Below are 57,671 nucleotides of genomic sequence, written 5' to 3' on the forward strand. Positions count from 1 at the left end.
TGTCAGACGGTCAGTGACATAGGCGTCAACCGTACCGAAGACGGACCATGCATTGTTGTCCTGAGAGTAAGTCTCGAACATGCCCTGGCCAGCCTGACCGAATGTCGTGCCAACCGGCAGGCCGAGCAGAGCTTCAACCTGACCATAGCCGCCGCCAGACAGGAAGTCTGCATAGCCGCGAAGGTCCTGACCGTAAGTGATCGTGCTGTCGATATCGACTGTCTCGTCGAAATAGTAACCGCCGACCATCCAGTCATAGCGCTCGCCGCCAGTGCTTGCGAGGCGGACTTCCTGCGTGATGGTCTCGATCTCTGTGTTGTTAGAGAAGCGGCCGATCAGGTCTGCGCTAGTGAAGTCAGCGTCAGAGTTGGAAGCGAAATCAGACACACGGTAAGCGGTGATGGATGTCAGTTCAGCAAAGCCGAGGTCGTAGTCGACCTGACCTGAAACACCCCAGTTTGCGATGTCATTGGTTGGGGCGAAGTTGCTGTAAACCTGATAGGAGAACGGGTCTTCAGGGTCGATTGCACCACCAAGACCGAAAATCGCTGCGCCTGTCGGGCCATTGGTGACGTTGCCTGCGGCACAGCAAAGCTCGTCAATCTGGTCATAGTCCGCGATCAGTCGGACTTTCAGATCGTCATTGGGCGTGAACAGAAGTTGGCCGCGAAGACCCCAGCGGTTGCGTTCGTTGACGTTCTGATTGATGCCCAGATCTTCAACATAGCCGTCACGCTGGTTCATATTACCAGACAGGCTGTAGGCGATGGTATCAGTGATCGGGCCGGTAATGTTGCCAGCGACGCGGAACAGATCGTAATTGCCCATAGAGGCTTCGATGCTGCCCTGCTGTTCAAACTGAGGCTCCTGCGTGATGATGGAGATTACACCAGCAGAGGCGTTCTTACCGAAAAGGGTAGATTGCGGGCCGCGCAGAACTTCGACGCGCTCAAGGTTTGGCAGGTCGGCAATCGCCGCAGCAGAACGGGAGCGGTAGACGCCGTCGATGAAGACACCAACGGATGGCTCTACGCCGGCATTGTTGTCGCCATTACCAAAGCCGCGAATGCGGAATGCCGTTTGTGCTGCAGACTGGAACTGGTCAACGCGCAGGGATGGGACAACTGCCTGAAGGTCGGCGAGATCGAGAATCTCAGCCTGATCAATCGTTGTATTGTCGACAACAGAAACAGCTACAGGAATGTCCTGAAGTGTCGCTTCGCGTTTTGTGGATGTGACGGTGACGGTCTGGAGGCGACGGTTATCTTCCGCGCTCTCATCTTCTTGTGCCGCAATTGAAGGCGCCGTCAGGCCACCAAGTACCAGCACGCTGGCGCTAAGCGCCAGCAGTTTAATTTGGGGTTTCACGTTGTTTCCTCTTTCCTCAAATCGCCAGCGTATCGCTGATCGTATTCTATGCGGCGCAGTCCACTACTTTCGATGGACTTTCGCAAGCATGGTATAGGAAGATTTTGAGAATTCGCGTGAAGTATTATGCCCTGTGTGGCAAAGATGTCGGCAATTTTATACCTGACGTAACGGAAGCTTACTGGTCTTCCAGCTCCGCCAGATAACGTTCTGCTTCGAGCGCAGCCATGCATCCCATGCCCGCAGCCGTGACAGCCTGACGATAATGTTCATCAGTCACGTCGCCTGCTGCGAATACGCCAGGGATGTTTGTCGCTGTCGTGCCCGGTTTGACGTCGATATAGCCACTGTCGCGCATCGTGACCTGTCCCTGGAAGAGCTCAGTTGATGGTGCGTGGCCAATCGCGACGAACACGCCGTGTGCGTCAATGTCTGTGACTTCGCCGGTTTTGACGTTTTTGAGCTTCGCGCCTGTCACGCCGAGCGGCATATCCGTACCGACAACTTCATCCAGTACAGAGTCCCAGATAACCTCTGTCTTCGGGTGCTTCATGAAGCGGTTCTCGAGGATTTTCTCACAGCGCAGGGAATCGCGGCGGTGAACCAGTGTCACTTTGGATGCGAAGTTGGTGAGGTAGAGCGCTTCTTCGACAGCAGTGTTGCCGCCGCCAATCACGATGACTTCTTTCTCACGGTAGAAGAAGCCGTCGCATGTCGCACAAGCCGAGACGCCGAAGCCTTTGAATTTCTCTTCTGTCGGCAGGCCGAGCCATTTCGCCTGAGCGCCTGTAGAAATGATGACGACGTCTGCGGTGAATTTCTTGCCGGAGTCTGTTTCCATCCGGAACGGGCGAACCTGCAGGTCGACTTTCGCAACCTGTTCTTCTTCAACGCGCGCGCCCATTGCTTCGGCGTGCTCGCGCATTTTGACCATCAGGTCCGGACCCTGAATTTCTTTCTCGCCCGGCCAGTTCTCGACCTCTGTGGTGATGGTGAGCTGGCCGCCTGGCTGATAGCCTGCAAGGACGAGCGGATTACGCATAGCACGAGCGGCATAGACTGCGGCTGTATAGCCTGCAGGGCCTGCACCAATGATGATTACGCTTTCGTGTTGAACGTCGCTCATGTCAGCGGTCTCCATAAATATCCGAAAGGGAGTTATGGGGATTTCCGAGGAGAGTTAAACCCCTCAGAGCGATCAACTGTGTGTATTATGGCTGTGATCGTGCTTTTCATGGCTGTGACCGTGATGATCGCAGCCATGATCCGCTGCTGAGAGCGTATGGATATCGCACTCATCCAGTGGTTCGAGGTCCAGCTCGATCGTCGCATGGTCGATGCCGAATCGGTCCTTCAGCACCTCACGAACCGCAGGGATGAGATCCATAGCTGTGCCGCGGTCTTTCGGAACAACATGCAGCGTGATGAGGCGGTCCTGTCCGGTGAGGGACCATGCGTGAATATGGTGGACGGCCGAGACGCCGGGCAGGGCTTCGACTACGCCAGCGGAAATGGCCTGCAGATCAACACCCGCCGGCGTGCCCTGCAGAAGAATATGCGCAGACTTGCGGATGATCGGCAGCGCACCTGCCAGCAGGATCACCGCCACCAGAATAGAGAGCAGCGGGTCTGCCAGCGTCCAGCCGGTTGTGTAGATGATGATCGCTGCAGCGACAGCGGCAATAGAGCCGAGCAGGTCGCCAATCACATGCATGAGTGCGCCCTGCATGTTGAGGTCGTGGCTATGGTCGTGGCCGCCATGGAGCAGCTTCAGCATGGCAAGGTTCAGAAGAAGGCCGATGACCGCTACCCAGAACATAATGCCGGAAAGGACCGGTTCCGGTTCCACGATACGGTGGACGGCTTCAACAATGATCCAGATGCCCAGCAGCAGGAGTAGAAGTCCGTTCACAAAGCTCGCCAGAACCTTGAAGCGTGAAAAGCCGAATGTACGGTTCACATCCGCCGGGCGACGCGCCAGTGCATAGCCGACATAGGCCAGCATCAGGCTGCCTGCGTCCGTCAGCATGTGGGCGGCATCTGCCAGAAGCGCGAGCGAGCCCGAGATCAGGCCTCCGACTACCTCTGCGAACATGAAGGTGAAGGTGATGAGCGCCGCAATACCGACTTTGCGCTGTGCATCCTGTCCACCCGAATGGGAGTGGCTGTGTTCAGAATGTTTATGCAAGTGCAGGTCGCTCATAGGCGTGTCATAGCGCAGTATTCAGGCGACGAGAACATAAAAATTATTATTTTTTCAGTATGTTATACTGTATAATCTTAGAAATCAGTTCAGCTTCAAAGCGCTATCGTCTGTCGAAGTCGCCCTGACGGGCTTCCTTCGGGGCGTCGAACTTCGGCTGCGGGTATCGCTTGATCAGCTCTTCCACAATGGCATCGGCCACGCGGTCGATCTCGCGAATGGCCGGATAAGTCCAGTGCTCGACGGTGCCGTCAAACCAGCGGGCCGCGCCGCGCTCGACCAGTGAATTGTGGAAGCGGGCGAACTTATCGTTATGGCCTTCAAGCTTCGCGATATGTACCGGTAAGCCGAAATAAGCAGCCTCTGACAGCATATTGGAGGAGTCTTCGGTCACGATGGCGACGTCAGACAGGAGTAGGTAAGCCAGATACGGGTTTTCGCCGTCTGAAGGGCTTTCCCAGAAGCGTGCGCCAACCCGTTCGGCAAAGGCGCGGAAGCGCACACGAGCATGCGTCGGCGTGCGGCGGGAACAGACAATACGCAGGCGCGCGCCACTACTGGCAATGCCCTGAAGCTGTTGTTCCAGCTTTTCACAGACAGCTTCCGTCATTTTGTGAGATTTGGAATCCCCGCCCAGAATAACGGCGACCTTCATGCCGCGCTCGTCTGCCAGATCGGCAAACATCATCTGCGTGTCTTCTACTCTATCGGGCGTGAAGTAAGCGGGTGAGCCAAGAATATCCACGACGTTATCGCCGGATAGCTGGTCATGCTTTGGTGCGACGACCATGTCGAAATCATCCAGCGGCAGCTGTGGGTTCATCACATGGATGGCGAGCGTTTTGCCCTGAGAGGCCTGACGGATATAGCGCGTATAAGGCGCAATCTTGCGACCCGCACCGATGAATACGGTCGGCCATGGGGGCTGCAGAATGGACTTCTGGTCTTTCGGGAGTGCGCCCAGTGGTGACCACCACATGCTGGAGGGCAGAAGCGGCTGAAGGCCTTTCGGTGTCAGCTCAATCGGAGCAGACCTGTGGCCTTCGCCATTAATGTGCGCGATCTTCACCCAGCGATACATCTCGCCAAGTGCGCGGGCAATTGCCAGGACCTGAGCCGCATTGCCAGCCCGGCCATCCGATGCGACCCAGACTGAAGGCCCGAGTGCACCGGACGTTTTCATCTAGATGAACTCCACCTTGAGGATTTCGTAGGATTTGGCGCCGCCCGGTGCGGACACTTCCACGACATCATCAACGTCTTTACCGATCAATGCGCGCGCAATCGGAGAGGTGATGGAGATTTTGCCTGTTGCAACGTCAGCTTCGTCTTCGCCAACAATCTTGTAGCGGGACTCTTCTTCGGACTCTTCGTCCATAATCGTTACAGTCGCGCCGAATTTTACGGTGTCGCCGTTCAGGCGTGATGTATCGATCACGTCCGCACGCGCGAGCTTGTCTTCAAGCTCTGCAACGCGGCCTTCGATGAAGCTCTGCTTTTCTTTCGCCGCGTGATACTCGGCATTCTCTGAAAGGTCGCCGTGTTCACGCGCCTCAGCGATCGCCGTAATGATGTTCGGGCGCTCTACTACTTTCAGATTCTTCAGTTCTGCCTCAAGAGCCGCATGGCCCTCGGCGGTCATAGGTATTCTCTGCATTCAGGAAATCCATCCGGTTTAGAAGTGAGAAGCGTTTCTCGCTTTTTGACGTCAGTCAAGACCAGCGCACTCGCAGACTTGTTGGAAAGTCCGCTATATCGCGCTTTTAAACGCTTCCCCTATTAATTTCAGCCAGCCCAGTTACCGGTTGCAAGCGCACTTAGGATTGAAGTGAGCGAACTTCAAGAGGTCGGGTGAGCAGGGCGTCAATCGCTTTCACGGCTGCTCGCGAGGCGGCCAGCGTTGTGAAGTAAGGTACGCGCTGCTTCAGAACAGTCTCACGAATGGATTGTGAGTCTTTCATAGACTGGGCACCTTCGGTCGTGTTGAACACCAGATGGATTTCGCCATCCGTGATCATATCCACGATGTGACGTGAGCCTTCAGCCACCTTGTTGACGCGCTCGACATTCACGCCAGCCTCTTTCAGATAGCTTGCCGTGCCGCTTGTCGCGCAGATAGTAAGGCCGATCTCTTCAAGACGCTTCACTGCTTTCAGAACGCCCGGCTTGTCAGAGTCTTTCACAGACACGAACACGCGGCCCTTTGTCGGCAGGTCAACGCCGGCAGCAATCTGGGTTTTCAGGAAGGCTGCACCAAAATCGTCATCCCAGCCCATGACTTCGCCTGTAGAGCGCATTTCAGGGCCAAGCACAGGGTCAACGCCCTGGAAGCGTGCGAATGGGAAGACAGCTTCCTTCACAGCAACGCGGCGCGGCTTGGCGCGCTCGGCCAGTTCAAAGCTTGCAAGCGGAACGCCCGCCATGACTTTCGCGGCAATTGCGGCGATTGGTGCGGCGACTGCTTTCGCGACGAATGGCACAGTACGTGACGCGCGCGGGTTCGCTTCGAGAACGAAGATGTCGTCGCCTTTGACCGCGAACTGAATGTTGATCAGGCCGCGTACGTCCAGCGCCATGGCCAGCTCTGCAGCCTGGGCTTCGAGCTGCGAGATTGTACTGACCGGCAGCGTGTATGGCGGAAGCGAACACGCAGAGTCACCGGAGTGAACACCAGCTTCTTCAATATGCTCCATCACGCCAGCAATATGGACATCCTTGCCATCGCACAGCGCGTCCACGTCCACTTCAATCGCGTCAGCGAGGTAACGGTCGCAGAGCAGAGGCTGGTCGCCGGATACATTTACCGCGTCACGGACATAGCGCTTGAGGTCGTCTTCATCACGCACGACTTCCATTGCGCGGCCACCCAGAACGTAGGACGGGCGCAGCATGAGCGGATAGCCGATCTTCTCAGCAGCCGCGATGACTTCTTCTTCGGAACGGGCAATCGCAGACGGCGCCTGTTTCAGGCCGATATCATCGAGGATTTTCGTGAAGCGCTCGCGGTCTTCTGCAAGGTCGATGCTCTCAGGGCTTGTGCCGAGGATCGGAATGCCTTCTTCCGCCAGCATGCTTGCGAGCTTGAGAGGTGTCTGGCCGCCAAACTGTACGATCACGCCGAGGAGTTCGCCCTTGGACATTTCCTTGCGGATGATTTCCAGAACGGTCTCGCCTGTCAGCGGCTCGAAATAGAGACGGTCGGACGTGTCATAGTCAGTTGAAACCGTCTCAGGGTTACAGTTGACCATGATGGATTCAATGCCGAGATCATCCATCGCGAAGGCCGCGTGGCAGCAGCAATAGTCAAACTCGATACCCTGACCAATACGGTTCGGGCCGCCACCAAGAATGATGACTTTCTTGCGGTCTGACACCTCTGCCTCACATTCGGCTTCTGTCTGGCCGAACAGCGGCTGTTCGTAAGTCGAGTAGAGGTATGGCGTTTTCGCTGCAAACTCTGCCGCGCAGGTGTCGATGCGTTTGAAGACAGGGAAGACACCCGCTTCGTGACGCTTGCGGCGGATTTCCGTCTCGGAAGAGTTTGTGAGGTAGGCAATGCGTGAGTCCGCAAAACCCATGCTCTTCAGATAGGTCCAGCCTTCGGCATCAATCGGCAGGCCGTCAGACATGAGCTTAGCTTCTGTTTCGACGATTTCGTTGAACTGGCGAAGGAACCAAAGGTCGTAGTGCGATGCCTCATGGACTTCTTCAACGCTGAGACCGGAGCGGAGCGCCTGCGCGATTGTGCGGATACGGTCTTTAGAACGCTTGGCAACAGCAGCTTTGAGCACGTTGCGGTCATCATCCTGACCGAGGCCCGGAATGTCGATCTCGTTCAGGCCATCAAGGCCTGTCTCCATAGAGCGGAGCGCTTTCTGGAGCGATTCCTGGAAGGTCCGGCCAATCGCCATTGCTTCACCGACAGATTTCATGCTGGTTGTCAGGCTGTCGTCAGCGCCTTTGTACTTTTCAAAGTCGAAGCGCGGGATCTTCGTGACAACATAGTCGATTGTCGGCTCGAAACTTGCCGGTGTGACGCCCGTAATGTCGTTGTCGAGTTCGTCGAGCGTGTAACCGACCGCCAGTTTGGCTGCGATTTTCGCAATCGGGAAGCCGGTTGCCTTAGACGCGAGCGCAGACGAGCGCGATACGCGCGGGTTCATCTCGATGACAACGACACGGCCGTCCGCAGGATTTACCGCGAACTGGACGTTAGAGCCGCCTGTCTCAACGCCAATCTCGCGCAGAACGGCAATCGATGCGTTCCGCATGACCTGATATTCGCGGTCTGACAGGGTGAGGGCAGGGGCGACGGTGACGGAGTCGCCTGTGTGCACGCCCATCGGGTCGATGTTCTCGATAGAACAGATGATGATGCAGTTATCCGCTTTGTCGCGAACAACTTCCATCTCGTATTCTTTCCAGCCAAGCAGGCTTTCGTCGATCAGAACCTGCGCCACCGGAGACATAGCAAGGCCGGAACGGACATATTGTTCGTACTCTTCGCGGTTGTTCGCGATGCCGCCACCTGTGCCGCCGAGCGTAAAGGCCGGACGGATAATGGCTGGCAGGCCGACTTCCTCAATTGCATCCATCGCCATTTTGAGGCCGGTGATGCGGTCATAATCTACGATACGGCCTTCTTCATTGTAGATTTCCGGTGCGCCAATGATCACGGCGCGCGGGTTTTCCAGACCGATCTTGTCCATCGCTTCGCGGAAGAGTTTACGGTCTTCGGCTTTGTTGATCGCTTCGGCTTTCGCACCGATCATCTCGACGCCGTATTTTTCGAGGATGCCGGCATTCTCCAGATCGAGAGCACAGTTCAGCGCTGTCTGACCGCCCATGGTCGGCAGGATCGCGTCCGGGCGTTCTTTCTCGATTATTTTCTCAACGAAGGCCGGTGTGATCGGCTCAATGTAAGTTGCGTCGGCCAGATCAGGGTCTGTCATGATCGTCGCCGGGTTGGAGTTTACCAGAATGACCCGGTAACCTTCGCTTTTCAGCGCCTTGATCGCCTGGACGCCTGAATAGTCGAACTCACAGGCCTGTCCGATGACAATAGGACCGGCACCAATGACGAGGATGGATTCGATATCGGTGCGCTTTGGCATTTATGGTCTCCGGCGTGATTTTTTATACGTCATGCCCGGCTATCGGGCAAACGGCCCGCGTATATCCCTCGAGGAGAGTCGTCGCAAGGGGAAACGACCTAAAAAACGGCTTTTCCTCCGATGTTTTCGGCGCCGCGGAAAATCCTTTCCGTGTCCCCTGATCAGGGGAAGTAAATTCACCCCTCAATCTGTCATTCTAAGGCGAGAGAGGGAGATGAAAATGGTCCAGCTTGTTCTGAAGTATAAACTGAAGACCGGTGTCACCAAACCGGACTTTGAAAACTGGGTGAAGACGACTGACTATCCGAAAATGCGGTCGTTGGAGCGGGTTAAGTCGTTCAGAACGTTCCGTGCCGAGAAGCTGCTCATCGGAGACGGGTCGCCAAGCGTGGAATATATCAAGCTGTTCGAAATTCCCGATCTTGAAGGGTTCACCGTCGAGGACATGCCCGGTGATCTCGTTCAGAGCGTGATGGGCGAGTTTATGGGGCTGGTAGAAGCGCCGGAATTCATAATCGTCAGCGAAGTCGAGTAGGCGCTTGCAATCTGTGCGCGCTGCCTGTCTTTTACGTGACCGGCAGGGGAACACATATGCCAGAGTATCATCTCGCACAGATCAATATCGCAAAGTTTCGCAAGTCACGCGCGCATCCGGATAATCGGGACTTTTATGCCGCCATTGAGAGCGTGCATAAAGCGGCCGATGAGCATACCGGCTTCATCTGGCGCTGGACTGAAGATGATATGCCGGTGGCGATCCGTCAGTTCAGAAACCCGAAGATCACCATCAATATGACGGTCTGGGAGAGCCTTGAGGCGCTCGGCGCGTTTGCCTATCGCCAGAGCAATCATAAAGCCGTTTTTGCGCGTAAGGATGACTGGTTTGAACCGCTGCCGGTTAGCGTCGCGCTCTGGTGGGTGCTTGCCGGTCATCTGCCATCTATCGAAGAGGGCAAGGAGCGGCTGGACTATCTGGAAGAGCACGGCCCGAGCGAACGCGCCTTTACCTTTAAAGAGCGCTTCCCCGCGCCAGTTTCCGCTTAGAGATAATCCCGGATATCGCGGTTCAGCGATCCGCGGCGAATATCCGGCGCGGCATTGCGGGCGATGCGGAAGGCAGTATTCACCCGACCCACGTCGCCTTCATAATACATGGAGAGGCCGAGTTCGAAGGCTGCTTCGCGTTGCTGAGGTGTTCCGTGATGGTTGGGTGAGTTGAAGGCATAGTCGCCAATGTCAAACATTGTGCGCGCTGCCTCGGAGAGAAGTCGCTGGCGCCTTCGGTCGTCGGTGACAAACTCGTCGGAGAAGAGCAGGCCAATCGCCCAGCCCGCCATCATATCGGCCATCAGCTCCTGCGTTGGCACGTCGACATAATAGCCGCGGGAGAACTGTGCGAGATGCGCGAACTCATGTGCAAGGATGGTGGCAATCCGCACAGTGTTGAGGTCATTTCCGCCAACGTCGATGGCTTCGCGCCAGAGAAGCTCGCCGCCGAACAGAATTGTGCCCCGGCTGTAATTGCCGTTCAGCGTGCGGTTCATCGCGATTGCGTTTGGGCCTTGCCAGTCATCATAAAAGGCGACGTCCGGCACCTGACCGTCATCCAGACCAAACGCCACGGTCATCAGCAGAACCTGATTTTCGAAATGGTTTTCGAAATTGCGATTGCCGGGGAAGGCTATGAGGTCATAGGGCATGCCGGACGCGTTTCCGGCAGCATATTCAACCGAACAGCCCATGCCGCCATCCAGATAGACGGTGCCTCTGTAGTCAAAGTAAGGGACATTCGGCGTCGAGCCACATGAGGTGAGAACTGCAGCAGACAGAGCTGCAACAGAAATCGAGGTGAGCTTGTTCATGGTGTCCCCCTGATGATTTTTCTTCAGGGCATGGCAGCGAAAATTGCTTTCAAGGTCAAGCTCGCAGCTGTGATTTCAGGCGCTCGAATCAATGATCCGGTTTAAACGAGAGGCTTTGTCATCCGGTAATTGTGGAGGCAGACATCCTCCAGCCAGACATCCTGTTTATGGGTGACCTCAAACCCGTACTTCGCAAAGAAGCGCTTTGCAGCTTCAGAGGCCTCGGTGGACAGCTCGGTGATCCCTTTGCGGTGCGCCTCACATAAGAGTTCATCGAACAGATTATGCGTGACCTGTGTGCGTGTGACTTCCGGACGGGCATAAAAGAAGTCGATATGCCCGTCGTCGACGAGATCAATATAGGCGAGCAGTCTGCCGGTTTCAGTCGCGGCAACCCATGCAGACCGCGCTTCGAACTCGGTCTCGAATATGTGCTTAAACCGCGGTGCGCGGCGCGCCCATGCATCAATCTGGGCGGGCGTGTAGAACCGCGAGGCTATAAGGCGCAGAGCATCATCGAACAGACCCGGAAGCTGGTCTGCATCCGAAAGGCGCGCACGCCTGATTGTAATACCCTCAGGCAATGTTGCGCCTTCCATAAATGTCGCTAGGCCTCTGGCAGTTTATAAACGCGGCGCGCTGTGCCGGAGAACATGGCGGTTTTCTCGTCTTCGGAATAACCGGCAGCCATTTTCTTGAAGGCATTCCAGAGCACCGGATAGCTGATCGACGCCCGGTCTACTGGGAAGTTACTTTCGAACATGCAGCGGCTCGGGCCGAAATGGTCGATCGCGTATTTGTACCAGTCGCCCTGATCGGCAACGAGCTGGTCTGAACTCGGCGGCGTTTCCTGCGCGCTATAGCCCCAGCCATTATCCGGCATAGCGAGGCCGCCAATCTTGGCGTGGACATTCGGGCAGGCCGCAAGCTCTGCAATATCTTTCTTCCATTGTTCGAAGATTTCCGCGCGCTTGCCTTCAAACCGGCCAACACCGAGCGGGGTGCCGAAATGGTCTAGGATGATGGTGGTGTCCGGTGCAGCCTGAGCAAGCTTTGTCAGGTCTTTGATCTGGAAGTGGTAATTCCAGGTATCATAGGTGAGACCGCGCTCGCCAAGACGACGCACGCCCGCCTGAAAGTCTTCCATAAGATAGAGACCTGCAGGCTGGTGAGGCTTGATCACCAGCGCCGGATCATCGTCACAGGCACCAGCCTGACGAATGCCGCGAAACCGCCCGCTGGCGGCCTGATCATGCGCGTCAAGCACTTCATCCAGAAGGTCTGAGCGTAAATCTGCGTGTGCGATAATTCCGGCGATCTGCGCTTTGGAGGGATCTTTAGCAGCGTCAGTGGCAATGCTCGCCACGCGCTCTGTCTCGCCGACAGGTTTGAGGTGGTCGGGACCTTCTTTGTGATAAGACCAGCCGCACTCCATGAACATGGTCTGGACGACGTTATGGCCGGAGCTTGTGTCTTTCCAGAGCTGGTCGAGCAGATAGTTGGCCATGGATGGCCAGTCCCAGAGGTGGTGGTGCGGGTCTACGATCTCCCGTTCCGGCTCGATAATGTCCTCTTGATGAGATGCCAGCCAGTCGTCCCGGTCAAACATGTGTCTCTCCCCTTATTTTTGTCGTTGGAAAAAGAGTTTCATAGTTTGAACGGCGGGTGAAGATTACGACGCGCAAAATCTCGTGAGCGGCCCTGTCGGTTGAGAAATTTGGAACTTTGAACCTCGGGCGACGTTGGTTGGTCATGTCAAAAAAGAGAAAATCGGCAACGGGCTTCGCACTCGGCTTTCTCGCAGCGTCCAGCGTGGCAGCCCTTTTAATCTTCTCCCAATCGTCAAACTGGAGCGTGTCTTCACCGGTCGATGCAGTGTCCGCCATGCTCGATCCCGAGTCTGCCGAACCGCCAGTTTCGCACGGACTCGAAGGCATTCGCGCTGATGGTGAGCTGGTTGTTCTGACCGTCGCCTCTCCGACCACGTTTCGCGATCGCGCAGGTATTGCGACGGGTTATGAGGTCGATCTGACGAGCGAGCTCGCAGAAGCGATGGGCGTTCAGGTCCGCTACAAGATTTACGATGATTTCAATGCTGTCCTCGAGGCCATTCGGAATGGCGAGGGGCATATTGCAGCCCCCGGGCTGACCCAGCGCGAAATCAGGATGGAGCATGAAGAAGGCGAGGTCATTTTTGGTCCTGCCTATAAGAATGTCCGGCCTGTTGCGGTGTGCAGCCGGGGCGGTCCGGCGCCCAACTCACTTTCTGCAATGTCCGATTTTGAAGTCGTTGCCATCCGCGACTCGGGCGCCGAGGCGACGCTGGAAGTCGCTGCACAATCGGTTGATGAACTCGACTGGCGTTCGGTTGCCGGCATGACAGGCTATGGCCTGCTGACGGATGTGGCCGAGGGTGACATTGATTGCGCTATAGTGGATTCAAACGTTGCGCAGTTCGCGAGGCGACAATTTCCCGAGCTCATGCGATCCATGATGGTTGGTAGCGAAGACCGGCAGCTTGCCTGGGAGATTGCACCTCAATCGCGTGATATTCTGCCGTTTCTGAGCGATTGGTTCGAAACCGCTCATCAAGACGGGTTGCTCACCGAGTTAGACGAGCGTCATTACGGTCATCTCAACGAATTTGATTATGTCGACATTTCGACCTTCTACCGCCGTATCGAAACCCGCTTGCCGCAGTTCGAGCCGACTTTCCGCGATGCCGCGCGTGAAGAGGACCTCGACTGGACCATGCTTGCCGCGCAGGGCTATCAGGAAAGCCATTGGGAAGCCGATGCACGCAGCCCGACGGGTGTGCGCGGCTTGATGATGCTGACGCGTCCTACCGCACGTGAAGTGGGCGTGACAGACCGGCTGGACCCCGAACAGAGCATTTATGGCGGCGCTGAATATATGCGTCGCATCTACGAACGTCTGCCAGACGGCGTGAGCGGGTATGATCGGCTATGGATGGCGATGGCGGCTTACAATGTCGGCTATGGTCACTTGCTCGACGCGCGGACATTGGCGCGCCGTCAAAATCTTGATCCCGACCGCTGGTCCAATATTTCGCGCATGTTGCCGCTGCTGACTGAGCGTGAATATCACTCTACCGTGCGTCATGGATATGCGCGCGGCTATGAGCCGGTGCGCTATGTGCGCCGTATCCGCGAATATGATGAGGTGCTGACGGCAAATGTCGAAGCGCCGGAGCGCCCGCCATTCCGGATGGATAATGCCGGAGTGCCCATTCCGCCACCTGAACCGGCAACGCCGCTGCCTCAGGAGGTAATGGATGACGAGCCCGAGGCCGACGCTGGGTGATTATTGCTGTTGCTGCTGTTGCGCCTTCATCTGCGCGACAGCGGAATCAGAGACAAACGGATTTGTCTGGCGTTCGTGACCGAAGGTCGAATGCTGGTTGTGGCCCGGAATGAAGGTGATGTCGTCGCCCAGAGGCCATAGCTTTGTGGTGATTGAATTCACCAGCTGGTCCAGATTCCCCTTTGGAAAATCCGTCCGGCCAATGCTGCCTCGGAAGAGCACGTCGCCCACGAAGGCGATTTTGACCTCAGTGTTATAGATCACAACATGGCCTGGTGTGTGGCCTGGTGTGTGAACGACGTTGAAGGTGTAGTCGCCGAGTGTCAGCGTATCGCCTTCTTCCAGATAGCGTGTTGGCACGACATTACGCGGGCCGTTCGTGACACCGTATTTCTGCCATTGCTCTTTAATGTCATCCATTAGCCATTGGTCGTCCTTGTGAGGACCAATAACCGGCGCACCCGTCAGTTCGCGCACTTCATCAGCCGCGCCAGCATGGTCGAGGTGACCATGTGTGAGCCAGACTTCCTTGATGGTGACGCCAATCTCTTTCGCGACCTGCATGAGCTTTTCCGTCTCACCGCCCGGATCCACGAAGACACCTTCCATCGTGTCCCGATCCCAGAGGAGGGAGCAGTTTTGCTGGAAAGGTGTGACGGGAATGATTTGAAGGCCGAGCTTCGGCTCCTGGCGGTCAGTCATAGAGTATCTCCTTGGCCATAGGGATAGTCGCAAAGGCGCAGACGTCAATGTGGTTCAAGGCTTCGCAGGTCATTCAAGCTGGTCTAAAATGGCCAGAGACAGATTCCCGGAGGGTTTGGGGTATGCGCGCACGTTTGCTGTTGATCGTCATCGCATTGGCGGGGCTGGGGCTTTACTGGTTTTTCAATCAGAAGCCGGTTGGATATACTGAGCGCAGACAGGTTCTGACGACATCCGTTCAGCAGGAGAATGAGCTGGGCGCGCAGGCCTATGCGCAAATTCTCTCAGAGGCAGGCTCGAGCGTGATCTGCTCAAACCTCTCGCGCCAGTGTGCGCCGGCTCAGGAAAACCTGGTCGATGTGGTAAGAGAGATTGGCGACGATCTGCGCCGCGCTGCCATTGCTTACGAGCGGGAACTCATCGCAGCAGGGTATCCGGTCGAGCCGAAAGCCGAGAGCTTCGACTGGACATTCAACGTCATCCAGTCTGACCAGCCGAATGCTTTCTGTTTGCCGGGCGGTTATGTGGCCGTTTATACGGGCATGCTGGATGTCACCGGCAATTTCGACGGGCAGGTGACGTCCGCCGATGTGATTGACCGCGATAAGCTGGCCGTGGTGATGGGTCATGAGATCGCCCATGCGCTTGCGCGCCATGGTGGCGAGCGCATGTCTCAGGGGCGTATCCTGCAGGTCGGCCAGATGGCGATTGGCGTTGCGGCGGACAGCCGTGCAGTGATGGAAGCCTTTGGCATGGCTGCACAGGCAGGTGTGCTTCTGCCATTCTCCCGTCAGCATGAAACTGAAGCCGATAAGATCGGCCTCGAGCTGCTCGTGCGTGCTTGCTATGACCCGCGTGAAGCGCCGGAACTCTGGCAGCGCATGGGTGAATTGAGTGGCGGGCAGGCGCCGCCGGAGTTTATGTCGACTCACCCGTCATCTGACCGCAGAGCCGAGAATTTCGAGCTCTGGATGGATGATGCCATCGCCGAATATCAGCGCCGCGGTTGCCCGATACTGCAATAGGTTCCCAAAAAAACTAATTTTATTCAGTAGTTCCAACCGGAACCCCTCGTGGTGGTTGCCGTTTCTTCTTGCAGTTACGGAGAGCCAAAATGTCATCTTTCACGATATATGTTGTCGGATTTATAATCCTGATCGCTGGCCTCGCTTACGGCGCGGCTATGCTAGGTGTTCCAGCTCAATGGATCGCAGTTGTCGCCATCGCAATGTCGGGTCTCGGCCTGATTTCTGCGGTAACCCATACGCGCAAAAAGGATGAAACGGAGGCGTCGCAATAATGAAAGTCTTCCGTGAATATACGACCGCCCTGAAGGCAGGTGTCAGTGCAGCCGCAGTTATGCTGGCTGTGACACCGGCTGCATTTGCCAATCATCATAATGATACTGCCCAGACTTCGGTTGAGTCCCCTGTTCATGAAGCCAATCTTCAGATCGAGGTTGATTCCCGCATGGCTGGCGCAGTTCAGGACCTCTTCATTCAGGAAGACTTCGCAGAGCTGTTTGGCGCTGACGCCACTGAGGGGGAGCTGATGCTCGCACGTTCAGCCTATGCGCAGCGCCTGTTTGAGCCGGTATGGACCTATGATGGCGTGGATGGACTTCTTGAAGCTGTCGCATCTGTTGGCCGCTATGGCGTTGTGATGAGCGATGAAGACCGCCAACGCATTTCCATTCTTGCTGACCGCCGTTTCACAGGTGGTGACGCTGCAGACCGTGCGCGCGCTGATATTCTTCTGACGGCTGAATGGTTTGACCTGATGGCCCGCATTGGTGGCCCGCTGGAGAATATGGGCGAGGCAACCGCGTCTCAGACCAACGCGCCAGCACGTTCAGAGCTTGTCGTTCTGCTGGAACGCTCCGGTCAGGGTGATGTCCGCTCAAGCGCAGAACACGTTGCGCCGCAAGCTGCACAATTCCAGATGCTTCAGGCAGAGCTTGAGCGTTATCAGATGATTGAAGCGCGCGGTGGCTGGATGGCTATTCCGGATGCCGATGATGCGCTTGAGCCTGGTATGACAGATGCACGCGTTCCGGCACTTCGCGAACGCATGATCGCTGAAGGCTATTATACAGCTGGCGACCTTCTTGAGCGCACGACGGAGTTCTTCGCGCAGAATGATGCGGTAGAAGCTGAAACTGTCAGCGCGACGACTGAAACAACACTCACAGAAGAGGCTGATTCAGACCTTGAGGCTGAAGCCGAGGCACCGGATTTCAATGAGTGGTACATCACTTATGATGAAACGCTGGCAGACGCTGTAGAAGCGTTTCAGGAGCAGCATGGCCTCGAGATTGATGGCGTGCTTGGCCCGAACACGCTGGAAGCTCTGAACGAGAGCGTAGATTCCAAAGTCGACCGCATCCGTGCCGCAATGGATTTCTGGCGCGAGCAGGGCGATATGGGTGAACGTTTCGTCTGGGCGAACGTACCATCGTTCACAGCCGAAGGCTGGGCGAACAACCAGCGCGAAATCTCTATGCGCGCTATTTTTGGTCTGCCATCCCGCGCAACGCCGATCTTCTCTGACGAGATCGAGTATGCGGTGGCCAATCCGCGCTGGTATGCGCCGGTAAGCATCGTATCGCGTGATAAAATTCCGCACATGCAGGAAGACCCGAGCTATGCAGCCCGCAATGGCTACACGATTGTAGATCGTGAGACAGGCAGCACCGTCGCGGCTGAAACAGTTGACTGGTATGCTGACAATGCCGGTTCGCGCTATCAGTTCATTCAGGCTCCCGGCGATAACAACGCGCTTGGTGAGCTGAAGATCATCTTCCCGAACCAGCACTCTGTGTATCTGCACGGTACGCCATCAGTGCACTTGTTTGAACGCGCACAGCGTGCGTTCTCTTCAGGTTGTGTCCGTCTGGAAAACCCTGTCGATATGGCGATGTGGGTCGCGGGCGACGACTTTGAGTCTATGGAAGACCTGCGCGAAGCGCTGGATGACAGTGAACTGCGCCGCGTGGATTTTGAAAACCATGTTCCGGTCCACATCACCTATGTCACGGTGACGGTTGCCGAAGACGGTCATGCCCGTTTCTGGCGCGATGTTTATAATCGTGAAAACTCTATCCGCATGGAAGAGCGCGTCGCTCCGCTGTGGGAGCCGCAGGATGAACCCGCTGCCGAAATTGCTCAAATGAGCAGCGTAGCAGCAGGCTCCCTGTAATCGGAAAATTTATAGGGCGCGCTGTTACCAGCGCGCTCTGTATCCTCGTGCATCAATGTGCACGAACGGGCCGTGGACAGCGTTTGCATTGTAGATACCAATGCCGCCATTCGGCCAGTTGGACGGGTCAGCTTCGGCGATCTCACCTGCCAGTGACGCCAGCGCAACGGCATCATCACGCGTGATGCGACCGTCACCGTCCAGATCATCCATCACACCATCCTGATCATGGTCGATATAGATGTCGGCTGCGTCACCGAAGAGGTGGCGCGATGACGTCGTCGTATTGCCGATGGCTGCGTTATAAAACGGCGTGCGGAAGCCGGACATAACGAAGAAGGTGTCAGCTTCCCAGCCACGGTCATTTGCTGCTTCGAGCAGGGTTTCCAGCTTCAGCAGCATGGATGGATCAACCATCAGGAAGACGTTCTGAAAGCCCGGCTGTTGTTTGCAGATGAACTGGCCAAGGCGGAAGTGAGGCGCAATCTGAATGTCCTCCATGCCTGGCTCCATATGGATGAAGCCGGTTGGTGGAACATAGCGCTCAAGGCCACGCAGCGGGTTCGGGTTGTACTCGCCGATACGATAGCCTGAGAGGTCATCATCGCGGCCGTTTTCAAAAGGCGTCAGTACGAACACGTTGAGCAGGGCCGTTTCGCCATTGCGCTGAAAATAGAGCTCGTGGTGGCCCGGCGTGTCGGGCGCTTTCCAGTACCATTCACCGTCAATATTCTCAGTGACGCCGGATACGGCAAACAGATTTGCATCCGCCGAAATCGTCAGCGTTTCACCCGGCATGATTGTGGCCGAGTTGATCGCTAGATCAGAGGAGACACCAGCAAATTCGATACGGAAACCGACGCGTGTAGCGTCTGCTCGTACCTGTGGTGTTTCGAATGGGATATTTTCGGATGTCGGCGTGTTTTGCGACACGAATAACCCTGTCAGGGCTACAATTGCGAAGTGCACGGGATTCAAAGCCTGTATCCTTCTGTTCTGAGGCGAGTCTGGGGTATGTTATAACTTACATGGGGCTTGCGAGGATTAATTTCAACAACTGCCTCTGGTGCCGCGAAGATGTAAGATTGCGCCTGTTTACCGGCAGATTTTGTCCGGAAAGTGACGAAACGCGGCTGGAAATCTGCCATTTGTCAGTTCACAACGGGTTGATATTAAAAAATTTGCTCTTGGGAATTCAGACCAATCCACCTATCTGGCAGAGATTGCACTGACGCGGCAGCGGGAGAGATGAGTGACCACACCTACGGCAGACATCGACGAGAACGCGCCGCGAATCCAGGATAAGCGAGAGTTCGTTGAATACCTCGCGACAGGCAATAAGCCGAAAGACGATTGGCGTATCGGTACCGAGCACGAAAAGTTCGGCTTTTTGACAGACGGCTATCGTCCGCTTCCTTATGATGGTGAAGCGTCCGTCCGCACCGTTCTTCAGTCTCTGCACGAGCAGTTCGGCTGGGACCCGATCCTTGAAGGCGAACATATTATCGGTCTGCAAAAGGATGGCGCGAGCGTCAGCCTAGAGCCGGGCGGTCAGTTCGAGCTTTCCGGTGCGCCGCTGGAACATATTCACCAGACGTGTAACGAAGTCGGTCGTCACCTCGAAGAAGTGAGGACTGTGTCCGAGCATCTGGGCGTTGGTTTCCTAGGCCTTGGCTTTTCGCCGATCTGGTCGCTTGAAGAAACACCGCTCATGCCGAAAGGCCGATACAAGATCATGCGCGACTATATGCGCAAGGTTGGCCGCCTCGGTCAGCAGATGATGTTCCGCTCCTGCACGGTTCAGACCAATCTCGATTTCTCAGACGAAGCCGACATGGTGAAGAAATTCCGTGTCAGCCTCGCGCTGCAACCGCTTGCGACTGCGCTGTTTGCGAACTCGCCTTTTGCTGAAGGGCGTCCTAACGGCTTTGTGGCTTACCGTGCGAATGTCTGGGGCGATACAGACCCTGATCGCACAGGCACGCTGCCATTCGTCTTCGAAGAAGGCTTCGGTTTTGAGCAGTATGTCGACTATGCGCTCGATGTGCCGATGTACTTCATTCGCCGCGATGGTGGGTATCTGAACTGCGCAGGCCTTTCCTTCCGTGACTTCATGGATGGCAAACTGCCAGCGCGTCCGGGCGACCTGCCAACGCTTGAAGACTTCAAAGACCATATTTCGACGATCTTCCCTGAAGTACGTCTGAAAACCTTCCTTGAAATGCGCGGCGCAGACTCTGGTCCGTGGGATCGTATCTGCGCGCTGCCGGCTTTCTGGGTCGGCATTCTGTATGACAGCCACTCACTGGATGGTGCGTGGGATCTGGTGAAACACTGGACTGCGGAGCAGCGTGAAACGCTTCGCCGTGTTGCGCCGGTGCTTGGCCTGAAAACACCTCTGCCAAATGGCGAGGGGACGCTTCAGGATCTGGCGCAGCAAGTGCTCAAAATCAGTCGTTATGGTCTGAAAGCGCGCGCACGTCTCTCAACATCGGGTGATGACGAGACGGGCTTCCTTTCCGAACTCGACCAGATTGCCGAAAGCGGCAATACTCCGGCTGAACGACTCCTGCGTCGCTACCATGAGAATTGGAACGGCGATGCGTCTAAAGTGTTTGAGGAGTGCGCATTCTAGGGAGGCTGTATTGAAGCGACGTGAGATGATGCTCCTGAGTGGAGCTGCGGTTTTTGCGGGATGTACTTCAAACACAGGCTTTCTGGCGACGCGCAATCTGCGCTGGCGGGAAGGGCCGTATCTTCCTGCGCCAAAGCAGGAAATCTATCCGGCGCTCCATAATGGTGAAATCTGGCTGACAGGCGGCTTTATCGCCCGCGAAGGACGTATTGTCGGCCCGACGAATGAAACCCTGATTCTTGATCCACGCTCTGGCGTCTGGCGCGAAGGGCCGGGCATTCCAGCTCCGCGTCATCACCCTCAACTTCAAAGCCATAACGGCAAGCTGCATGTTCTGGGCGGCTTTCAGGCGATTTCGGCTGAAGGTATGTGGCAGATGCAAACGGGTGGCTGGCGTCTGGACGAAGACGGCTGGAACCGCCTGCCTGATCTTCCGGAACCACTGGGAGAAGCTGTTACAGCAAGTCTGCCGGACGGACTTCATTTCGCGGGTGGCCGTACGCCGGTTGCCGATGCAAATTCAGCGTGGACCGATCACGAGGATACCGGCCTGCACTTTGTGCTGGCAGGCGATGCATGGGAAAGCGCTGCGCCGCTGCCAACCCCGCGCAATTCTTCAACGGCGGAAGTGATTGATGGTCGCTGGCATGTGGTCGGCGGGCGTACAGTATCTGGTGGAAATACCGCAGCGCACGAGGCCTATATTGCAGGCGAGGACCGCTGGGTGACACTGGCGCCAATGCCGCAGGCGCAGGCTGGCCTTGCGTCAGGCGTGATTGACGGAAAGCTCTATGCCTTTGGCGGTGAATGGTTCGACAATGGCGGCGGCGTTTATCCGCAATGCTGGGTGTATGACCCGCAAGCCGATAGCTGGCACGCTGGCCCTGATATGCCTTCACCGCGTCATGGCCTTGGCGGCGTGACGCTGAACAATGAGATCTACGCCATTGGCGGAGCGCTTCAGCGCGGAGGTTCGGAGACGTCCGCGCTGGTAGAAATTCTGGCGCCTTAGGTCAGACCTAGTTTTCGCTTGCAGCTCTTATCGCTGCCAGAAACTGAAGGGCCTGGGCCTCTTCTTCGGTCAGCTCCGTTGCTTCACAACGCGGATCCGTTTTCTGGATGGCGCTAAGCATTGCAGGCGTCAAAGGAAGAGGGTCGCAACCGTGATCCTGTTCGCAAACCATATCCCACTGTGGTTCGGCACGCGCGTGGCATTCCAGACAATTGCCGCCGAACTGGTTTACGACTTCATCACTGCCCCGAACCCGAATGTGAGTTTCACCATTTGAAACGTCGAGTTCGAAAAACTCCCAGTCATTGGTCTGCGGGTTATAGCCTGGTTCGCGCTTAATCATCGCTTCGGTCGGTACGAGTTGGATGAGGGAGCCAGTCGGGTAGGTGCCACCAATCTCTGAATTAGCGACCTCCAGAGTGGCTTCGATGTCGCCCAGAAGATTGGTGACGAAAAAGCCGCGTACTGGCTCCATATCCCGTATACAGGAAAAGTCGTCTACGGACGGTTCAAAACCAGCATCCTGAGCTGAACTCGTGGCGCTAATCAGACAAAACGCCATGCCAGTCGACACAAGTCCGGCGACAAGCGCTGAAGGTGATTTTCTGAAAGTTTTTCTGAACATCAATTTGGTTTCCCCATTTATACTGATTGCGAAGTATACATTGTAAAAATGTGGGTCAAGGCAGATGTTCAAACTGTATATCTGCTATTTCGATTGCGATGCTCTTCAAGCGTCTGAAATCAATTCTGCCACAAAAGTATACGTGTCACGAACATCTCTTAAGCGATTTCCAGAATTCAAGAAGAAGGGCGCCTTAATGGCGCCCTTGCTCGTTTAGTTCGCGGAGAGAATTTCCCGCATACCGCCTTCCGGATCATTGACCATGGCAGGCTCCACATCGAGCTGCATGACCGGACGGTCTTCCAGATTGTAAGGCGTCCATTCCGGCAGCAGATCGGATGTCGGCACGCCATCACGGGCGAAGCTCACCCAGGCATCAGACATCATCTCGCCGAGAATGACCGGACCTTCACCCGAACCGACCAGAACCCGGCTCTCTTCGACATTGTCGAACATGAACGGGATATCCAGCGTGTGAGGTGAGCGCAGAATCCCGCCATTGGCATCTGACTCATACATAAGCTGATACATGTAGAGCGGCGCAGCATCTGCCTGACGGGCGCGTTGGTCGGCCAGCGTATAGGTGCCGTAGACGAAACGGGCCGTCATCGCGCTGTTGGCGATATAGGTTGGCGAGTCGTCAGGGCGCTCTGCGCGGTAGTGATCGATCAGCGCCTGACCGTCTTCACCAAGGTTTTGCGCGAACATGGCGAGGCCTTCTTCCGGCAGTGTGCCGAACCATGGTTGTGGCGCGTTGAAGATGGTCATCTCGTCCTTGTTCCAGCCGATCATGATTGGAATATCGCGGGACTGTTCGGGCGCGGCAGGCATGAACGGATGGCGCGGTAGAACCGTGCCATCAACGATAGGGCCGAAGTTGCCGCTAATGCCTTCGCTGCGAGCACGCGCGAGTGCGTCGCGACCAGCCTGAAGGACTGTTTCAGCAGGAACCGCCTGAAGCTCTTCGATTGTTTCAACGCCCAGCTCGTCGAGCACGATTTCGGCAAGCGCGGCAGCATCTTCCTGACTGCCGGATGTTACGCCCGGGCCAGACTGGATGATAGCGCGGTGGAACAGGCCTTCTGCAGCCGGCGTCGCCAGAAGGTGGCTGACTTTAGAGCCGCCGCCGGACTCGCCCATAATCGTCACATTATTCGGATCGCCGCCAAATTGCGCGATGTTGTCCCGAACCCATTCGAGGGATGCGACGAGGTCGAGGTTTCCGGCATTGCCGGATGCAGCGTAGTCCTCACCGAATGCATTGCCGAGATACATATAGCCGAACAGATTCAGGCGGTGGTTTACGGTGACAACGACGACATCGCCATGCTCTGCAAGGTTGCGACCATCATAAGCCGCCCAACCGCCGGAACCGTAGGCATAGCCGCCGCCATGGAACCAGACCATGACCGGACGGGCTTCGTCATCAACGCCTGGCGTCCAGACGTTCAGGAAGAGCGCGTCTTCATTATCGAACTTCTCTTCGGCGAGTGTTGGGAAGATTACTTGCATCTGTCGGGTGAAATCGGATGTGCGCGGACCGGATGGTGAGTACATCTGCATGGCAGGTGCGCCCAGCGTTGTCGCATCATAAATTCCGTCCCAGTCTTCGACCGGTTCTGGTGGCATGAAGCGCAGTTCACCAATTGGCGGCGCGGCATAGCGTAGGCCCAGAAATTCATGAATACCGTCATCGACGAGGCCCTGCACCTGACCGTTCACCGTTTCTACGATTGGCGTTGTCGGCGGAATGACATGCTCATCGGCATATGGGTCATTGACGAGGGGTTCCTGTGCGCTGGCGATGCCAGCAAAGGAGAGGGTTCCGGCGATAAACGCGCTTGCGCATATCAGACGGCCTAGCCTGTTGGTGTTCATGATATTCTCCCTGAGTTTATGTTATGAAAGTATCACTAACCATGTTCAGGCGGGAAATAAACTATCGGTTATCGTGAAACGGATTGTCGTCTGACCAGAGAAACCGTGCTGCAAATTCCCGATTGTCCGCGTCAAAATCATCATAGACGTTGAATAGATTCGATGTGCGCGTACTGCGATCAAGAAACCGTAGGCGTCGCAGGGCGACGAGTACATAGACCCGCAAGCGCGATCCTGCTGGCAGCACTTTGTTGAGCTGGCGAAGCAGGTACCGGCCGACAGCGCCGAGTCCCTGGTTCACCGGTTGGGTATTTCCCGGCGCCAGTTGAACCGGTTTGCCGGTGAGCTCGGAAATCGCCGCGCAAAAATCCGTGCAGATATCGCCGCCCGTAAGGCGTTTCCTGTCATAGATCCGGGCTGTCAGAGCATCATCGCCGAACGTATCGCCCCAGAGCGAGAACATCCGCAAATAATTATAGTAATGGCTCTCAGGCACGCATTCCTGCGCGAAGGTTTCAAATGTGCGGGTTTCACCGTTCAGAAGACGCGTTGTGTAGAAGCTGAGGCACATATCCCCTTGTTCGCGGAAATAGCCGATGACACGGACTTCATCAAAAAGCGGGGCGAGAAATTCGCTTAAAGCCTGAACCGCTTTTACGTTTTTCAAAAGCGAGTGGAAATGTTCGCTCGTCAGGATCACGGTGTGGATTTGCTGGGGCAGGGCGCTGAGCCAGCCGGTGAATTCGGATCCGACCTCAGCGCAGAATTCCGCGTGGCCTTCGGTAGTTTTTAGGCCTTTTTGGACAAAATAATCATCCCAGAGTTCCAGATCCTGAAACATGGCGACGATCTGGCGGTTGTTGGGAATTTGCGCCGGATCATCTTTTGAGAACCGGAAGAGGGCATAGCCCGCCTTATTCAGAGCGGGCTCATTCGAAAACAGGCAGGATTGCAGAGCGGTCGAGCCGGTCTTCTCCGTGCCGATATGAATGATGACGCGCATAAACTGCTGCCCTGACCTGAGAAACTCCCTGATCGGGACTAAAGACGCCGCCGCAGTGAATGTCTAGCGGCGCGAGGGGCGCAGTTAAACCGTGCCCTTGAGCTGGATGTAATAGACAGGACCGTTATCGTCATTGCGCACATAGCGTTCGGTCTGAATGCCGTTCGAGCGCGGGCCATCATAGATGTTACGTGTGCGGCGACCGTCAGGCCCGAAGATGTTGTCAGCGCCAAAGCGAAGATTCACGCCGAGGAAGCGGCTGGTTTCGACATAAACGTCAAAGTCACCCGTGCCGCGCTCATATGTGCCCCACTCGTCGATGAAGTAGAAGTCGTTGCTGGTGCCCTGATTATAGTCGAAACCGTAGGACCATTGCTGTTCAGGGAAGTCCTGACGGAACTCTACATTCCAGTTGAGCGGCTGCTCATAAGCGAAGACACGGGTCTCGCCGGTGACCGGATCTTCGACTTCGGAGTCGCGATAGGTGATGCCGATATCGAGACGGCCATTCTGGATACCAGCGCTATCGGTCGGAATGGCGGCTTCAGCAGTCAGGCGTACACGAGTGCCATCGCCCATATTGCCCGGGCCATCAAACACGGCCCCGGAGGACGAGGTAATCGGGATGAAGCCCATCACGTCTTCTACAGATTCATAGCGTGCTGTGAGGGCGAGGTTGCCCGTCGACATGATCGGCTGCTCGTAAGAGACTTCGAAGCGCCAGGTCTGGTCGGGCTCAAGCTCCGGATTGCCCGAGCGGACATTGTCTTCGAAAGCGGAGACGTTGGAGACGAAGTCTTCAAAGTTCAACTGGGCAATCAGGCGCTCAACTGACAGACGCCACTGGCGGTCATTCTCAAGCGTATATGTCGCTGCGAGCGCCGGCTTAGGGAAGGTGAATGTACGCGTCGCCTCGGCGTCACCAGTCTGGCCGATCTCGGAATACTCGACCACGATAGCCGGTTCGAGGGTCAGCCTGTCTGTTACGACCCAGACATTGGAGAGGAAGACCTCGCCGCGCCATTCCTCAACCTTTGTGGTTGTGACGGGGATATTGTTGGGTACGCCACCCGACGCGTCGAAATAGCTATAGCTGCGGTCGGCATCACGGAAGTTGTAAGCAATCTCGCCGCCAAACTCGATGGAATGGGCATCGTTCAGACGCCAGCCTGTCTGGCTGCGGATAATGCTCTCGCCGAAGGAGTCTTCGATATCGGCTTCGAAGGCACCGTCAAAACCGGATGCAGCCAGAATGTCTTCGAAACGGGACTGCGAATTGAATGTCTCGCGGCGCTGATACCAGATGATCTTGCTGGAAATGGCTTCGGTTATGTCGACATCAATGTCGCCGCCGAAGTCATATCCGACCCATTCGTCGCGCACACGGCCGGTTTCTTCCGCGAAGAGCGGACTGTCCGGTGTCGGGCGATATTCGGCGAGTGTCTGGTCGAGGCGCCAGTTGCCATCCCAGGCGCGTCCATTTGCACGGAAGGTGACGCTGTCACCGAAGTCGCGGGAGTATTCGAAACCGGGAATCCATTCGCGGTTACTGGTCACGTGAACTTCGTCGCGATATGCAAACAGCGTGTCAGGAAAGGTGTAGCGGAATTCGCGGCGGCCGGTTGTGTTGGCCCAGCCATGGCGAGCGAACGACAAGGTGAGATTGCCGCCGGCAAACTGGGTCGACCAGTCCGCATTTGCATAAACCGACGTCTGGTCCTGATCGTGGAGACGGGCGGAGACAGTGTAGTTCAGCTGATTTGTGGTGAGATCTTCGCGCAGCACGACATTTACGACGCGCGATTGTCCGCGCATGTCGAGTTCAGCCGATGTGCCGCGGACAAGATCAATACGCGCGACATTGTCGACCGGAATGCGTCGCAGGAAGTTCTCAAGGCCTGATTTGGCAGATGGACGCTCGCCATTGATCAGGACATTACCTGCCGCGCCGCCGAATCCGCGAACATTGTCGCCGTTATCGATGGAGAAGCCCGGCAACTGTGCCACCATATCGAGCGCGGAGATGGGATTGTACTGCGTGAAATGGTCAGGATCGAAAGATGTGATGCCGTTATCATTTGGCAGGCTGTCGGCAATTGCGGGCGTCGAAATCATCAGTAGTCCGGCCAATACGCTCGCAGAGATTCGACCCACCACCATTGATAACTCCAATTCGAAATAGCAAAAACCTGAGGCAAATCAGTGCCTGACATGCTCAATAGTAAACATGTTTTTGCAAATGATTGACAGTTACACGAAGGTTACATGGCTCACAGCTTCGTGAGGAATGTTACGGATTGGTTATGTTTTCCTGCAGATTGCCTCTTGAGGTTTGAATACGCCTCGTGAAGATACGTCACCAGAATATTGATTGATGCAGGCATAAATCTGCAGAGCGGGGTAACATGACAAATATCAGTGCTGACCAGGCGGCGTCAGGCGAGAAAACTATTCTCGGCCACCCGCGTGGACTGGTAATTCTTTTCTTCACCGAGATGTGGGAGCGCTTTTCGTATTACGGCATGCGCGGCCTGCTCATTCTCTATCTGACGCAGCATTTCCTGTTTTCTGATGAGAAGTCATCTGTAATGTACGGCGCCTATACGGCGCTTGTTTACATTATGACGATTGTCGGCGGCACGCTGGCGGACCGTTATCTCGGTCAGAGAAAGGCTGTGACCTTCGGTGCGATCCTTCTCGTGCTTGGCCACTTCGGCATGGCGTTCGAGGGCTCGGGTTCTAAAGAGATCATGACCTATGAGGGGGCTGAGTATCAGCTCACGCTGGATGGTCGTGGCGGTGACGCCAACCAGATCATCATCTCAGACACTGGTGAGTCGCAGATTTCCTTCAATGAAGGCGCGACAGCAATGATTATCGCAGACCCGGCTGCTGTTGGATTGCCTGCGGAAATCTCCCGCGATGCGTACACGACACGTGTCGAGCGTGAAGAGATGTATGTGTACATTCTCTACCTGTCTCTGGCGCTGATCATTGCGGGTGTAGGGTATCTGAAAGCGAACATTTCAACGATTGTGGGTGCGCTTTACGGTATTGAAGACAAGCGTCGCGATTCAGGTTTCACCCTGTTCTATATGGGCATCAACCTGGGCTCGTTCCTCTCATCCATCACCTGCGGTATTCTCGGCATCGTCTATGGATGGGCATGGGGTTTTGGTCTGGCCGGTATCGGTATGGGGCTTGGTCTTGTCGTCTTCCTCTGGGGACAGTCCTGGCTTGAGGGTAAAGCTGATCCGCCAAGCGTTGAGAAGCTGAAAGAGAAAGTCCTCGGACCAATCAATGTCGAGCTGGCTTGTTACCTCGCCGGTATCGGTATCATCGCGGTATCCATGCTGATTGTGATGAATTCCGAAATCATTCCGGACTGGTTTGTCGGTGGTCTTGGTCTTCTCGTTCTTGCTGGTCTTATCGTTTATACGGTTGTGAACCTTCAGGGTGTCGAGCGTGACCGCATGTTTGCGGCTCTCTACTTCATTCTGGCGCAAATCCCGTTCTGGGCTCTGTTCGAGCAGGCCGGTTCCTCCCTGAACCTCTTCACCGACCGTCTGGTTGACCGGACCATCTTTGGCTGGCCGGTTCCGGCGCCGGTGTTCCAGTTCCTGAATGCCGGTTATATCGTGATCTTCGCGCCAATTCTGGCGTGGCTCTGGGTCACGCTGGCGAAGAAAAACCGTGAACCATCCACGCCGGTCAAGTTTGCGTTTGGCGTGTTCCTCGCTGGCCTCGGCTTCCTGTCGCTGGTTGCCGGTATTGGCTCTTCAGGCGCGACGGGCCTCACTGCAGTCTACTTCATCTTCCTGATCTACTGGATCCACACAATGGGCGAGCTCATGGTCTCTCCTGTGGGCTTGTCCAGTGTGACGAAGCTCGCGCCAGCGCGCGTGGTCGGCATGTCTATGGGTGCGTGGTTCCTGTACTCCGGTCTGTCTAACTATCTCGCAGGTGTAATTGCCCGCGCGACAGGCGCAGAAACCATTGGTGGTCAGCTGACAGACGTTGCCGCAGCCAAAGCGGGCTATGCGTCCGTATATACGAATGTGGCGTATGTCGCGATGGGCATTGCGGTGGTAATGCTTTTGATTTCGCCGCTCATCAAACGGCTGATGCACATGGATCATCACGCAGATGTATCCAAAGAAGGTGCTGACCCGTCTGATTATCAGGGCAAGGCCGATAAACTGGTCGACTAAGCCTCTAAAAAAAGCACTGAAAAGGGCCTGCGTACTGCAGGCTCTTTTTGTATCTGCATCCGGTTAGGTGTATAGAGCGGACTATGACGAACACAGCTCGGCGTATCTCGATTATTCTGACCGCGGCGCTTTTGGCGCTGGCTCCTGCAAGTGCGCAGGATAATGAAGTTTCGAATGAAGTGCGTGTCGTGACGCACCCTCATCCGATTTATCCGGCTGTTGCTGCTCTCAGTGGAATGGAGGGGCGCTGCCTCACCAAATTCCGCCTGTTGGATTATGGCGAGACGATCATCGTGGATGGTGTGATCTGTTCAGCGCCGATTTTTTGTTTGCCAAGCCGGAACGCGCTGCAAGGCGCGGAATTTCAGGTGATAGATGTCGAAGGCACGCTGACGCCGGGTGCACGTGATGCGATCTTCTATCCGTTCCGCTTCGCACAAGGGGACGACATGCGCGAGATCCCTGATGAGGAGCTTGTCGAGTGCGAGTTCCCGGATAGCGGTGATACGACATCCTGATACGAAAAAAGGCGGCCCCAGGGGGCCGCCTTTTTTATGTGTGCTGACTTATCGGCGGTTCAGCATGTCAAAAATGTCGTCCATGCTGTTGCCGTCGCCATCGGCATCGAGGAGATTGCCGAGGCTGCCGAGTGGGTTTTGTGACTCAGGTGCGGACTGGTTTGCGCCGCCGAGTGCACCCATCAGGCCGCCCAGAAGTCCGCCGCCACCAGAGCGTGTGCCTGCCTGCGGTGCCCCGCCGGTGAGTGCGCTTGTGAGCATGCCGGCGACGCTCTGATCTTCCGTCTGTTTAGAAAGTGCTCCCATCGCCATGCTGGCGACGACCGGTAGTATCTGTTTCAGAAGATCGCTTGAGATGCCTGTCTGTTCAGACGCACGTGACGCGGCCGCACGGCTGACATCGCGAGAGCCGAGAATGTGGCCGAGAATGGCGTTGCCGTCCTGAACTGTTTCTTCTGACGCGAGACGTTCAGGGTTGTCCAGCACCTCACCATGATTACCGTTCTGCAGCGCGCCCATCAGGGCTTCCAGGCCGCCCGGCTGGGAGACGTTGCGTCGAAGGCCTGAAGACAAAGCAGGAAGCAAAGCGCTGACTGCTGACTGCGCCTGACTTTCGTCTAGTCCGAACTGCTGAGCGATTTGTGTTATGCCTGCACCATTGTTAGTGCGCGCGAGCATGTCCATCAGATTAAAACCAGCCATGAATAAACCCCATCAATTATTGATGGGGTTTGCCTAGGCCGTTACGTCAGATTTGTCGATTATGTATTGCAGCGCAGGTGGTTATCCCGCACCGCCAACTGTAATGGCATCAATTTTCAGGCTTGGCTGGCCAACGCCAACCGGTACGGTCTGGCCGCCTTTGCCGCATGTGCCGACGCCGTCATCCATTGCGAAGTCATTGCCAATCATGGATACGCGGTTCAGCGCCGTCGGGCCGTGACCAATAAGGGTCGCGTTTTTCACCGGTGCGCCGACTTTGCCGTCTTCAATCATGTAAGCTTCGGTACACTGGAAGACGAAGTTACCGGAGGTTATGTCCACCTGACCGCCGCCAAAGTCGACAGCCCAGATGCCGCGTTTCACGGATTTGATCATGTCTTCTGGATTATCCTGGCCGCCCAGCATGTAGGTGTTTGTCATGCGCGGCATTGGCAGGGAGGCGTAAGACTCGCGGCGTCCATTGCCTGTTGGCGCAACTCCCATAAGACGGGCATTTTGACGGTCTTGCATATAGCCTTTCAGAATACCGTCCTCGATGAGAACCGTGCGCTGCGTCTCAGTGCCTTCATCATCCACGCTGAGTGAGCCGCGGCGGCGCTCGATTGTCCCATCATCGACAACGGTCACGCCTTTAGCGGCGACCTGTTCGCCGATTTTACCGGAATAAACGGAAGAGCCTTTGCGGTTGAAGTCACCTTCAAGGCCATGGCCGACCGCTTCGTGCAGTAGCACGGCAGGCCAGCCCGGCCCGAGTACGACTTCCATCTCACCCGCAGGTGTTGGGATGCTCTCAAGGTTGGTCTCGGCCTTTTTCATGGCGCGCTCGACGAGGCCTTTCCAGCGGTCCGGCGCAATCCATTCTTCATATGCCGCGCGGCCGCCAGCGCCAGCCGATCCACTCTCGCGGCGACCATCTTTTTCCATGGTGACGGATACGTTCACGCGTACGAGCGGGCGAACATCTTCAAACACTGCGCCATCAGGACGGACAATCGTCACATGCTTGTGAGAGCCTGCGATGCTTGCAGACACCTGCACAACGCGCGGATCTTTGGCGCGGGCATAGGCATCAATCTCAGCGAGCAGGGATGTCTTGACGCCGAAGTCAGGAGATTCTGTCGGATCGATTGGGTCATAAAGGCGACGGTTGATCGGGCGAGGGCCTTCAGCCAGTTCACCGGAGTAGCCACGCTTGGCAGCAGCAGCCGTTTTACCAGCGCGCCTGATCGCGTCGTCGCTGAGTTCGCTGCCATGCGAAAAGCCAGTTGCTTCACCCGCGACGACTCGCAGGCCCATGCCTTGTCCTGTGTCGAATGCGGCTGATTTCAAACGGCCATCGTCGAATACAAAGCTCTCGCTACGGGTCTGCTCCACATAGATTTCGCCATCATCTGCGCCGCTCACGGCGTCAGCGAGTGTTTTGCGAGCTGTATCGAGATCGAAAGGAAGGGACATGGAAGGCTTTCTACTTATGTACGGTCGTTCTTATAGAGACTTAGGAGTGTTTCGCAGATGTGCAAAGCGCCGATCCATAAGAATCGGCGCTCTGGCTGCATTCTGTGAGCGACGAAACAGCGCCGAATCAGGCGTCAGGTTCGACAGGACGCTCCTCTACAGTGAAGCGCTCAATCTGACGGGCAGGTAGCGGAGAGTCAGGATTAAGCTCCTGCGACCGAACGAAATCCCAATAGCCAGACGTCAGGTCACCCGTTTGTTCATGGGCGATACCCCGATTATAATAGGCCGCCCAGAGATGGTTGGCTTCCAGCTCGATCGCGCGGTTCAGGACCTCTATGGCAGGGGCGTAATCCTGCTGGTATATGTAAGCCGCGCCCATGTTGAGAAAGGCTTCGGCATTATCAGGGTCCAATTCAAGCGCGTGATTGTAATCAGCCATCGCCGTTTCAAACTCGCCATCGCGCATATAGAGAATTCCGCGGTTCACAAGCGTTGAAACGCGGTCCTGACGGGTCATTGTGCCTTCAGTCAGCGCATTTGTGCACACCCCGATGGCGGCACGCGCTGTCATTCGGCTGGTTTCAGCGGCTTCATAACATTGCCGTCCAAGACCTGATCCGTAGACGACTACCTGAGCATTTGCACTGAAGCTCAGCGCTGAAAAAGCGAGGGCAGTAAGCATAATTCGCATTGTTCATTCCTCCGCATGACCTAGTTTCGATATTTAACTAGTGTTCAAATCAATGTGGAAATGATACCGGAAAAGTCCAATTTTTGGAACAAGTGTGACATTTTGGGGCTTGGCAAACGCCTGTCAGGCTTTAAGGCCTACCGTGAAAGTCACTTTCGATTTGTAGCCAGGGGAGAAGAGCGTGCGCTGGATCGCCGTTGCTTTGCTTAGTTTGTTGTCACTGCCCGCTATGGCGGATGGTGTACCTAGAGATGGCGCGCTGGGCTTCCAGCCTGCCGCCTCACCACTCATGGAAGAGATCACAAGTTTCCATAACATTCTGTTGTGGATCATCATTCCTGTGACGATCTTCGTACTCGCTCTTTTGATCATCGTTGCTGTTAAATACAACGCGAAGGCCAACAAGGTTCCAAGCAAATTCAGTCACAACACGATGATTGAGATTGTCTGGACACTTGTCCCGGTGATCATCCTGCTGTTCATCGCATACTTCAGCTTCCCCCTTCTCTACCGCGGCGACGTCTTCCCTGACGTTGATGAGGCAGAAGTCGTGAACGTGAAGGCGCAAGGTAACCAGTGGAACTGGACCTACACTTACACCGACGTGATCGTTGACGATTACCCGGTCGAGTTCGTGTCCAACCCGATCCACCGCGGCCTTCCTGACGAACCTGAAGGTACTGCTGATGCACCACGTAACCTCGCGGTCGACCTGCCAATGGTTGTTCCGGTTGATACGGTTGTTCGTGTGCAGACAGCGGCTTCTGACGTAATCCACTCATTTGCAGTTCCAGCTTTCGGTATCAAAACAGACGCGGTTCCTGGCCGTCTGAACGAACTCTGGTTCCTCGCAAACGAGACTGGCACTTATTACGGTCAGTGTTCAGAGCTGTGCGGTAAAGATCACGCATTTATGCCGATCGAAATCCGCGTCGTCACTCAAGCGCAATACGAAGCGTGGCTTGAGCGTGTAACAGGAAACAGCGTTGAGGACGCTCGCCAGTATCTGGCAGAGATCACCAACGAGTCTCCTGTTCAGCTCGCTTCGGTTCAGTAATAGGTTAGGAGCAAATAGATATGCCTATGGACGCTATTACGCCTGCAGATGAGCTTCACCACGAAGACGATCACAAAATCGGCTTCATCCAGCGCTGGTTCTTCTCTACGAACCACAAGGATATTGGTACGCTCTACCTCATCGCGGCTATCATCTTCGGTCTGGTCGGTACATTCCTGTCCGGTCTGATCCGTATGGAGCTCGCCGCTCCTGAAATCGGCCCGCTCACACACTTCGTTCTTTGGGGCGTTGAGGGTGCGACACAGGCCGAGAAGATTGAAGCTGCTAAGCACTTCTACAACACGGTTATCACTTATCACGGCCTGATCATGATCTTCTTCATGGTTATGCCTGCTCTTATCGGTGGCTTCGGTAACTGGTTCGTTCCGATCATGATTGGTGCGCCTGACATGGCGTTCCCACGCATGAACAACATCTCGTTCTGGCTTCTGCCAGCAGCCTTCCTTCTGGCTGTTGTCTCTATGCTGGTTCCAGGTGGTCCGTCCGGTAACGGTTTCGGCGGTGGCTGGGTTCTCTATCCGCCATTGTCTTCGACAACCGGTCACCCGGGCCCGTCGATGGACCTTCTCATTCTGTCACTCCACATTGCGGGCATCAGCTCTATTCTGGGTGCGATCAACTTCATCGTGACCATCCTGAACATGCGCGCACCAGGCATGACGATCCACAAAATGCCGCTCTTCGTATGGGCTATGCTCATCACGGCGTTCCTGTTGGTTCTGTCTCTGCCGGTTCTCGCTGGCGCGCTCACAATGCTTCTGACAGACCGTAACTTCGGCACGACCTTCTTCGATCCTGCCGGTGGTGGCGACCCGATCATGTTCCAGCACCTGTTCTGGTTCTTCGGTCACCCTGAAGTTTACATCATGATCCTGCCAGCCTTCGGTATTGTGTCTCACATCGTATCGACCTTCTCCAAAAAGCCAGTCTTCGGCTATCTGGGTATGGCATACGCTATGGCATCTATCGGCTTCATCGGCTTCATCGTGTGGGCACACCACATGTACACAGTCGGTATGAACGTTGACCTGAAGGCTTACTTCGTTGCGGCAACGATGATCATTGCGGTTCCAACAGGCATCAAGATCTTCTCATGGATCGCGACCATGTGGGGCGGCTCTATCGAGTTCAAAGTGCCAATGCTCTGGGCTATCGGCTTCATCTTCCTCTTCACCGTTGGTGGTGTGACAGGTGTTGTTCTGGCTAACGCTGGCGTCGACCACGCTCTGCACGACACATACTATGTGGTAGCTCACTTCCATTACGTTCTGTCGCTCGGTGCTGTATTCGCGCTCTTCGCGGGCTGGTTCTACTGGTATGAGAAGATGTTTGGCATCAAGTATAACGGCTTCCTCGCTGGTATTCAGTTCTGGCTGATGTTCATTGGTGCGAACGTTGTCTTCTTCCCGCAGCACTTCCTTGGTCTGCAGGGTATGCCACGTCGTTACATCGACTATGCTGACGGCTTCGTTCTGTGGAACCAGGTGTCTTCATTCGGTTACCTGTTCATCCTTGCGTCTCTGTTCTTCTTCTTTGCAGTGGTCATCGAAAGTGTGGTCCGTCGTCGCAAAGCAGATGCGAACCCATGGGGCGAGTATGCGACAACACTGGAATGGACACTTCCGTCTCCACCGCCATTCCACCAGTTCAACGAGCTTCCAAAAGTGAAGTAAGTTGTCTGGAAAGACGAAATCAGAAATCGGGCCCGATTGGGCCCGATTTTTTTTGCGGTAAAGTTCTGATCGGATAAAATGGCGAACTGGCATAGAATGTGCCTAGGAACGTGTTTTCGCGCGTAATCTTCGAAAAGGTGTCCCGAATGGACTTGTTCAATCCGGAGAATGGCGACTGGGTGCAACATATCACCTGGATGTTCAGCCAACCTGAGTTCTATCCGCCGCTCATCATTATCGGCCTGATTGCTATGGCCGTGCTGATCGCGACGGTCCGTTTCATCTTCTCAAAACAGTTCCTCGCCCTGTCAGTCCTATGGCTGGTTGTCATCGTAGCTGGCGCGGGCCTTGTGTCATTTTTCAAGACATCCCAGCAGAATTTCGAAGAAGGCGTGGCGGTGTCGCCTGACGGGCCGATTCGGATTTCGGACATGCCGTTTTCGGTTGATCCGAACTTCATAATCTTCGGTTCGATTGCGGTTGCCTGCCTTTTTATCTTCGGGTTTTCAAAGTTTCGCGCGGCGTTATCTCCGAACCTCGGGGCACGTCTGGCCCTTGAAGGTCTGGTGATCACAATGCTGGCTTTGAGCGGGCTTGTCCTGCTCGGCGCGCGGGCGGCTTCGGTTGATACGCAGATTACCGAGACGAGCTTCGCGCTCACTCAATATCAGTTCCCTGCGCTACTGACGGCGGGCTGGCTCGGGATCGCCGTTGTTTATTGGGGACTTGCTGCGCTTGGGCGGAAACCGAATGGTTTCCTGTCTTTTCTGCAATGGCTGGCCTATATGGCGGGTCTGGTTTTGATGTTCGCTCCGACAGGATTGTCACATATGTCAGCTTCCGGCCTGTTCGATATGGACTATCAGGGCCAATTCGAAGTATGGAACCGCATCTCGGGCTTTGGGATGTATTGCATCATCGGCTCGATTGTCATACTCGCCGCACTAGCTGTACTCGCGCTGGTGCGTAGAACCAGATAAGCTGATCAGAACCGACACATGACAGACCAGACTATGAACGCGACCACATCAGCGGCGTCCGTCCGCGATTATTTCGAGCTAATGAAGCCGCGCATTATGATGCTCGTGGTCTTCACGGCTGCGGCTGGTCTGGTGGCAGCGCCATCCGGCATTCACTGGCTGACAGGCGCGGCGGCGCTTCTGGCGGTTGCACTTGGCTCTGGAGCCGCTGGTGCCATTAATATGTGGTATGACGCCGATATTGATGCGGTGATGACGCGCACAAGCACGCGCCCGCTTCCTGCAGGACGTGTTCAGGCGAGCGATGCGCTATCGCTTGGTATCTTCATGTCGATCATGTCTGTGATCATCATGACGCTGGCGACGAATTGGCAGGCTGGCGCGCTGCTCGCATTTTCGATTTTCTTTTACGGCGTAATCTACACGATGTGGCTGAAGCGCTCGACGCACCAGAACATCGTGATTGGTGGTGCGGCAGGCGCGTTTCCTCCGGTTATTGGCTGGGCCGCCGTAACGGGTACGATGCCAGTAGAAGCCTGGGCACTGTTCCTGATCACCTTTATGTGGACGCCGCCGCACTTCTGGGCGCTCTCTCTCGTTGCGAACAAAGACTATGAGAAGGCCGGTGTGCCAATGCTGCCTGTCGTGAAGGGCGCATCCAACACACGTCTTCAGATCCTGATTTACACAATCCTGCTTCTGCCGGTCACGCTGCTTCCAACAGCATTTGGCACAGGCGGATATATCTACACCGCAATCGCAGCTGTTGGTGGTGTCGTCTTCCTGGGCTTTGCTGTGAAAGTGTTCGCTTCGAAAGCCGGTGATCTCGATATGGAAGCGAAAGATCGCAAGCTCGCCCTCGGCATGTTTGCGTTTTCTATCCTCTACCTGGCGCTACTATTTGGCGCACTCATTGTTGAGCACGGTTTCGGTCTATATTTCTCCTCACCAAATCTTGCGATCTGGGCTGGAGTCTGACCTTGAACGAATTTAATCAATACGAACGCCCGCTGTCAGCAGCAGAGGTGAATGCGCGTAAGAAGCGCAACGCTGCGCTTGCGATCATTCTTGTCGCCTTCATGTTACTCATTTTCGGTATTTCCGTGGTGAAGCTGCAGGGGGGAATCGCCCGTCCACAGGACTGGCAGGAAGAAACAGCAGGCTGGCAGATGGATGAAGCGCCTGTCGAGGCAGGCGAGGGACCTCCGCCCGGAATGGAACCAGCGGAGGAGACAACCAGTGAATAAGAACCTTCTAGGTGCATCTATTGCAGGCGTTGCCGTGGCCATGCTCGGCCTCGCATTTGCTTCAAAGCCGCTCTACGACACATTCTGTAAAGTGACGGGCTTTGGCGGCACCACGCAGGATGCCACAGAACGTCCTGACGATATTCTGGATCGCCAGATCACTGTGCGTCTTGATGCGAACGTCGCTGACGTACCGTTCGAGTTCCGGCCGGTTGAGCGCATGACAACGCTGAATGTTGGCGCGACCGAACTCATCCAGTTTGAACTGACCAATACGTCTGATGTACCGGTCCGTGCGATGGCGAGCTATAATGTGACGCCTCACAAGGCTGGTCCGTATTTCACCAAGCTCGAGTGCTTTTGCTATGACGAGCAGGTCTACCAGCCGGGTGAAACGGTGACGCTTCCAGTGATCTTTTTCATCAATCCGCTTATCGATGAAGAGCCTCAGCTGGACGATGTGAGAACAATTACGCTTTCTTACACCTTTTATCGGGCAGATGATGGCAATGAATCGCTTGCATCTCTTGGCGATTTGGTTTCAGAACACTAACACGTCATTCAAAACGCGAACGTGCGAACAGCTGCAGGGGAATTCCATGGCGCACGCCGAAGTCAAACACGATTATCACCTGGTCAATCCATCACCGTGGCCGCTTCTGGCCTCTATTGGCCTTTTTGTTCTCGCAATCGGTGCCGTGACCTTCATGAAGGGTCTGGCGACTGAAGTTACCGGCGATGAGATCAGCCTCTTTGGCTATCTTGGAAACACCTTCTTCACTGAAGGCAAAATCTGGATCATGCTGCTTGGTTTCCTGATCATCGCATGGGTCATGTTTGGCTGGTGGGGCGACGTTATCAAGGAAAGCCGCGCTGGCGATCACACACCTGTTGTTCAGATCGGCCTGCGTTATGGCATGATCCTGTTCATCGCGTCGGAAGTTATGTTCTTCGTCGCATGGTTCTGGTCATTCTTCGAGCTGGCTATTTTCCACGGTGCCCGCGCAGGCGGTACATGGGACTCTGCTAACCCGCTTTATGAGAACCTCTCTGCATGGGCTAACTGGCCGCCTCCAGGTGTTGAGACATTCGATCCGTTCCACCTTCCGCTTATCAACACGCTGATCCTACTCCTCTCTGGTACGACAGTGACATGGGCTCACCACGCGATCCAGCATGGCGACCGTGAAGGTACACGCAACGGCCTCGTGATCACTGTTCTGCTCGGCTTCATCTTCAGCCTTCTGCAGGCGTACGAGTACTCCACTGCGGGCTTCTCTTTCAGCGGTTCTCTTTATGGTGCGTCATTCTTCATGGCGACGGGCTTCCACGGCGCGCACGTGATCATTGGTACGATCTTCCTGTTCGTCTGCCTGCTCCGTATTCTTGGCGGCGGCATGTCTGCGAAGAAACACATCGGCTTCGAAGCTGCAGCATGGTACTGGCACTTCGTCGACGTTGTCTGGCTCTTCCTCTTCGCGTTCGTCTACGTGACGCCGAAGCTGGTTCTAGGCCACTAGGCCAGCCTGTAGACTTCGATTATGAAAAGGCCTGTCGCATGACAGGCCTTTTTCACATCCGGCGTTAGCCTTCTGATTAGCGAGTTATACGTATGACCTTTCGTCCAATGCCTATTATGAGCCTTTTGATGATCCCGGCGCTTGCAGTGCTGATCTATCTCGGCAGCTGGCAATGGCAGCGCTATGGCGAAAAGCAGAACGCTGAGCAGGGTATCGGCCTGACAGAAACCTTTGCGCTGTCGGTGACGCCTTTGGACGCGCCGCCTCAATTTATCTACTCCACATATGATGGTGATGCCGTATGGCGGGTGTTTCAGGCGATGACGGGCTGTCTGACCGATGAAGCCGGTGAGGATGTCTGCTCGGACGCACCTTTGTTCGTCGATCTCGGCCTGATCAGCGGTACCGAGCCTTCCGAACGGCTCGCGACGCGCGCAGCGCAAGTCGAAATCGTTGGTCGTTATAGAGACGTGCCGGATGGTCGCCGGACCATGCTGACGCCAGAGGACATTCCCGAACGCAACATGTGGTATACGGGCGAGGCGGTAACGCTGGCACAGCATCTTGGGCTAAGCGGGGCAGAAGATGCCCGTTTCTTCGAGCCTGAGACGATTACCCAATTTGCGCTGGCCAATAACGAGATCGTCAACCGACGCATTCCTAACCCGTATGTGAGCATTGCCAATCTGGATAATCTGCCACCAGCGCGTCACCTCGGCTATGCGCTGACATGGTTTGGTCTCGCGCTTGGTATGATTGGCGTCTATATCGCGCTGCATATGGCGCGTGGCCGGTTGCGTTTCAGCTAGATCAGCATAAACAGGCTTCGCGAAAGAAGGAAGCGAGTGATGGAATACGTCTCGACCCGTGGTGGAAGTGGCCCCGTAAGTTTTGCAGATGCCTGCCTCTCCGGTCTGGCACCGGATGGTGGTCTCTACACGCCTGTCGAATATCCAAAGCTCGCACCGGCTAAACCGGGCGAAAGTTATTTCGAACTGGCGACACGTATTCTGTCCGCATTCTCTGCAGGGTCCATCTCGCCGGACGTCATGGCGGGGCTGGTTGAGAAGGCTTACTCAAGCTTTGCGCACCAGTCGGTTACGCCGCTCAATCAGGTTGGACCGGATCGCTGGCTTCTTGAACTGCACCACGGCCCGACGCTGGCGTTCAAAGACGTGGCGATGCAGATCATCGCGCAAATCTATGATCATCTTCTGGCCGAGCGCGGTGAACGCCTGACGGTTCTGTGCGCGACATCCGGCGACACGGGCGGCGCAGCCGCAGCGGCCTTTGCGGGCCTGAATTCGGTCGACGTTTTCATTCTTCACCCATATGGCCGTATCTCGCCGATCCAGCGTCGCTTCATGACGTCTACCGGCGCATCGAACGTGCATAACCTTGCGCTCGATGGCGACTTTGACGGCTGTCAGGCGATCGTGAAATCTCTGTTTGGCGACACAGCCTTCCGTGATGAAGTGAGCCTGTCAGGTGTGAACTCCATCAACTGGACCCGTATTGCGGCTCAGTCTGTCTATTTCGCGGCGGCTCAGGGCGCGCTGGGCGCGGACCGCAAGCTGCGCTTCGTTGTGCCTACCGGCAACTTCGGTGACGCTCTGGCGGCCTATGTAGCGGCGCGCTGCGGCATGCTGAATGGTCTTGAGCTGGTTTCAGCTGTGAATGCCAATCGCACCATGGTCGACCTGATGGAAACGGGTAGCCTGTCCAAACGCTCTGCAATTGCAACGCACAGCCCGGCAATGGATATTGCGCTTCCGTCAAATGCGGAGCGCCTGTTGTTTGAAGTCATGGGCCGTGAGCCTTCTAAGCTGAAAAACTTCTATGACAGCTTCACCCAGTCCGGTGAGGCTGAGCTGGACGACCAGTCCAAGGGCGCGCTGAAATGCGTTGGCGTGAAAGCTGTCAGCATTGATGACGACGTCACTGCGCGCGAGATGAACCGCCTCTATGATGAGACAGGCACGCTGCAATGCCCTCACACGGCCGTTGGCTCCGCGTCTGCGCGGGAAGTGCCAACCGACTGCGTTGATGTCATCCTCTCAACGGCGCATGCCGCGAAATTCCCTGAGACGATTTCCGAAGTCACGGGCAAGACACCGCCTCTGCCAGAGCGGAGCGAATCATTCCTCGCACGCGATGAAGAGTTCGACCGTCTGGAAGCCGACCTCGGCAAGGTTCGCGAATATATCCGCGAGCGTGTAGGCGGGGCGCGCTAAGCGCGGCGTTTCATGCTGGGGCGCCTGTTCAGCGACGATGTCATTGAGCTCGAGGTTGGTGGTGCAGACTTTCTGCTGCGTCTGGCGTCGAGGGGTGATTATCTGAACTGGCGCCGCGCACGTGCAGAAAATCACGCATTTCTGAAGCCCTATGAGCCTGTCTGGGCGGAAGATGCGCTCGATGAGGACCGCTATCGTCTGATGGTGCGTGATGCGCGCCGTGCATTCCGCTATCAGAGCGGCGCGGTGATGTTCCTGATCCATACAGATGAAGGCGAAGTGATTGGCGGCATCAATCTGTCCAATGTCCGTCGCCGCGTCGCGCAAATGGGCACGCTCGGATATTGGATGAGCGAACGCTGGGGCGGGCAGGGGCGTATGACCCGCGCCGTGGAACGCATGGTTCGGTTTGCCTTTTATGATTTCAACCTTCATCGTATCGAAGCAGGCTGTATTCCGGATAATGAAGCGTCTGCCCGGGTTCTGCTGAATGCCGGTTTTCGCGAAGAAGGGTATGCAGAAAAGTATCTGCGCATAAATGGCGCCTGGCAGGATCATCGCCTGTTTGGCATCACCCGTCCTGAAGATGACCTCTGACCGCCGGTGTGCCCGTGGAGCAAAGTATGAGTGACGCGCAGTATAACCTGTCCGAACTGGCCCCTGATCGCAGTGCAGCTCTTGAAGCTGCGCGTGTCAGCGTTTGGGACTGGAACCCGGCGTCAGGACATCTGCGCATTCGTGCGCATGGCGCGGCTGTCATTCCCGAAATTGAAGGTGACTGGAAGCTTGGTGCATTTCAGTCGCTGCTGAAAGGGCTGTCGGCTCGTGCGCTTGAGGGCGCTTTGACCTCCCGTCAGGGACATATTTCACTCCTCCTGCTTATGGCGGATGGTCGTCGTTTCCGCATGGTTGGCGCGCGTGGTGAGGACGGCGAGGCGCGCGGTCTTCTATTCCTGGCGGACGCCGTAGATGATGTGCGCGCGCGACCAGCCATCGAAGCCGTCTTCCAGCCGATTATTCGTATTTCCGATGAGAAGCCGGTCGGCTTTGAGGCGCTCGCCCGTTGGCGCGATGATGACAATAAGCTGCGCCCGGTCGGTGAATTCTCCATCTCCGGGCATCCGTTCACGGGTTCTGATCTGGCCATCGAAATGCTGAGACAGACAGGCGATGCGCTTTGTGAGTGGTCAGCGGCATTCCCCGCGGATTCAGTGCATGCGCAGGTCAATCTGACCGGCAGCGACCTGTTTCAGGCTGACGTGATCCAGACCGTAGAAGACCTGATGGGGCAGGGCCGATTTTCGAAAGAGGCTTTGCGTATTGAGCTGACCGAGCAGGCGGCTCTGCGCGACTTCGATGACGGAGTTGCCGCGGCTGCTGCGCTCAGTGCATCCGGCGTGACGCTTATTCTGGATGACTTCGGGTCCGGCCATTCCTCGCTTGCCTGGCTGGCAGCCATTCCGGCGAGTGCGATCAAGCTTGACCCACAGCTCACCCAGATGGCGGGCTCGCCGCGCGTCGATACGGTGCTAAATGGTGTCTGCAAGTTGGCACGCGAGCTTGGTATGTCGATCACCGCAGAGGGCGTCGAGGATAAGTCAAAGGTCGCTTTCCTGCAGAATATCGGCTGTGACTATGTGCAGGGATATGCCTATGCCCGCCCGATGACGCGCAGCGATGTGATTAGCTATCTGAAGAACGAAGGGTTTGAGTCAGCCTAGGCGCGGCCCGCTGTGCCCGGCTGAAGCTGGGATGGAGACACGCCGAGCTTTTTCATCGCCCGTTCCCATTTTTCATCAAAATCGGTGTCGAAGATAATGTCTTCGTCGGCATCTGCGACGAGCCAGACATTCTGTTTCAATTCGGCTTCAAGCTGATTCGGGCCCCAGCCTGAATAGCCAAGCGCCAACCGGCTGCGAATCGGCGGGTCAGCGGACGCAATTGCGTTCAGGACTTCTTTCGTCGCAGTGAGACGTAGCCCATCCGTGATGTTGACCGTCGCGCCAGCGCTTTCAAAGTCTTCAGAATGAATAACGAAGCCGCGATCCTGACCAACAGGGCCGCCATGCAGCACGGGTTCATCCGGTAACAGGCCGAGAATGGGCACATTCAGCTGATCAAGCAGGTCTGGCAGGCGCAGATCGCCCATTTCCTTGTTCAGGACAATGCCCATGGCATGCTCTTCGGTGTGGGCGCAGAGCAGGATGACAGATTTCTCAAAGCGCTCATCATCAATGCCGGGCATTGCGATGAGCAGTTTGCCTATCAGTCCTTCGGTTTCCTGCAATTCCATCATAGCTCCAGAAGAATTGACGCTATCGTCTCCCGAAGCAGGCATTCTGGCAAGTGGCAGGTCATACAATCGCGATCAGAGCACGGTTCACACTGGCGCGAGCCATCGCATTTCGGTAAGGCTAGATGAAACAAACCTGACCTGAGGAGACCCGAACGTGAGCATTTCTGTCGGCGATAAACTACCTGAAACAACTTTCATGACGATGGGTGCAAGCGGCCCTGAGCCGGTCGCGTCTGCTGACTTCTTTGCAGGCAAAACCGTAGCGCTTTTTGCAGTTCCTGGAGCGTTCACGCCTACTTGCTCCGCTAAGCACCTGCCGGGCTTCAAAGAGAAAGCAGGCGATCTGAAAGCTAAAGGCATCGACACAATCGCCTGCACATCCGTGAACGATGTATTCGTTATGGATGCCTGGGGCAAAGACCAGTCCGTCGGCGAAGACGTCGTTATGCTCGCAGACGGCAATGGCGCTTTTGCTGATGCGATCGGCCTCGAAATGGACGGTTCCGGCTTCGGCATGGGCAAGCGTTCGCGCCGCTATTCCATGGTCGTTAAAGACGGCGTGGTCGAGCAGCTGAACGTTGAAGAAGGCCCGAGCTTTGAGGTTTCCAGCGCGGATTACATGCTCGGCAAGCTCTAAGCACAGGCCAGCTTAAAGAATTGCGCCGCAGGAAACTGCGGCGCTTTTTTATGCTTTGTTTTCCAGCTTTTTCGGATTTACGCGTTTGATGCGACGCGCATTTTCATACTGGGCAAGAACGTCCTCAGGTGCGCCATCCATCATGGTGCGCCCCTTATCCAGCCAGATCACGCGATTGCAGGCCTCGCGTATGATGCGGGTGTTGTGGCTGCAGAGTACGGTGATGCCGGAGAACTCCAGAAGGCTCTTCATACGGTCGCGCGCTTTTTCCTGAAAATCGCGGTCGCCAACGCCGATCCATTCGTCGAGCAGCAAGATCTCCGGAGAGAAGGTTGTCGCAATGGAGAATGACAGCCGCATAGCCATGCCAGACGAATAGGTCCGCACCGGCATGTCGATGAAGTCACCAAGCTCGGAAAAGTCGATGATTTCCTGCTCGACTTCAGCGATCTGATCTTTGTTCAGACCGCGCATATAGCCACGCAGATAGATATTCTGGCGCCCTGTCGATTCGGCACGCGTGCCGAGGCCTACATTGAGCAGTGAAGAAATCTGGCCCTGCGTCTCAACCGTGCCCGCTGTCGGCGTATAAATGCCGGCAAGCGCGCGCAGAATGGTCGACTTGCCTGAACCGTTGCGCCCGATAATGCCGAGGCGCGCCCCCGCGCGAAGGTCGACGTTGAAATTATCGACCGCGAGAATGAATGAACGCTTCTGACGGGCAACAACGTCACCACGGCCCGACGCGTCGGAACTTACGCGTTCTTCGGGCTTGTTCAGGCCGATGACCGGATAGGCGATTGTTACGTCTCTGGCGATTAGATGAACCATGTTGCGCCCCTAGAACCAGAAGACCATGCGCTTGCGGAAGCGCGCATAGAGACCAAATGCCAGTACCGTCACGATCAGCGCCAGCACGGATGTGAAAATCCAGCTGTCGACAGGAATTTCATTGTCGAGCACGGGCGTTCGGAACAGCCACAGGAAGTGGGTGAACGGGTTCCACCAGAGATATTTCATCGCGTTTGGCAGGGCTTCGGGAAACCAGAAGATCGGCGTCAGGAAGAATGTGACGCGCATGGTCGTTTGCATGAACTGGCCGAAGTCCCGGAACCGCAGCGAAATCACGCCAATAAGAAGCGTCACCGCATATGAGGTCCAGATCGTCAGGAATAGCGCAGGGATCAGCGTCAGCGCAGCCAGTCCAACCGGATATCTGTAGAAGGCCAGTACAGCGACCGCAGCGATAGCTGTCAGCAAAAGATTGAACAAGCAGCGTATGACAATAATCACCGGGTAGCCGGAGATCGGGATCGGGTCATTCCGGATCCAACCTTCAAACCCCTGAAAGATCGTGGTGGCCGAGTTCACAATGTTATTCATGAACTGCCAGACCAGAACGCCGAACGTCAGATAAAGAATGAAATAGTTGGGTCCGCGCGGGCTCTCCATGATCGGCATAAAGATCAGCGCTTTCACGCCCACAAAGGCCAGAAAAGTGATCGTAATCCAGAGCACGCCGAAAAAGGTCCGGCGGTAGCTTGTTTTGATATCTTCCCAGGCAAAGGCCAGCCAGAAGCGATGCAGGGAAAGCGTTTGCTTCAACTCGCCAAGCAGCGTCTGCACGGGAGACGTGTTTGATGAGACAGCGCTTTCAGGCTGGATACGGGTAAGTTCATTCATACGCGAAGAGGCGTCCTGTTGTTCGGAAGCTCGGTTTATTCCGGAGCAACTGTTCCGGATACGATATCGATTTCACGGATATAGGCGACATGGTTGCGAATGTCGTCCCCTTCGCCGAAATCAGCCGGACTGCCAAGCTGTTCACCGCTAATGCGCAGCAGGCCTGTCGTTTCGCTGGTGTCGACGCTGAATGGGATTTCAACTTCTTTCGCCTGGTAGCGTGATTCCATGTCGGCGAAGGCGATTTCCGCGACGACCGGCTCGTTGTCATTGAACTGGAAACTGACGGAGCGGGATTCGATTTCGCCATTTGTCGGGAAGTATGGGGTGTAGCTCACCACGATATTGCCCTGACTACGTGTCAGGTTGAGTTCGATCAGCATGCTTTCGGATGACATCCAGCCGCCGTCATGCTTGGGCGCATATTCGCCCTCCAGAACACCATCGTCGGAAACGATACCGTTCGCAAAAAGTGACGGGATCGCTGTTTCTTCGACGGGTGGCGCAGAGGCTGCAACGTCATCGCTGGCGGGCGTTTCATTGCTATTGCCGCATGCGGCGAGGCCAAAGCTGAGCAAAAGAGCGGTCAGGACAGGAGCGTGTCGGCTCATATCGAAATTCCTCGGTTTCTAGCGCAGAGTACGGTTTGTAATCCGGCGTTTGATTCCTTCGACAACCCGCTGACGTAAGCGCGCGGCAGAAATGCCGGTCGCGGTGCCGCGATCAGTTGCTTCAGGCGTTGGTGTAACAAGATGATCGTAAATTGCGACACCATTCAGGCAAAGGCTCAATTGTCTGCCATCCTGAGCAAGGCCACCTTCGCCGCCTATGATGAATTCGATCAGATAGGTTTCTGCAGGCTCGGCATCACGCAGATCAATGATCAGGTGTTGCTCGCCAGCTTGGGCGCTGTCGGCATGCTGAACTTCGCCGTTGATCAGAATCCGGTATGGCGTGGCATTGATCACCAGATCGCGGAAGAAAGAGATATCCAGTTTCAGGCTCTCTATCTTGCTAGATCCATCTTTCGGCCTGACGACGAGCGCGGCTTCGCGGCCCTCCATCCATTGGTGCCCTGATTCAGGGAAGCTCCAGTCACCCATTTGCCCGGCGCTGAGACCGCCTGACAGAGATGACTTTACGACTGTGTTCACAGGAATGTCTGCGACACGCCCCATCATGATAAATTCGGATTCAAAGTCGCGACCGGACGCCAGAACATCATCAGGCGTGGATGGCGTTTCTGTGGTGTCTGCGAAAGCTGGCGCCGGTTCCGAAGGTTCGGCAGGCGCTGGCGCATCTGTCTTATCCGGATGCGAAGCCAGATACAGTGAAGAGGCCAGTGAGAAGCCTGAGAGCATCACAGACAGCGTGCGCAAATCACCTTCAGGCACAAAGTTCCGGTCCGGTGCGAGCTCAATGCGGTAGACATCATCATCGGACAAAGCATCAGACGGGATATCGAACAGGATAGAGCGTTGGTCGGTATCGATCAGTTCTTCGTGCGCTTTAACGCCATTGACCGAGAAAACGAGATTCAAAGCGCCTTCATCTAGGGCGAGCGTCTTTGTAGACAGGAACATTTCCACCCGCTTTGGGGTATCGAAACTGTTCCAGCCGACGTGGATGACGCCGCTCGAACCGACGAGCCAGACACCATCTGCTTCCATATGGCTCCAGCCCTCATCAAGGGAGGTGCCATCAAATCCCGATGCTGCGGACACAAATTGCCATTCGCCATCTTTGACAGGCGTTGGAATGATGTCTGACTTGGGTTCAACCGGTTCCGGTTTTGGTTCTGGCGCTGCAGCCGGCGCAACAGGCTCGGGAGCAGGAGCGATAGCCGCGCCTTCTTCGCACTTGATGGTGAGTTCTTTGACGCTGATGGACAGATCACGGACGTCACCTGGAACATCTGCCGTGAGCTTGGCGACGAACTCCATAACAAACGTTCCGCCTGGCAGGATTGCGCCCGGCGGGATGCCGATGTCGAACAGCATGAAGTTCTTGTTGAACTTATATGTGCCGATCTCTTCGCCGTTGATAAGGACGGTCATGGTCTGCCCGGAAGCGACCAGATCGCCCACAGTGCTCGCGGCCAGATAGATGCGATGCGGAACACCTGCATTCTTAGGGGCGCGCAACAGGAAGCCCGCGCGTCGACCGTCCATCCAGGTGTGCGCAGCTTCAGGGAAGCTCCAGTCACCCAGCATGAAGTCATGCTTCAGAATCTGGCCGTTGATCGTGTAGGTGGTTTTGCTCTCGAACTCGAAGAACTCGTCTTCCTCGATACGGACAGGGAAGGGCACAGCCTCGCGGTGTTCGTCGACGGTTTCTTCGTACGGCTCTGCCGGTGGCTCGAGTTCGAAATACTCGGCGAGCTTTTGATAGTAGCGGTCGTGCGAGAAATATTTGCTTGCGAAACGGAAGCCGTCCTGAGCGCGCTGGCGTCTGGCGTCTTCGCTCTCCAGAAGGCTGAGAATATCGTCAGCCATATCCTCAGGCGAGGTGGCGACGTGGAAATACTCTTTGGCTTCGTCTGCAAGATCGTAAAGCGCGCGGTCGTTGATCGCGAAAGCCTGTCCGTCGCTCAGCGTCTCGATGACTTTGGTCGGGAAGCCTGTGCCTTCGGTAATCGAGAGCACGGTGACTTTGGCCATCTGGTAGATCACGCCAAGATCATCAACGCGCCCTAATGGAACGATCGAGGTTGGATACTTGGCCAGCTGCGTTTCATCGACTTCGTTGACGACGCGCGAAATGCTACCCGCGATGAAGAGGCGATACCCTCTTGGCGCAAGGAAGGGCAGGAAGGTCTTCTCGATGAAGGACAGAAGCGACACATTGTTCGCCGGGTGGCTGGTGCCGACGTAGAGCATGTCGACTTCAACCGTGTCCACATCGTGCAGCAGCATAGCCGTCTTCATGTAGACGTTTTTCTGGATATTATCCTTCAGATAGGTTTCGCACGCGACCGGATCTGAAATGTCGACCCGATGATCCCAGAGGCCCGCGATCGGGATCGGACGAAGCACTTCGACTTTATTGTTTTCGGTCTCATAGCTTTCTTTGAGCGGACCTGCGATCGCGATGGCATAGTCTGCGAGTTCAGAGGTTTTCTGCTCGTCGAGACGCTCGCGCTTGTCGAGTTCATTGTTCCAGCGTGTGTCGAAATCGCCTTTGTCGCGAAGCTTGCGACGGATGCGATTCTGGTGCTCCAGCCAGTCATGAAGCTCCACCACCACTGGCGCATCCACGTCGGAAAAGACGTTGCGGACCATTGGCAGAGAGTAGGCATAGTTTGTGAAAATGCCTTTGAGATTGAACCGGTCCAGCGCCATCTTCGTGGTGCTGTTCAGACCGAAAAACCGTTCCATATAGGAGCGCTGCGCCGAGTGAGCGAGGTTTTCGCGCTTGTCCATATACTGCGGATTTGAGAAGCCTGCTTCGGCTATCCGTCCGGACAGCATTGATCCGAATAGCGGCAGAAATTCGAAATCATCCCAGCTTTTGAAGAAGCGGCTGACGCGTTCTTTCTTCCAGGCGTTATAGCTGTTCGCGTCCTGAAACGGCCATGGGATGTCGATCATGATCGTGAGAACGTCGAGATCTTTAAGCGCTTTGAGGTGCCCGCGTTGCACGAATTCCGAGCCACCCGAATCGCCGCCCATTGCGAGATAGACGACGGCGCCCTGATAATTTTTTAGCGGCGGCTGATCAAAGCCCTCGGCGTTCTTCTCATGCAGTTCGAACAGGCGGCCCAAAAAGCCGCTTTCTGCATAATATTCGAGGCCGCTCTTAGTTGCGCGCAATGATGCGCGGTCAAACTTCGCTTTTTTGAGTTGCTTCAGCAGAGCTTCGGCGAAAGAACCGGCAGAGAACTCTGACGGGACAAGCAGATTGTAACCGTCGAAAGTTTCGGCAACGTCGATATCCGGTGAGGTGAGCAGCATTTTGCCGCCAGCCAGCATCTCAACGGCAACGCCAGACCCGCGAATGCGGTAGGATTCCGGTTCATAGCCGAGGAAGCAGATATCGGTTTCGTCGATGGCCGTCTGGTATTCTTCGGTTGAGAGCTTACCGAGGATTTGAATGTTGTCGTACGTTTTGGCGAGGTTTTCCAGCGTACGACGGGCTGTCTTGATCTCGACGGTGTCATTCAGCGGAGAGGAGAAGGTCTGCAGCTGGAAGCGGATTTTCTGGAAATCATCGCCCAGTTCTTGAATCATCCGGTCAATCACGCCGGGCAGAAGCTGGAAGCCCTTCTCATGACGCGCTTCACCAAGGAAGGCGATAACCGGCCGCGGGTCGTCGCCCATGCGCTGCTCGAAACAGTGGTCGGGCAGAGGGCCAACCATCATTGGGAAGTGAAGGCCGACCTGTTCTTCATACGTCTTCTGCAGCCGGATTGTCTCTGTATGGAAAAAGGCGTAACGGCCGATAAAGCCCTGCTGATTGTACTTATTCAGGATGTCGCAGAAGGTATAATTGCCAACGCGCTCGCCCTGAATGAGCTCCGGAAGAATGTAGATTTGCGCATACAGTTTCGGACGCAGATGGTCCGGCCGCAGCATAAGGAAAACAAACCATGCATGCGCCAGCGGCGTGGAGACTGTGTGGCAGTAGAATGTGTCGTCCGCGGTGAAACGGAGTTCCTCGTCAATTGCGAGCAATTGCTGGAGATGGATTTCCCAGTCATGCAGCTCGTATTCGTCGTTGAACTCTACCGGAATACGGCGACGGCCCTCCGAGATGCCCGGAAAATCAAAGGCCAGCGCTTTGAAATGCGCACGGATTGAAAAGCCGAGCTTCTTGTTAAGTGCTTTCGATTCGGGAAAGTGGCGGTTGGCCAGAATGGTGACTGCGTAGCCAGACTCGACTGCACTGGCAGCCACACGGACAGATGTCTGATAGTTGTGGCCGGTACCGATCTGCAGGTCTGGATCGAGAATAAAAAGCCGTTGCTTTGCGCTTTTTTTGCTTCTCGCACGTGAGGTGCTTTTTATTTCTCTGAACATATCAAATCGTACACTTAATGCGGGCCTGAAATTATTCCCGACCTGAACGCAACTGACGTGTTCATAAAGCTATACGCCGTAGGTGGCGTCAACGCCCGAAACCCCAAAACGCGTCGTCCTGGCCAGATATGCTTAGCGACGCCCCACCGATACAGATGTATCGGAGTTGAGAGCGTCGCCAGCGGGTATGACTATGCCATCGCCGGAGCGAATTTGAGTGGTGTAAGCGGTTGCAGATCCATGATGCTGCATTTCTTCGAGCGGCAGAATTCGGCGAAGAATTTTGCGCTCATACGCATTGCCGTTTCACGCGACACGTCGATAGAATTGCCTTCTACCTTGCCTCGTACGACCTGAGACGTGCGGTATTCAAACCCCAGTGCTTCGGCGAGGTAATCCGGAACCGGAAAATAAGAGCGTGTGACGAGATCATTCGCAGCCGGTGGAATCAGACGCGGCGTTGCTTTCTCACCGAGATGTTTGACCAGACGGTCGCCCAGCTCGCCGAGTACGCTTCCTGCCGGAAGATTGAAGTTGTAGAATGTCTGAGACTTTCTGCTTTCGGAAGCGATGAAGTCCGCAATCTTAACGTCGAAATCCTTCTCGGCGTTCTGATAGCTGCTGACCGCAGAGTCCCAAGTTGCCTGGACATCGATTGTTTCACCGGGTGCCGTGCGCACGAGTAGGTGGATGACATCTTCCACATCAAGGCCGCGCTTCATCAGCTCGAGAATGACGGAGTAGTGATAATCTCCAGCCAGTGCCGGGTTGTATAGGAACTCGCCTTTGGAGATGACGTAGCCGACATCAGGCTGGAGGCCATAAAAGACCAGCGGAGCGAACGGGATAACCGCGCTGCCATGCTTGCCTTTTAGCGCGTCAATGCTGAGATCGTCGCCCTTATCGTACGATGTGAAAATAACATCATAGTTTCCAAGATTGTCTTTGACTGTGGCCTTGGTCGCCGGGTCGAGAAATTCCGGCTGATAGGAGTCTACCTTCTCAAACAGATCCAGAGATCTGAAGTATTCACCCAATGCGTGGTGACAGTGGTCTGACAAGACCACCAGCGACAGGTTACTCATAAAATTGTCCCTCGTTCAGTACGCCTGAAACGCAATGCACGACAACAATAGTCCCCACTGCCGCCATGAGTGAAAACATGCACTCATAAACATCACGTCCCGTGGTGGGCAATCTATAGATATCGAGTCAGGTGTCCAGCCGAATAAGTGTGAATTTCAGTAGTAAAGCCGCACGTATTCCCGCGTTACAATGACGCCTGATTGAAGGGTTTTAACAGGGCACGACATCAGGGAAGCACCTTCTGGTAGTGTTTTTTGTGCACTAAGGGGCGGTAGGCCTGAAAATCCGGCGAATTCATTGTGAATTCTTGCTACTTAAAGCGGAGCGAACTGAGTGAGACGGCAATTTTCGGCACTGGGGATGTGGAGATGTCGAATAGAATGAAAGTTTAAATATATGCAGTGCTGAACTGAATTTGACCGGCGATGAGCAGTAATTCGGCAGAAAAACAGGTTCAGTTTTGTTATGCAGGGATGTGAGCTACTTGCAAAAAAAAGCGGGACCGTTTGCAGGTCCCGCGATTTTGAAGCCAGTCGACGTTATACGCCGCTTTGTAACTCAGAAAGGATGCCTTCTTCCATTTCGTTCGGGCCCATCGGAGACCGACACCAGGAGACGTTGTCTTTGATCTTCTTGGCTGGAATCCCGCCAAAAATGGTTTTCGCTGGCATGTCGGACGTCAGGATGGAGCCTGCGCCCAGAATACCGCCCGGACCGATACGAACATCCGGCATGATAGTCGTACGGCGTCCAATCCAGACATGCTTGCCAATCTCGATTTTACGGCGATGGGCGTTCACGACATCCATGGTTTCAAGGTCGATAATGCCATGCTGGTCATTAGACTGAAGCAGGATTTCATCTGACCAGAGACCGTTCTCGCCAATTTTTACATCAGCCAGGTCCATAACCATACGTGCAGAGTTGATCGTTACACCTTCACCAATACGCAGAGTGCTTGGTCGCCATGTGCGGATATTAGCGAAGATGTGTCCGGCTGTATGAATCTCGATTTTTGCGCTGCCCGGGCCGATTACGAATGTCAGATTGCCGTTCAGATTCGGCTTGGAGATCAGAATGTCGACATTGTTACGGTTACCGCCAATTGGGGGCGATTTAAACTGAAGAGCCCCCATTGAGGATTGTGGAGCGCGGACGCGGCAGTTTCGAAACAGGCTGCGCTGCCCTTCGGGCATAAATTCTGCGAGGTCGAATTCCTTCAGCTCCTCACTCATACGTATTCCTCTCCCCAGAAGTCAGCTGGTTTGTTGCAATAATAAAATAGGTTCTGGACGTCTTTTGAGAGCGTCTTCTGAATTTCGGCGATCCGTTCTTCAGAAATATCTTTGACTGACCAGCGCTTCACATCGGTTGCATAGGCTGCGCCGACATTGTGACGCTCTGGCGGGATCTGGTCGCCGATTTCGTCAATGCCGAGGAAGTGGAAGATGTCGTTCATCGTCTCGGCGTGCTTGCTGATCAGGTCTTCCATGAAGACGACTTTGATCTGACGAGTTGGGAAGAGCGCAAGATAAGCCTGCAGCTGATAGTAATACCGTGTGCGGTCGATAAAGAACTTCCGGTGCTGTTCATGCGCCAGAGATTTTTCAATATCCTTGAAGGTGTGGGCCTGCGTGCGGGACCAGTGATTGAAGTGTGAGACAATCCGCTTGATCGGTTCGCGGACGATGTAGATAATCTTCATGTCCGGATTGAGGTCGTAAATGTTCTGCGGAACGTCAGGAAACTCGTCGCGGAAAGAATATTGCGGCGTGGATTCAAAATAGATTTTTACGCCGTCACGAACTTTGAAGTTCGATTTGTACCAGTCGTCGCCCTTATCCATGAAGCGTGAGAAGTACATCAGCTCTTTATCACCAGCGCCAAAAACCTGCGGATGTGCGTCCAGATAGTTGTGAAGAGATGTCGTGCCTGCCTTGCCGGCGCCAACAACGATCAGGTTAGGAATGGTCGTGTTCTGCATCGGGTCCCCTCACTCTACAGATATCGTACCTTACTCAGCTACTCTGCGTGATTTCAATAATCAACACCGAGTTTCCAGAAGTCGGACGTGACGAAAATTCTTTTGGGGAGGTGCAGCTGATTGGAACGCGCGCGCAATGATGCAGAATGAATTGTTGGTCCAAAATACATATTTTCCAATATTGTGAGCGCTATTGCTTAGTGCCTGCGCAGTTACCAGCTCGCTAGGAGAGCCCTTGCCGGTTTGTATAAAATCAGGTTGCGTCGGCGTAAAATATCAGCATGACATGCCTGCGTTGATTATAGGGGACTTTGAGTGGCTAAAAAGAAGACCGTGTTTCTGCATATCGGTACGAACAAGACCGGTACGTCCAGCATTCAGCACCATTTCTTTCAAAACCGCGCCCTGCTGGCCAGCCACGGCATCTGCTACCCCGGCCTCGGACAAGACGCTGCCGCGCATCATGAGCTGCTGAGCTGGGTAACCCACCCGAAAAAGCATGAGAAACACCTCAAAGCGCTGCGTAAGGAAATTGCTCCATTCGATACCGCGATCATTTCCAGCGAGTCACTCTGCGATCTTGAGAAGCCGGAAACGCTGAAAGAGGTGTTCGCCGGTTATGACATTCGGATCATTCTGTATCTACGTGATCCTGTCCGCTATCTTCTCAGCTGGTGGCAGCAGGACATCCAGATGGGCAAGCGCTATCCTGATATGAGCCAGTATCTGGTCACCAAGCGCCGCTCCTATATCGATCTGGTTGACCGTTGGGTGGAGGTGTTCGGCAAGGCGAATGTCACCACGCATGTTTATGATCGTCAGCAATTGCCTAAGGGCGATGTTCTGCTCGACTTCAAAAACATCACAGGCACGAGTGATATTGAAGGCATGCAGCGCCTGCCATGGGATAATAACCCAAGCGTTTCGGGAAACCTTCTTTACTTCAAACTCGTCTACAATACGCTGCGTCTCCCAGATGCGACGAGCCAGAAAATGATTGATGGCCTGACGGATGCGTCCAAGCTGGATTCGACCTTCCGTATCGTGCCTAAGGTGCCTGAAATCCTGGCTGCGGGTACGCGCCGGATTTACAATGAAGAACTTAAAGAACTTCGTGATCGCCATGGGGTGGAAGTGCCTACGACCCGGTCTATCGATGGCGTCCGTATTCCTGAGTTGGACACAATCCGCCGTGATTTTCGCAAAGTCATGGAATTCTCCGAAGAGAAGGGCCTGCCCCTTGCTGAAATGGCGAAGTATGTGAAATTCTGATTGCGGAATCAGGCAACCAAACATGCGTCGGGGGCGCGCTTATCAGAATGTGGCCATTCAGTACCATCAAGAACAAGATTGTTTCGCTTACCCGCACGACGGTCAAAATGGAGCTGGAGGGTGAGTCGATCACTTTCCTGTCCGCTAAAGCGCTGGTGGAGATGTTTGATATGCGTCTCGCTCGTATCGAGACCGAAGCGCTCACGCGGATAGATGATCTGGAGCAGCAGGTCGAAAGCCTGAAACGCGAGCTCGAGCGCAAACATGAAGATTGATATCTGGTCGCCTCTGCCGCCGGTACCGAGTGGCATTGCGCACTATACCCAGCAGGTGTTTTCGACCGGATTTGATGACTTCGATATCCAGTTTGTAGATAGGGCAGGGGCACCGTTTCGTTCGGACGCCGTCCCGATCTACCAGCTCGGAAACAACCCGTATCACGAGTTCATTTACCTCGCTGCGCTGGACCGGCCAAGGATAGTGGAAATCCATGACTTCTCTGTGCACCATCTCGTCACCGAGATGACGCTCGCAAAGGGCGATAGGACGGCTTACGAATATGTGCTCGGCAAAGCTGCGGGAGAACGAGGTATCTCACTCGCGCAGAAGCGGGGTCAGAAAATGCCGGAGTACCACCCGCAACTTCAGTTCGAGATGCCGTTGCTGGAGCCGTTTATTCGCGATGCCTACCATGTGATTGTGCATTCGCGCTGGGCGCGTCAGCGTACTAAGATGATCCGCCGTGATGCACCGGTGTCAATGATCCCGCATTTCTGTCAGACGCCAGAAGAGAGCGGAGTGTCAGCAGATGCGCGTGGAGTTGTGCGCAAACGTTTGAATATTGCTGACGATGAGACAATGATCTTGTGTGCGGGATTTGTGACGCCGCCCAAACGGATCGATCTTGTCCTGAAAGCACTGGAGCGTTGCCAAGAAGCAGGCGATACGAAGTTCAGACTGGTGATCGCGGGGGAGGTAATGGACTCGGGCGTTCTGCGTCTCATCCAGAAGTTTCCGGATCAGTCCCGCATTTCCTTGCTAGGCTACACAGATGAAAAACAGTTCGATGAGCTGTTCATGGCGGCCGATCTTGTTCCGGCGCTCCGCTGGCCGTCGGTTGGAGAATCGTCAGGCGTTGCATCGCGGGCAGTGGGCTTCGGAAAGCGCACACTCGCGTTCAATCTGAAAGCCTTCGCTGATTTGCCGAAAGCGTGTGCCGACCTGATTTCCCTCGGTTCAGATGAGGAGATGGCGGCGCAGATCGCCGACGCATTCTCTGAGCAAATCCGCGGGCAGGGCCGGGCTGTGGATCAGAGCGCGCTTGAATTATATTTGTCCGAAAAGGCAGGGCTTGGTGCCGTCCGGCAGAAATATCGCCAGCTGTTCGAGCATATCGCGGATGTAGGTCAGCAGGCTGTGACCGATATGCGTCAGACGCAGCTGAGCGTTGGAAGAGAGTAGGCCTGACGCCTACTCTTCAACCATCCATTCAAATTCGGAACCCGCCAGCGCAGCTTTGACTTCATCAAAGTTTTCAATGTCGTTGCGGATACCTGCGCTTGTTTTGCGTAGGGTGATTTCCTGCTGCTCAATGCCAAGCATCATGTAGGAGCAGATGATGTTGTACGCGTCGAGCGGGTTCTGCTCGATGTGTTCTTCATAGGTGAGGTGCAGCATGTCGATGCCCTTCTCCTCAAAGAAGTTCATCAGGCGCTGTTCTTCTGTTTTGGCCTTACGAAGCAGCTCGACGAGCGTGTCTGCTTTAGATGCAGAATCGTAATCGTGCAGATCCTTCAGATCGAGCGTGATCGCCTTCTTCTCCGGCTTTGGGCCATCGTCCGCTTTCACGTGATATAGCGACAGTTTTGAGGCTTTTACCGCGCTGATATAGCGACGCAGCGTGTTGTGACGCTGAAGGAAAATAAAGGTCGTGTCGCCAACTGCATGATAGTGCTCGATGACGTCTTCAATCTTCACATTCGGGTTCTTGTAGAAGTTAATCGGTTTAACTTCATACCCGACATGGCGCTTGGGTTGAGGGAGGTTGTCGATCAGTGAAACATAGTCGCCAACCTGCCATTCAGTGGTCTTGGCGCCTTTCTGTTCCTGAAGCGTTACAATCTCTTCAAACCAGGCAATTTTGGTGTGTTTGGCAAGCATTTTGGCGATCACGGTCGAGCCGCTTCGGCCAAAATGTACCAACATAATCTTATTCGTCACACCAACCTCCTAATTACTTTTTTTCTTTGATTTCATTGAAAGAGTTTTGTCAACTCACCTTCTGCTTGCACTCCAGCATCCGGTTTTTTATGTCCGGAGACAGGCGTAAACGCTCGAACTCAGGTGTTGACTCATTCAGTGCCCTTTCAAATGACGCGTAGAAGTTGCGTGCGATATCTACATTGTTTCTGGCGAGTGCCCGCTCGCATTCTGTCAGA

At 55.2% G+C, this 57,671-nt stretch carries 53 protein-coding genes (2 of these 53 only partly in view); 25 read left to right on the forward strand and 28 right to left on the reverse strand.

Annotated features, from left to right (window positions below; all coding sequences use genetic code 11):
- From G523_RS0109780 to carB, 6 genes are all read right to left on the reverse strand, one after another.
- Positions 1-1,368, reverse strand: partial view of a TonB-dependent receptor gene (locus G523_RS0109780; protein WP_022694876.1) — the 5' portion only. Its footprint begins 1,182 nt before the window's first position; 1,368 of the gene's 2,550 nt are visible here — the first part of the coding sequence; its start codon is at positions 1,366-1,368; the stop codon falls past the left edge of the window.
- 178 nt (positions 1,369-1,546) lie between these two features.
- Entirely contained in the window at positions 1,547-2,494 is a 948-nt protein-coding gene (gene trxB, locus G523_RS0109785; RefSeq protein ID WP_155802639.1) for a thioredoxin-disulfide reductase, read from the reverse strand.
- A gap of 72 nt (positions 2,495-2,566) precedes the next feature.
- Positions 2,567-3,571 carry a cation diffusion facilitator family transporter gene (locus G523_RS18880; protein WP_022694878.1) on the reverse strand — a complete coding sequence of 335 codons (1,005 nt, stop codon included), beginning with the start codon at positions 3,569-3,571 and terminating at the stop codon, positions 2,567-2,569.
- Positions 3,572-3,674: 103 nt separating this feature from the next.
- A complete protein-coding gene (locus G523_RS0109795; RefSeq protein ID WP_022694879.1) occupies positions 3,675-4,754 on the reverse strand; it encodes a mitochondrial fission ELM1 family protein in 1,080 nt (359 codons plus the stop codon).
- Positions 4,755-5,228 carry a transcription elongation factor GreA gene (greA, locus tag G523_RS0109800; RefSeq protein ID WP_027441607.1) on the reverse strand — a complete coding sequence of 158 codons (474 nt, stop codon included), beginning with the start codon at positions 5,226-5,228 and terminating at the stop codon, positions 4,755-4,757.
- 160 nt (positions 5,229-5,388) lie between these two features.
- Positions 5,389-8,685, reverse strand: a complete 3,297-nt coding sequence (gene carB / locus G523_RS0109805; protein WP_022694881.1) for a carbamoyl-phosphate synthase large subunit — start codon at positions 8,683-8,685, stop codon at positions 5,389-5,391.
- Between the two features lie 220 nt (positions 8,686-8,905).
- Here carB and G523_RS0109810 point away from each other — a divergent pair, with 220 nt between their 5' ends.
- Both G523_RS0109810 and G523_RS0109815 read left to right on the forward strand, forming a co-directional pair.
- Positions 8,906-9,220: an REDY-like protein HapK gene (locus tag G523_RS0109810; protein WP_027441608.1), complete on the forward strand. Its 315-nt coding sequence runs from the start codon at positions 8,906-8,908 to the stop codon at positions 9,218-9,220.
- Between the two features lie 56 nt (positions 9,221-9,276).
- A complete protein-coding gene (locus G523_RS0109815) occupies positions 9,277-9,729 on the forward strand; it encodes a DUF3291 domain-containing protein (protein ID WP_022694883.1) in 453 nt (150 codons plus the stop codon).
- On the opposite strand, the gene G523_RS20345 is transcribed toward G523_RS0109815, so the two are convergent.
- The 3 genes from G523_RS20345 to G523_RS0109835 all read right to left on the reverse strand — a co-directional run bounded on the left by G523_RS20345 (position 9,726) and on the right by G523_RS0109835 (position 12,156).
- Complete coding sequence (locus tag G523_RS20345) at positions 9,726-10,547, reverse strand: hypothetical protein (protein WP_022694884.1); 822 nt, start codon at positions 10,545-10,547, stop codon at positions 9,726-9,728. The two genes, G523_RS0109815 and G523_RS20345, sit on opposite strands and share 4 nt — an antisense overlap.
- Before the next feature lie 101 nt (positions 10,548-10,648).
- Positions 10,649-11,146, reverse strand: a complete 498-nt coding sequence (locus tag G523_RS0109830) for a GNAT family N-acetyltransferase (RefSeq protein ID WP_022694886.1) — start codon at positions 11,144-11,146, stop codon at positions 10,649-10,651.
- A gap of 8 nt (positions 11,147-11,154) precedes the next feature.
- Entirely contained in the window at positions 11,155-12,156 is a 1,002-nt protein-coding gene (locus G523_RS0109835) for an amidohydrolase family protein (protein WP_022694887.1), read from the reverse strand.
- A gap of 143 nt (positions 12,157-12,299) precedes the next feature.
- Here G523_RS0109835 and mltF point away from each other — a divergent pair, with 143 nt between their 5' ends.
- Positions 12,300-13,871: a membrane-bound lytic murein transglycosylase MltF gene (gene mltF / locus G523_RS18890; RefSeq protein ID WP_022694888.1), complete on the forward strand. Its 1,572-nt coding sequence runs from the start codon at positions 12,300-12,302 to the stop codon at positions 13,869-13,871.
- On the opposite strand, the gene G523_RS0109845 is transcribed toward mltF, so the two are convergent.
- Complete coding sequence (locus G523_RS0109845) at positions 13,872-14,573, reverse strand: MBL fold metallo-hydrolase (RefSeq protein WP_022694889.1); 702 nt, start codon at positions 14,571-14,573, stop codon at positions 13,872-13,874. It abuts the gene before it with no gap.
- A gap of 122 nt (positions 14,574-14,695) precedes the next feature.
- On the opposite strand from G523_RS0109845, the gene G523_RS0109850 reads away from it, so the two are divergent.
- The 3 genes from G523_RS0109850 to G523_RS0109860 all read left to right on the forward strand — a co-directional run bounded on the left by G523_RS0109850 (position 14,696) and on the right by G523_RS0109860 (position 17,771).
- Positions 14,696-15,598: a M48 family metallopeptidase gene (locus tag G523_RS0109850; RefSeq protein WP_022694890.1), complete on the forward strand. Its 903-nt coding sequence runs from the start codon at positions 14,696-14,698 to the stop codon at positions 15,596-15,598.
- Positions 15,599-15,687: 89 nt separating this feature from the next.
- Positions 15,688-15,873, forward strand: coding sequence for a hypothetical protein (locus tag G523_RS0109855; RefSeq protein ID WP_022694891.1), 186 nt, complete (start codon positions 15,688-15,690; stop codon positions 15,871-15,873).
- On the forward strand, positions 15,873-17,771 hold the full coding sequence (locus G523_RS0109860) for a L,D-transpeptidase family protein (RefSeq protein WP_022694892.1): 1,899 nt from the start codon (positions 15,873-15,875) through the stop codon (positions 17,769-17,771). The genes G523_RS0109855 and G523_RS0109860 overlap by 1 nt, the downstream gene beginning before the upstream one ends.
- A 24-nt stretch (positions 17,772-17,795) precedes the next feature.
- On the opposite strand, the gene G523_RS18895 is transcribed toward G523_RS0109860, so the two are convergent.
- Positions 17,796-18,704 (reverse strand): D-Ala-D-Ala carboxypeptidase family metallohydrolase, encoded by a 909-nt coding sequence (locus G523_RS18895; protein ID WP_022694893.1) that lies wholly within the window; start codon positions 18,702-18,704, stop codon positions 17,796-17,798.
- A gap of 319 nt (positions 18,705-19,023) precedes the next feature.
- Between G523_RS18895 and G523_RS0109870 the strand changes: the two genes are divergently transcribed.
- Together G523_RS0109870 and G523_RS0109875 are read left to right on the forward strand one after the other, a co-directional pair.
- Positions 19,024-20,406 (forward strand): glutamate--cysteine ligase, encoded by a 1,383-nt coding sequence (locus G523_RS0109870; protein ID WP_022694894.1) that lies wholly within the window; start codon positions 19,024-19,026, stop codon positions 20,404-20,406.
- Between the two features lie 10 nt (positions 20,407-20,416).
- A complete protein-coding gene (locus tag G523_RS0109875; RefSeq protein ID WP_027441610.1) occupies positions 20,417-21,418 on the forward strand; it encodes a Kelch repeat-containing protein in 1,002 nt (333 codons plus the stop codon).
- Positions 21,419-21,425: 7 nt separating this feature from the next.
- On the opposite strand, the gene G523_RS0109880 is transcribed toward G523_RS0109875, so the two are convergent.
- From G523_RS0109880 to G523_RS0109900, 4 genes are all read right to left on the reverse strand, one after another.
- The gene (locus G523_RS0109880) at positions 21,426-22,043 is read right to left on the reverse strand and encodes a hypothetical protein (protein ID WP_033232390.1); all 618 of its coding nucleotides are present in this window, start codon (positions 22,041-22,043) and stop codon (positions 21,426-21,428) included.
- Positions 22,044-22,256: 213 nt separating this feature from the next.
- Entirely contained in the window at positions 22,257-23,921 is a 1,665-nt protein-coding gene (locus G523_RS0109890; protein WP_022694899.1) for a carboxylesterase/lipase family protein, read from the reverse strand.
- A 61-nt stretch (positions 23,922-23,982) separates the two neighbouring features.
- On the reverse strand, positions 23,983-24,924 hold the full coding sequence (locus G523_RS0109895; RefSeq protein ID WP_022694900.1) for a hypothetical protein: 942 nt from the start codon (positions 24,922-24,924) through the stop codon (positions 23,983-23,985).
- 84 nt (positions 24,925-25,008) lie between these two features.
- Positions 25,009-27,084, reverse strand: coding sequence for a TonB-dependent receptor plug domain-containing protein (locus tag G523_RS0109900; RefSeq protein WP_081648753.1), 2,076 nt, complete (start codon positions 27,082-27,084; stop codon positions 25,009-25,011).
- Positions 27,085-27,329: 245 nt separating this feature from the next.
- Between G523_RS0109900 and G523_RS0109905 the strand changes: the two genes are divergently transcribed.
- Both G523_RS0109905 and G523_RS0109910 read left to right on the forward strand, forming a co-directional pair.
- Entirely contained in the window at positions 27,330-29,135 is a 1,806-nt protein-coding gene (locus tag G523_RS0109905) for a peptide MFS transporter (RefSeq protein ID WP_022694902.1), read from the forward strand.
- An 83-nt stretch (positions 29,136-29,218) separates the two neighbouring features.
- On the forward strand, positions 29,219-29,653 hold the full coding sequence (locus G523_RS0109910) for a hypothetical protein (RefSeq protein ID WP_022694903.1): 435 nt from the start codon (positions 29,219-29,221) through the stop codon (positions 29,651-29,653).
- A 48-nt stretch (positions 29,654-29,701) separates the two neighbouring features.
- On the opposite strand, the gene G523_RS0109915 is transcribed toward G523_RS0109910, so the two are convergent.
- From G523_RS0109915 to G523_RS18900, 3 genes are all read right to left on the reverse strand, one after another.
- Complete coding sequence (locus G523_RS0109915) at positions 29,702-30,355, reverse strand: DUF937 domain-containing protein (protein ID WP_022694904.1); 654 nt, start codon at positions 30,353-30,355, stop codon at positions 29,702-29,704.
- 81 nt (positions 30,356-30,436) lie between these two features.
- On the reverse strand, positions 30,437-31,831 hold the full coding sequence (gene tldD, locus G523_RS0109920; RefSeq protein ID WP_022694905.1) for a metalloprotease TldD: 1,395 nt from the start codon (positions 31,829-31,831) through the stop codon (positions 30,437-30,439).
- A 127-nt stretch (positions 31,832-31,958) separates the two neighbouring features.
- On the reverse strand, positions 31,959-32,525 hold the full coding sequence (locus G523_RS18900; protein ID WP_022694906.1) for a tetratricopeptide repeat protein: 567 nt from the start codon (positions 32,523-32,525) through the stop codon (positions 31,959-31,961).
- A 181-nt stretch (positions 32,526-32,706) separates the two neighbouring features.
- On the opposite strand from G523_RS18900, the gene coxB reads away from it, so the two are divergent.
- The 11 genes from coxB (at position 32,707) to G523_RS0109980 (ending at position 42,978) form a co-directional block, all read left to right on the forward strand.
- The gene (gene coxB, locus G523_RS19910; RefSeq protein WP_233347283.1) at positions 32,707-33,582 is read left to right on the forward strand and encodes a cytochrome c oxidase subunit II; all 876 of its coding nucleotides are present in this window, start codon (positions 32,707-32,709) and stop codon (positions 33,580-33,582) included.
- A gap of 26 nt (positions 33,583-33,608) precedes the next feature.
- Positions 33,609-35,276 carry a cytochrome c oxidase subunit I gene (gene ctaD / locus G523_RS0109935; RefSeq protein ID WP_027441613.1) on the forward strand — a complete coding sequence of 556 codons (1,668 nt, stop codon included), beginning with the start codon at positions 33,609-33,611 and terminating at the stop codon, positions 35,274-35,276.
- 146 nt (positions 35,277-35,422) lie between these two features.
- Entirely contained in the window at positions 35,423-36,256 is an 834-nt protein-coding gene (locus G523_RS0109940; RefSeq protein ID WP_022694909.1) for a hypothetical protein, read from the forward strand.
- Between the two features lie 18 nt (positions 36,257-36,274).
- The gene (locus G523_RS0109945; protein WP_022694910.1) at positions 36,275-37,234 is read left to right on the forward strand and encodes a heme o synthase; all 960 of its coding nucleotides are present in this window, start codon (positions 36,275-36,277) and stop codon (positions 37,232-37,234) included.
- 2 nt (positions 37,235-37,236) lie between these two features.
- Positions 37,237-37,503 carry a hypothetical protein gene (locus tag G523_RS18910; RefSeq protein ID WP_022694911.1) on the forward strand — a complete coding sequence of 89 codons (267 nt, stop codon included), beginning with the start codon at positions 37,237-37,239 and terminating at the stop codon, positions 37,501-37,503.
- Positions 37,496-38,056, forward strand: a complete 561-nt coding sequence (locus tag G523_RS0109955) for a cytochrome c oxidase assembly protein (RefSeq protein ID WP_022694912.1) — start codon at positions 37,496-37,498, stop codon at positions 38,054-38,056. The genes G523_RS18910 and G523_RS0109955 overlap by 8 nt, the downstream gene beginning before the upstream one ends.
- A 46-nt stretch (positions 38,057-38,102) precedes the next feature.
- Complete coding sequence (locus G523_RS0109960; RefSeq protein ID WP_022694913.1) at positions 38,103-39,023, forward strand: cytochrome c oxidase subunit 3; 921 nt, start codon at positions 38,103-38,105, stop codon at positions 39,021-39,023.
- 92 nt (positions 39,024-39,115) lie between these two features.
- Positions 39,116-39,832 carry an SURF1 family cytochrome oxidase biogenesis protein gene (locus tag G523_RS0109965; RefSeq protein WP_022694914.1) on the forward strand — a complete coding sequence of 239 codons (717 nt, stop codon included), beginning with the start codon at positions 39,116-39,118 and terminating at the stop codon, positions 39,830-39,832.
- 39 nt (positions 39,833-39,871) lie between these two features.
- Positions 39,872-41,257, forward strand: coding sequence for a threonine synthase (thrC, locus tag G523_RS0109970; RefSeq protein WP_022694915.1), 1,386 nt, complete (start codon positions 39,872-39,874; stop codon positions 41,255-41,257).
- 12 nt (positions 41,258-41,269) lie between these two features.
- Complete coding sequence (locus G523_RS0109975) at positions 41,270-41,854, forward strand: GNAT family N-acetyltransferase (RefSeq protein WP_022694916.1); 585 nt, start codon at positions 41,270-41,272, stop codon at positions 41,852-41,854.
- A gap of 26 nt (positions 41,855-41,880) precedes the next feature.
- A complete protein-coding gene (locus G523_RS0109980) occupies positions 41,881-42,978 on the forward strand; it encodes an EAL domain-containing protein (protein ID WP_022694917.1) in 1,098 nt (365 codons plus the stop codon).
- Here G523_RS0109980 and G523_RS0109985 read toward each other — a convergent pair.
- Entirely contained in the window at positions 42,975-43,553 is a 579-nt protein-coding gene (locus tag G523_RS0109985) for a YqgE/AlgH family protein (protein ID WP_027441615.1), read from the reverse strand. The genes G523_RS0109980 and G523_RS0109985 overlap by 4 nt on opposite strands.
- 154 nt (positions 43,554-43,707) lie before the next feature.
- On the opposite strand from G523_RS0109985, the gene G523_RS0109990 reads away from it, so the two are divergent.
- Positions 43,708-44,190, forward strand: coding sequence for a peroxiredoxin (locus G523_RS0109990; RefSeq protein WP_022694919.1), 483 nt, complete (start codon positions 43,708-43,710; stop codon positions 44,188-44,190).
- Positions 44,191-44,238: 48 nt separating this feature from the next.
- Here the strand turns inward: G523_RS0109990 and G523_RS18915 are convergent, their stop codons facing one another.
- From G523_RS18915 to G523_RS18925, 7 genes are all read right to left on the reverse strand, one after another.
- On the reverse strand, positions 44,239-45,021 hold the full coding sequence (locus tag G523_RS18915; protein ID WP_022694920.1) for an ABC transporter ATP-binding protein: 783 nt from the start codon (positions 45,019-45,021) through the stop codon (positions 44,239-44,241).
- 9 nt (positions 45,022-45,030) lie between these two features.
- The gene (locus G523_RS0110000; protein ID WP_022694921.1) at positions 45,031-45,873 is read right to left on the reverse strand and encodes an ABC transporter permease; all 843 of its coding nucleotides are present in this window, start codon (positions 45,871-45,873) and stop codon (positions 45,031-45,033) included.
- A gap of 35 nt (positions 45,874-45,908) precedes the next feature.
- Complete coding sequence (locus G523_RS0110005) at positions 45,909-46,484, reverse strand: hypothetical protein (protein ID WP_022694922.1); 576 nt, start codon at positions 46,482-46,484, stop codon at positions 45,909-45,911.
- Between the two features lie 18 nt (positions 46,485-46,502).
- A complete protein-coding gene (locus tag G523_RS0110010) occupies positions 46,503-50,768 on the reverse strand; it encodes a glycosyltransferase (protein WP_199285721.1) in 4,266 nt (1,421 codons plus the stop codon).
- A gap of 314 nt (positions 50,769-51,082) precedes the next feature.
- Positions 51,083-51,976 carry a WcbI family polysaccharide biosynthesis putative acetyltransferase gene (locus G523_RS0110015; protein ID WP_022694924.1) on the reverse strand — a complete coding sequence of 298 codons (894 nt, stop codon included), beginning with the start codon at positions 51,974-51,976 and terminating at the stop codon, positions 51,083-51,085.
- A gap of 540 nt (positions 51,977-52,516) precedes the next feature.
- A complete protein-coding gene (locus G523_RS20355) occupies positions 52,517-53,212 on the reverse strand; it encodes an acyltransferase (protein ID WP_022694925.1) in 696 nt (231 codons plus the stop codon).
- Complete coding sequence (locus tag G523_RS18925; RefSeq protein ID WP_022694926.1) at positions 53,209-53,961, reverse strand: sulfotransferase family protein; 753 nt, start codon at positions 53,959-53,961, stop codon at positions 53,209-53,211. The genes G523_RS20355 and G523_RS18925 overlap by 4 nt, the downstream gene beginning before the upstream one ends.
- 315 nt (positions 53,962-54,276) lie before the next feature.
- Here G523_RS18925 and G523_RS0110030 point away from each other — a divergent pair, with 315 nt between their 5' ends.
- Genes G523_RS0110030 through G523_RS0110040 form a run of 3 tightly spaced genes read left to right on the forward strand, consistent with a single transcriptional unit; the run spans position 54,277 to position 56,694 of the window.
- Entirely contained in the window at positions 54,277-55,233 is a 957-nt protein-coding gene (locus tag G523_RS0110030) for a hypothetical protein (protein ID WP_022694927.1), read from the forward strand.
- Positions 55,234-55,280: 47 nt separating this feature from the next.
- The gene (locus G523_RS0110035; RefSeq protein WP_022694928.1) at positions 55,281-55,508 is read left to right on the forward strand and encodes a hypothetical protein; all 228 of its coding nucleotides are present in this window, start codon (positions 55,281-55,283) and stop codon (positions 55,506-55,508) included.
- A complete protein-coding gene (locus G523_RS0110040) occupies positions 55,498-56,694 on the forward strand; it encodes a glycosyltransferase (protein WP_022694929.1) in 1,197 nt (398 codons plus the stop codon). The genes G523_RS0110035 and G523_RS0110040 overlap by 11 nt, the downstream gene beginning before the upstream one ends.
- Before the next feature lie 9 nt (positions 56,695-56,703).
- Here G523_RS0110040 and G523_RS0110045 read toward each other — a convergent pair whose 3' ends face one another.
- Both G523_RS0110045 and G523_RS0110050 read right to left on the reverse strand, forming a co-directional pair.
- Positions 56,704-57,453, reverse strand: coding sequence for a Stf0 family sulfotransferase (locus tag G523_RS0110045; protein WP_155802640.1), 750 nt, complete (start codon positions 57,451-57,453; stop codon positions 56,704-56,706).
- Between the two features lie 49 nt (positions 57,454-57,502).
- Positions 57,503-57,671, reverse strand: partial view of a hypothetical protein gene (locus tag G523_RS0110050; RefSeq protein WP_022694931.1) — the 3' end only. Its footprint extends 1,019 nt past the window's final position; the window shows 169 of its 1,188 coding nt (coding positions 1,020-1,188); its start codon lies beyond the right edge, outside the window — the gene reads right to left on this strand; it ends in the stop codon at positions 57,503-57,505.

The sequence above is a fragment of the Ponticaulis koreensis DSM 19734 genome (genome assembly GCF_000420665.1).
GTDB classification, from domain to species: Bacteria; Pseudomonadota; Alphaproteobacteria; order Caulobacterales; family Hyphomonadaceae; genus Ponticaulis; species Ponticaulis koreensis.

Coding starts and splice junctions, on each gene's coding strand:
- trxB (WP_155802639.1), bottom strand. CDS start 2,494: ATGAGCGACGTTCAACACGAAAGCGTAATCATCATTGGTGCAGGCCCT.
- G523_RS18880 (WP_022694878.1), bottom strand. CDS start 3,571: ATGAGCGACCTGCACTTGCATAAACATTCTGAACACAGCCACTCCCAT.
- G523_RS0109795 (WP_022694879.1), bottom strand. CDS start 4,754: ATGAAAACGTCCGGTGCACTCGGGCCTTCAGTCTGGGTCGCATCGGAT.
- greA (WP_027441607.1), bottom strand. CDS start 5,228: ATGCAGAGAATACCTATGACCGCCGAGGGCCATGCGGCTCTTGAGGCA.
- carB (WP_022694881.1), bottom strand. CDS start 8,685: ATGCCAAAGCGCACCGATATCGAATCCATCCTCGTCATTGGTGCCGGT.
- G523_RS0109810 (WP_027441608.1), top strand. CDS start 8,906: ATGGTCCAGCTTGTTCTGAAGTATAAACTGAAGACCGGTGTCACCAAA.
- G523_RS0109815 (WP_022694883.1), top strand. CDS start 9,277: ATGCCAGAGTATCATCTCGCACAGATCAATATCGCAAAGTTTCGCAAG.
- G523_RS20345 (WP_022694884.1), bottom strand. CDS start 10,547: ATGAACAAGCTCACCTCGATTTCTGTTGCAGCTCTGTCTGCTGCAGTT.
- G523_RS0109830 (WP_022694886.1), bottom strand. CDS start 11,146: ATGGAAGGCGCAACATTGCCTGAGGGTATTACAATCAGGCGTGCGCGC.
- G523_RS0109835 (WP_022694887.1), bottom strand. CDS start 12,156: ATGTTTGACCGGGACGACTGGCTGGCATCTCATCAAGAGGACATTATC.
- mltF (WP_022694888.1), top strand. CDS start 12,300: ATGTCAAAAAAGAGAAAATCGGCAACGGGCTTCGCACTCGGCTTTCTC.
- G523_RS0109845 (WP_022694889.1), bottom strand. CDS start 14,573: ATGACTGACCGCCAGGAGCCGAAGCTCGGCCTTCAAATCATTCCCGTC.
- G523_RS0109850 (WP_022694890.1), top strand. CDS start 14,696: ATGCGCGCACGTTTGCTGTTGATCGTCATCGCATTGGCGGGGCTGGGG.
- G523_RS0109855 (WP_022694891.1), top strand. CDS start 15,688: ATGTCATCTTTCACGATATATGTTGTCGGATTTATAATCCTGATCGCT.
- G523_RS0109860 (WP_022694892.1), top strand. CDS start 15,873: ATGAAAGTCTTCCGTGAATATACGACCGCCCTGAAGGCAGGTGTCAGT.
- G523_RS0109880 (WP_033232390.1), bottom strand. CDS start 22,043: ATGTTCAGAAAAACTTTCAGAAAATCACCTTCAGCGCTTGTCGCCGGA.
- G523_RS0109890 (WP_022694899.1), bottom strand. CDS start 23,921: ATGAACACCAACAGGCTAGGCCGTCTGATATGCGCAAGCGCGTTTATC.
- G523_RS0109895 (WP_022694900.1), bottom strand. CDS start 24,924: ATGCGCGTCATCATTCATATCGGCACGGAGAAGACCGGCTCGACCGCT.
- G523_RS0109900 (WP_081648753.1), bottom strand. CDS start 27,084: ATGGTGGTGGGTCGAATCTCTGCGAGCGTATTGGCCGGACTACTGATG.
- G523_RS0109905 (WP_022694902.1), top strand. CDS start 27,330: ATGACAAATATCAGTGCTGACCAGGCGGCGTCAGGCGAGAAAACTATT.
- G523_RS0109910 (WP_022694903.1), top strand. CDS start 29,219: ATGACGAACACAGCTCGGCGTATCTCGATTATTCTGACCGCGGCGCTT.
- G523_RS0109915 (WP_022694904.1), bottom strand. CDS start 30,355: ATGGCTGGTTTTAATCTGATGGACATGCTCGCGCGCACTAACAATGGT.
- tldD (WP_022694905.1), bottom strand. CDS start 31,831: ATGTCCCTTCCTTTCGATCTCGATACAGCTCGCAAAACACTCGCTGAC.
- G523_RS18900 (WP_022694906.1), bottom strand. CDS start 32,525: ATGCGAATTATGCTTACTGCCCTCGCTTTTTCAGCGCTGAGCTTCAGT.
- ctaD (WP_027441613.1), top strand. CDS start 33,609: ATGGACGCTATTACGCCTGCAGATGAGCTTCACCACGAAGACGATCAC.
- G523_RS0109940 (WP_022694909.1), top strand. CDS start 35,423: ATGGACTTGTTCAATCCGGAGAATGGCGACTGGGTGCAACATATCACC.
- G523_RS0109945 (WP_022694910.1), top strand. CDS start 36,275: ATGACAGACCAGACTATGAACGCGACCACATCAGCGGCGTCCGTCCGC.
- G523_RS0109960 (WP_022694913.1), top strand. CDS start 38,103: ATGGCGCACGCCGAAGTCAAACACGATTATCACCTGGTCAATCCATCA.
- G523_RS0109965 (WP_022694914.1), top strand. CDS start 39,116: ATGACCTTTCGTCCAATGCCTATTATGAGCCTTTTGATGATCCCGGCG.
- thrC (WP_022694915.1), top strand. CDS start 39,872: ATGGAATACGTCTCGACCCGTGGTGGAAGTGGCCCCGTAAGTTTTGCA.
- G523_RS0109975 (WP_022694916.1), top strand. CDS start 41,270: ATGCTGGGGCGCCTGTTCAGCGACGATGTCATTGAGCTCGAGGTTGGT.
- G523_RS0109980 (WP_022694917.1), top strand. CDS start 41,881: ATGAGTGACGCGCAGTATAACCTGTCCGAACTGGCCCCTGATCGCAGT.
- G523_RS0109985 (WP_027441615.1), bottom strand. CDS start 43,553: ATGATGGAATTGCAGGAAACCGAAGGACTGATAGGCAAACTGCTCATC.
- G523_RS18915 (WP_022694920.1), bottom strand. CDS start 45,021: ATGGTTCATCTAATCGCCAGAGACGTAACAATCGCCTATCCGGTCATC.
- G523_RS0110000 (WP_022694921.1), bottom strand. CDS start 45,873: ATGAATGAACTTACCCGTATCCAGCCTGAAAGCGCTGTCTCATCAAAC.
- G523_RS0110005 (WP_022694922.1), bottom strand. CDS start 46,484: ATGAGCCGACACGCTCCTGTCCTGACCGCTCTTTTGCTCAGCTTTGGC.
- G523_RS0110015 (WP_022694924.1), bottom strand. CDS start 51,976: ATGAGTAACCTGTCGCTGGTGGTCTTGTCAGACCACTGTCACCACGCA.
- G523_RS20355 (WP_022694925.1), bottom strand. CDS start 53,212: ATGAGTGAGGAGCTGAAGGAATTCGACCTCGCAGAATTTATGCCCGAA.
- G523_RS18925 (WP_022694926.1), bottom strand. CDS start 53,961: ATGCAGAACACGACCATTCCTAACCTGATCGTTGTTGGCGCCGGCAAG.
- G523_RS0110035 (WP_022694928.1), top strand. CDS start 55,281: ATGTGGCCATTCAGTACCATCAAGAACAAGATTGTTTCGCTTACCCGC.
- G523_RS0110040 (WP_022694929.1), top strand. CDS start 55,498: ATGAAGATTGATATCTGGTCGCCTCTGCCGCCGGTACCGAGTGGCATT.